Annotated in this window: 57 protein-coding genes and 1 pseudogene (1 of these 58 running past the window's edge); 27 read left to right on the top strand and 31 right to left on the bottom strand. The window is 69.6% G+C overall.

The features are described from left to right. From ABGB19_RS05060 to ABGB19_RS05070, 3 genes are all read right to left on the bottom strand, one after another. Positions 1-1,520: transposase (locus ABGB19_RS05060; RefSeq protein ID WP_347684765.1), on the bottom strand; the 1,520-nt coding region annotated here is incomplete at its 3' end. A 115-nt stretch (positions 1,521-1,635) separates the two neighbouring features. Further along, positions 1,636-3,447 carry a long-chain-acyl-CoA synthetase FadD6 gene (gene fadD6, locus ABGB19_RS05065; RefSeq protein WP_347684767.1) on the bottom strand — a complete coding sequence of 604 codons (1,812 nt, stop codon included), beginning with the start codon at positions 3,445-3,447 and terminating at the stop codon, positions 1,636-1,638. Positions 3,448-3,493: 46 nt separating this feature from the next. Beyond that, a complete protein-coding gene (locus ABGB19_RS05070) occupies positions 3,494-4,054 on the bottom strand; it encodes a TIGR00730 family Rossman fold protein (RefSeq protein WP_347684769.1) in 561 nt (186 codons plus the stop codon). 28 nt (positions 4,055-4,082) lie between these two features. Between ABGB19_RS05070 and ABGB19_RS05075 the strand changes: the two genes are divergently transcribed. Continuing rightward, positions 4,083-6,167, top strand: coding sequence for an ATP-binding protein (locus ABGB19_RS05075; RefSeq protein ID WP_347684771.1), 2,085 nt, complete (start codon positions 4,083-4,085; stop codon positions 6,165-6,167). Positions 6,168-6,235: 68 nt separating this feature from the next. Beyond that, positions 6,236-7,036 (top strand): ESX-1 secretion-associated protein, encoded by an 801-nt coding sequence (locus ABGB19_RS05080; RefSeq protein WP_347684773.1) that lies wholly within the window; start codon positions 6,236-6,238, stop codon positions 7,034-7,036. A 25-nt stretch (positions 7,037-7,061) separates the two neighbouring features. Here ABGB19_RS05080 and ABGB19_RS05085 read toward each other — a convergent pair whose 3' ends face one another. From ABGB19_RS05085 to dapE, 4 genes are all read right to left on the bottom strand, one after another. Further along, positions 7,062-7,751, bottom strand: a complete 690-nt coding sequence (locus ABGB19_RS05085; protein ID WP_347684775.1) for a hypothetical protein — start codon at positions 7,749-7,751, stop codon at positions 7,062-7,064. Positions 7,752-7,769: 18 nt separating this feature from the next. After that, entirely contained in the window at positions 7,770-8,891 is a 1,122-nt protein-coding gene (locus tag ABGB19_RS05090) for a hypothetical protein (protein ID WP_347684777.1), read from the bottom strand. Between the two features lie 42 nt (positions 8,892-8,933). Then, a complete protein-coding gene (locus ABGB19_RS05095) occupies positions 8,934-10,568 on the bottom strand; it encodes an ABC-F family ATP-binding cassette domain-containing protein (RefSeq protein ID WP_347684779.1) in 1,635 nt (544 codons plus the stop codon). A gap of 93 nt (positions 10,569-10,661) precedes the next feature. Continuing rightward, entirely contained in the window at positions 10,662-11,726 is a 1,065-nt protein-coding gene (gene dapE, locus ABGB19_RS05100) for a succinyl-diaminopimelate desuccinylase (protein WP_347684781.1), read from the bottom strand. On the opposite strand from dapE, the gene dapD reads away from it, so the two are divergent. Beyond that, positions 11,715-12,695 (top strand): 2,3,4,5-tetrahydropyridine-2,6-dicarboxylate N-succinyltransferase, encoded by a 981-nt coding sequence (gene dapD, locus ABGB19_RS05105; RefSeq protein WP_347685626.1) that lies wholly within the window; start codon positions 11,715-11,717, stop codon positions 12,693-12,695. The genes dapE and dapD overlap by 12 nt on opposite strands. Before the next feature lie 89 nt (positions 12,696-12,784). Here the strand turns inward: dapD and ABGB19_RS05110 are convergent, their stop codons facing one another. The 3 genes from ABGB19_RS05110 to ABGB19_RS05120 are packed head-to-tail and all read right to left on the bottom strand — an operon-like array spanning position 12,785 to position 15,149. Then, positions 12,785-13,342: a M15 family metallopeptidase gene (locus ABGB19_RS05110; protein ID WP_347684783.1), complete on the bottom strand. Its 558-nt coding sequence runs from the start codon at positions 13,340-13,342 to the stop codon at positions 12,785-12,787. Positions 13,343-13,401: 59 nt separating this feature from the next. Further along, the gene (locus ABGB19_RS05115) at positions 13,402-13,752 is read right to left on the bottom strand and encodes a VOC family protein (RefSeq protein ID WP_347684785.1); all 351 of its coding nucleotides are present in this window, start codon (positions 13,750-13,752) and stop codon (positions 13,402-13,404) included. Next, the gene (locus tag ABGB19_RS05120) at positions 13,749-15,149 is read right to left on the bottom strand and encodes an acyl-CoA synthetase (RefSeq protein ID WP_347684787.1); all 1,401 of its coding nucleotides are present in this window, start codon (positions 15,147-15,149) and stop codon (positions 13,749-13,751) included. Before ABGB19_RS05120 ends, ABGB19_RS05115 begins: the two co-directional genes overlap by 4 nt. A 43-nt stretch (positions 15,150-15,192) precedes the next feature. On the opposite strand from ABGB19_RS05120, the gene ABGB19_RS05125 reads away from it, so the two are divergent. From ABGB19_RS05125 to ABGB19_RS05135, 3 genes are all read left to right on the top strand, one after another. Next, positions 15,193-15,747 (top strand): NUDIX hydrolase, encoded by a 555-nt coding sequence (locus ABGB19_RS05125; RefSeq protein WP_347684789.1) that lies wholly within the window; start codon positions 15,193-15,195, stop codon positions 15,745-15,747. A gap of 168 nt (positions 15,748-15,915) precedes the next feature. Next, entirely contained in the window at positions 15,916-16,314 is a 399-nt protein-coding gene (locus ABGB19_RS05130; protein WP_347684791.1) for an SgcJ/EcaC family oxidoreductase, read from the top strand. A 69-nt stretch (positions 16,315-16,383) separates the two neighbouring features. After that, positions 16,384-16,887 carry a hypothetical protein gene (locus tag ABGB19_RS05135; RefSeq protein WP_347684793.1) on the top strand — a complete coding sequence of 168 codons (504 nt, stop codon included), beginning with the start codon at positions 16,384-16,386 and terminating at the stop codon, positions 16,885-16,887. Here ABGB19_RS05135 and ABGB19_RS05140 read toward each other — a convergent pair. Together ABGB19_RS05140 and pruA are read right to left on the bottom strand one after the other, a co-directional pair. After that, positions 16,884-17,846 carry a proline dehydrogenase family protein gene (locus ABGB19_RS05140; protein ID WP_347684795.1) on the bottom strand — a complete coding sequence of 321 codons (963 nt, stop codon included), beginning with the start codon at positions 17,844-17,846 and terminating at the stop codon, positions 16,884-16,886. The genes ABGB19_RS05135 and ABGB19_RS05140 overlap by 4 nt on opposite strands. Position 17,847: 1 nt before the next feature. Beyond that, a complete protein-coding gene (pruA, locus tag ABGB19_RS05145; RefSeq protein WP_347684797.1) occupies positions 17,848-19,470 on the bottom strand; it encodes an L-glutamate gamma-semialdehyde dehydrogenase in 1,623 nt (540 codons plus the stop codon). A gap of 93 nt (positions 19,471-19,563) precedes the next feature. On the opposite strand from pruA, the gene ABGB19_RS05150 reads away from it, so the two are divergent. Further along, entirely contained in the window at positions 19,564-21,159 is a 1,596-nt protein-coding gene (locus ABGB19_RS05150) for a helix-turn-helix domain-containing protein (protein ID WP_347684799.1), read from the top strand. Here ABGB19_RS05150 and dapC read toward each other — a convergent pair. Together dapC and fdxA are read right to left on the bottom strand one after the other, a co-directional pair. Further along, complete coding sequence (gene dapC / locus ABGB19_RS05155; protein WP_347685627.1) at positions 21,149-22,267, bottom strand: succinyldiaminopimelate transaminase; 1,119 nt, start codon at positions 22,265-22,267, stop codon at positions 21,149-21,151. The two genes, ABGB19_RS05150 and dapC, sit on opposite strands and share 11 nt — an antisense overlap. Beyond that, positions 22,264-22,590, bottom strand: coding sequence for a ferredoxin (gene fdxA / locus ABGB19_RS05160; RefSeq protein ID WP_347684801.1), 327 nt, complete (start codon positions 22,588-22,590; stop codon positions 22,264-22,266). Before fdxA ends, dapC begins: the two co-directional genes overlap by 4 nt. Before the next feature lie 345 nt (positions 22,591-22,935). Between fdxA and ABGB19_RS05165 the strand changes: the two genes are divergently transcribed. Further along, a complete protein-coding gene (locus ABGB19_RS05165) occupies positions 22,936-23,544 on the top strand; it encodes a DUF1353 domain-containing protein (RefSeq protein WP_347684803.1) in 609 nt (202 codons plus the stop codon). A 102-nt stretch (positions 23,545-23,646) separates the two neighbouring features. Here the strand turns inward: ABGB19_RS05165 and ABGB19_RS05170 are convergent, their stop codons facing one another. Next, a complete protein-coding gene (locus tag ABGB19_RS05170) occupies positions 23,647-26,226 on the bottom strand; it encodes a bifunctional FO biosynthesis protein CofGH (RefSeq protein WP_347684805.1) in 2,580 nt (859 codons plus the stop codon). Between the two features lie 239 nt (positions 26,227-26,465). Here ABGB19_RS05170 and ABGB19_RS05175 point away from each other — a divergent pair, with 239 nt between their 5' ends. After that, complete coding sequence (locus ABGB19_RS05175; RefSeq protein ID WP_347684807.1) at positions 26,466-27,488, top strand: hypothetical protein; 1,023 nt, start codon at positions 26,466-26,468, stop codon at positions 27,486-27,488. A gap of 2 nt (positions 27,489-27,490) precedes the next feature. On the opposite strand, the gene ABGB19_RS05180 is transcribed toward ABGB19_RS05175, so the two are convergent. Both ABGB19_RS05180 and mshB read right to left on the bottom strand, forming a co-directional pair. Continuing rightward, entirely contained in the window at positions 27,491-27,913 is a 423-nt protein-coding gene (locus ABGB19_RS05180) for a hypothetical protein (protein WP_347684809.1), read from the bottom strand. Between the two features lie 114 nt (positions 27,914-28,027). Then, entirely contained in the window at positions 28,028-28,909 is an 882-nt protein-coding gene (mshB, locus tag ABGB19_RS05185; RefSeq protein ID WP_347684811.1) for an N-acetyl-1-D-myo-inositol-2-amino-2-deoxy-alpha-D-glucopyranoside deacetylase, read from the bottom strand. Between the two features lie 39 nt (positions 28,910-28,948). Here mshB and ABGB19_RS05190 point away from each other — a divergent pair, with 39 nt between their 5' ends. Further along, on the top strand, positions 28,949-30,193 hold the full coding sequence (locus ABGB19_RS05190; RefSeq protein ID WP_347684813.1) for a chloride channel protein: 1,245 nt from the start codon (positions 28,949-28,951) through the stop codon (positions 30,191-30,193). Here the strand turns inward: ABGB19_RS05190 and ABGB19_RS05195 are convergent. Both ABGB19_RS05195 and typA read right to left on the bottom strand, forming a co-directional pair. Beyond that, complete coding sequence (locus ABGB19_RS05195; protein ID WP_347685628.1) at positions 30,177-31,988, bottom strand: ABC transporter family substrate-binding protein; 1,812 nt, start codon at positions 31,986-31,988, stop codon at positions 30,177-30,179. The two genes, ABGB19_RS05190 and ABGB19_RS05195, sit on opposite strands and share 17 nt — an antisense overlap. 91 nt (positions 31,989-32,079) lie before the next feature. Then, positions 32,080-33,972, bottom strand: a complete 1,893-nt coding sequence (gene typA, locus ABGB19_RS05200) for a translational GTPase TypA (RefSeq protein WP_347684815.1) — start codon at positions 33,970-33,972, stop codon at positions 32,080-32,082. Positions 33,973-34,028: 56 nt separating this feature from the next. Here typA and ABGB19_RS05205 point away from each other — a divergent pair, with 56 nt between their 5' ends. After that, positions 34,029-34,202, top strand: coding sequence for a hypothetical protein (locus ABGB19_RS05205; protein ID WP_347684817.1), 174 nt, complete (start codon positions 34,029-34,031; stop codon positions 34,200-34,202). Continuing rightward, a complete protein-coding gene (locus ABGB19_RS05210; protein WP_347684819.1) occupies positions 34,199-35,161 on the top strand; it encodes an L-lactate dehydrogenase in 963 nt (320 codons plus the stop codon). Before ABGB19_RS05205 ends, ABGB19_RS05210 begins: the two co-directional genes overlap by 4 nt. A 6-nt stretch (positions 35,162-35,167) precedes the next feature. Here the strand turns inward: ABGB19_RS05210 and ABGB19_RS05215 are convergent, their stop codons facing one another. Genes ABGB19_RS05215 through ABGB19_RS05225 form a run of 3 tightly spaced genes read right to left on the bottom strand, consistent with a single transcriptional unit; the run spans position 35,168 to position 36,609 of the window. After that, on the bottom strand, positions 35,168-35,509 hold the full coding sequence (locus ABGB19_RS05215; protein WP_347684821.1) for a cupin domain-containing protein: 342 nt from the start codon (positions 35,507-35,509) through the stop codon (positions 35,168-35,170). Positions 35,510-35,527: 18 nt separating this feature from the next. Continuing rightward, the gene (locus ABGB19_RS05220) at positions 35,528-35,953 is read right to left on the bottom strand and encodes a hypothetical protein (RefSeq protein ID WP_347684823.1); all 426 of its coding nucleotides are present in this window, start codon (positions 35,951-35,953) and stop codon (positions 35,528-35,530) included. Next, on the bottom strand, positions 35,950-36,609 hold the full coding sequence (locus ABGB19_RS05225) for a helix-turn-helix domain-containing protein (RefSeq protein ID WP_347684825.1): 660 nt from the start codon (positions 36,607-36,609) through the stop codon (positions 35,950-35,952). The genes ABGB19_RS05220 and ABGB19_RS05225 overlap by 4 nt, the downstream gene beginning before the upstream one ends. Positions 36,610-36,660: 51 nt before the next feature. On the opposite strand from ABGB19_RS05225, the gene ABGB19_RS05230 reads away from it, so the two are divergent. Then, positions 36,661-37,125, top strand: coding sequence for a group III truncated hemoglobin (locus tag ABGB19_RS05230; protein ID WP_347684827.1), 465 nt, complete (start codon positions 36,661-36,663; stop codon positions 37,123-37,125). Here ABGB19_RS05230 and narI read toward each other — a convergent pair. Continuing rightward, a pseudogene (gene narI / locus ABGB19_RS05235) lies at positions 37,062-37,559 on the bottom strand (respiratory nitrate reductase subunit gamma); the annotation flags it as partial. The gene ABGB19_RS05230 and the pseudogene narI overlap by 64 nt on opposite strands. Before the next feature lie 189 nt (positions 37,560-37,748). Between narI and ABGB19_RS05240 the strand changes: the two are divergent. Continuing rightward, positions 37,749-39,158, top strand: a complete 1,410-nt coding sequence (locus ABGB19_RS05240) for a wax ester/triacylglycerol synthase family O-acyltransferase (RefSeq protein ID WP_347684829.1) — start codon at positions 37,749-37,751, stop codon at positions 39,156-39,158. A gap of 13 nt (positions 39,159-39,171) precedes the next feature. Here the strand turns inward: ABGB19_RS05240 and ABGB19_RS05245 are convergent, their stop codons facing one another. Genes ABGB19_RS05245 through ABGB19_RS05255 form a run of 3 tightly spaced genes read right to left on the bottom strand, consistent with a single transcriptional unit; the run spans position 39,172 to position 40,363 of the window. Then, a complete protein-coding gene (locus ABGB19_RS05245) occupies positions 39,172-39,750 on the bottom strand; it encodes a hypothetical protein (RefSeq protein WP_347684831.1) in 579 nt (192 codons plus the stop codon). Beyond that, entirely contained in the window at positions 39,731-39,919 is a 189-nt protein-coding gene (locus ABGB19_RS05250; protein ID WP_347684834.1) for a hypothetical protein, read from the bottom strand. The genes ABGB19_RS05245 and ABGB19_RS05250 overlap by 20 nt, the downstream gene beginning before the upstream one ends. A 54-nt stretch (positions 39,920-39,973) precedes the next feature. Next, positions 39,974-40,363, bottom strand: coding sequence for a (deoxy)nucleoside triphosphate pyrophosphohydrolase (locus ABGB19_RS05255; protein ID WP_347684840.1), 390 nt, complete (start codon positions 40,361-40,363; stop codon positions 39,974-39,976). 140 nt (positions 40,364-40,503) lie between these two features. Here ABGB19_RS05255 and ABGB19_RS05260 point away from each other — a divergent pair, with 140 nt between their 5' ends. After that, positions 40,504-40,788, top strand: coding sequence for a 4a-hydroxytetrahydrobiopterin dehydratase (locus tag ABGB19_RS05260; protein ID WP_347684842.1), 285 nt, complete (start codon positions 40,504-40,506; stop codon positions 40,786-40,788). On the opposite strand, the gene ABGB19_RS05265 is transcribed toward ABGB19_RS05260, so the two are convergent. After that, positions 40,766-41,992, bottom strand: a complete 1,227-nt coding sequence (locus ABGB19_RS05265; protein WP_347684843.1) for a mannosyltransferase — start codon at positions 41,990-41,992, stop codon at positions 40,766-40,768. The two genes, ABGB19_RS05260 and ABGB19_RS05265, sit on opposite strands and share 23 nt — an antisense overlap. Positions 41,993-42,112: 120 nt before the next feature. Between ABGB19_RS05265 and ABGB19_RS05270 the strand changes: the two genes are divergently transcribed. Together ABGB19_RS05270 and ABGB19_RS05275 are read left to right on the top strand one after the other, a co-directional pair. Then, positions 42,113-42,661 carry a hypothetical protein gene (locus tag ABGB19_RS05270; RefSeq protein ID WP_347684844.1) on the top strand — a complete coding sequence of 183 codons (549 nt, stop codon included), beginning with the start codon at positions 42,113-42,115 and terminating at the stop codon, positions 42,659-42,661. Positions 42,662-42,712: 51 nt separating this feature from the next. Next, complete coding sequence (locus ABGB19_RS05275; RefSeq protein ID WP_347684845.1) at positions 42,713-43,678, top strand: hypothetical protein; 966 nt, start codon at positions 42,713-42,715, stop codon at positions 43,676-43,678. Positions 43,679-43,682: 4 nt separating this feature from the next. Here the strand turns inward: ABGB19_RS05275 and ABGB19_RS05280 are convergent, their stop codons facing one another. Beyond that, positions 43,683-44,165 (bottom strand): hypothetical protein, encoded by a 483-nt coding sequence (locus tag ABGB19_RS05280; protein WP_347684846.1) that lies wholly within the window; start codon positions 44,163-44,165, stop codon positions 43,683-43,685. 60 nt (positions 44,166-44,225) lie between these two features. Continuing rightward, positions 44,226-44,372: a DUF1059 domain-containing protein gene (locus tag ABGB19_RS05285; protein WP_347684847.1), complete on the bottom strand. Its 147-nt coding sequence runs from the start codon at positions 44,370-44,372 to the stop codon at positions 44,226-44,228. A gap of 47 nt (positions 44,373-44,419) precedes the next feature. On the opposite strand from ABGB19_RS05285, the gene ABGB19_RS05290 reads away from it, so the two are divergent. Together ABGB19_RS05290 and ABGB19_RS05295 are read left to right on the top strand one after the other, a co-directional pair. Continuing rightward, a complete protein-coding gene (locus tag ABGB19_RS05290; RefSeq protein WP_347684848.1) occupies positions 44,420-45,094 on the top strand; it encodes a nitroreductase family protein in 675 nt (224 codons plus the stop codon). A gap of 74 nt (positions 45,095-45,168) precedes the next feature. Then, the gene (locus ABGB19_RS05295; protein WP_347684849.1) at positions 45,169-45,552 is read left to right on the top strand and encodes a recombinase family protein; all 384 of its coding nucleotides are present in this window, start codon (positions 45,169-45,171) and stop codon (positions 45,550-45,552) included. A gap of 32 nt (positions 45,553-45,584) precedes the next feature. On the opposite strand, the gene ABGB19_RS05300 is transcribed toward ABGB19_RS05295, so the two are convergent. Then, positions 45,585-46,154 (bottom strand): HhH-GPD-type base excision DNA repair protein, encoded by a 570-nt coding sequence (locus ABGB19_RS05300; protein ID WP_347684850.1) that lies wholly within the window; start codon positions 46,152-46,154, stop codon positions 45,585-45,587. 26 nt (positions 46,155-46,180) lie between these two features. On the opposite strand from ABGB19_RS05300, the gene ABGB19_RS05305 reads away from it, so the two are divergent. The 8 genes from ABGB19_RS05305 to ABGB19_RS05340 all read left to right on the top strand — a co-directional run bounded on the left by ABGB19_RS05305 (position 46,181) and on the right by ABGB19_RS05340 (position 54,779). Next, positions 46,181-47,386 carry a histidine kinase gene (locus ABGB19_RS05305; protein WP_347684851.1) on the top strand — a complete coding sequence of 402 codons (1,206 nt, stop codon included), beginning with the start codon at positions 46,181-46,183 and terminating at the stop codon, positions 47,384-47,386. A 7-nt stretch (positions 47,387-47,393) separates the two neighbouring features. Then, a complete protein-coding gene (locus ABGB19_RS05310) occupies positions 47,394-48,188 on the top strand; it encodes a LytTR family DNA-binding domain-containing protein (protein WP_347684852.1) in 795 nt (264 codons plus the stop codon). Continuing rightward, entirely contained in the window at positions 48,181-48,555 is a 375-nt protein-coding gene (locus ABGB19_RS05315; RefSeq protein WP_347684853.1) for a hypothetical protein, read from the top strand. The genes ABGB19_RS05310 and ABGB19_RS05315 overlap by 8 nt, the downstream gene beginning before the upstream one ends. Further along, on the top strand, positions 48,552-50,291 hold the full coding sequence (locus tag ABGB19_RS05320; protein WP_347684854.1) for a cation acetate symporter: 1,740 nt from the start codon (positions 48,552-48,554) through the stop codon (positions 50,289-50,291). Before ABGB19_RS05315 ends, ABGB19_RS05320 begins: the two co-directional genes overlap by 4 nt. A 153-nt stretch (positions 50,292-50,444) precedes the next feature. Beyond that, on the top strand, positions 50,445-50,786 hold the full coding sequence (locus ABGB19_RS05325; protein ID WP_347684855.1) for a DUF485 domain-containing protein: 342 nt from the start codon (positions 50,445-50,447) through the stop codon (positions 50,784-50,786). Continuing rightward, positions 50,783-52,411, top strand: coding sequence for a cation acetate symporter (locus ABGB19_RS05330; protein ID WP_347684856.1), 1,629 nt, complete (start codon positions 50,783-50,785; stop codon positions 52,409-52,411). Before ABGB19_RS05325 ends, ABGB19_RS05330 begins: the two co-directional genes overlap by 4 nt. Positions 52,412-52,495: 84 nt before the next feature. Next, a complete protein-coding gene (locus ABGB19_RS05335; protein ID WP_347684857.1) occupies positions 52,496-53,689 on the top strand; it encodes an MFS transporter in 1,194 nt (397 codons plus the stop codon). A gap of 13 nt (positions 53,690-53,702) precedes the next feature. Continuing rightward, positions 53,703-54,779: a cytochrome D1 domain-containing protein gene (locus ABGB19_RS05340; RefSeq protein WP_347684858.1), complete on the top strand. Its 1,077-nt coding sequence runs from the start codon at positions 53,703-53,705 to the stop codon at positions 54,777-54,779. Between the two features lie 21 nt (positions 54,780-54,800). On the opposite strand, the gene ABGB19_RS05345 is transcribed toward ABGB19_RS05340, so the two are convergent. Next, on the bottom strand, positions 54,801-55,091 hold the 3' portion of the coding sequence (locus ABGB19_RS05345; protein ID WP_347684859.1) for a hemophore-related protein. It continues 177 nt past the right edge of the window; 291 of the gene's 468 nt are visible here — the last part of the coding sequence; its start codon lies beyond the right edge, outside the window; the stop codon is at positions 54,801-54,803.

Raw genomic sequence — 55,091 nt, forward strand, 5'->3', positions numbered from 1 at the left:
GAGATATCTGAGGCCTCCATCGTGGTCTCCAACAACCGCAACGCACGCTGCCGAAACTCCGGCGAATACTGACGGGGCATTCTTCCAATCCTCCTATAGGGATCGGAACAAAACCTGGGGTACTTCAGCTGTGTTTGGTCGGGATCGCGCATTGTGTGGCGCATCGCTTCAGTGGCTGACAGATTGGGCGGTGGCGGGCCTTCAGTGGGCCGGTGTTTGGCGTCGTGGTGAACGTCTCGGCCGCTGCCGGGAGCGATGAGTCGTTGGGGTCCGGGGCTGGTGAGGTTGTCCTCGGTGAAGTAGCCGTTGTCGGCCAACACCAATTCGATCGTCTTTTCCAGAGCGTCCATCTGGGAGGTCGCCGCTGCCAAAGCTGGTGTCCAGCAATGCACATCGTTGGCGTCTTGGGATACGTGCACCCCGATCACGAGGTGGTCATCGGAGCACACGATCTGGCTGTTGTAGCCCTGGACCGACCCGCCGCCAGAGCCTTCGACCATCAACCGCGCCTCGGGGTCGGTCAGGTTGACCACCGGCCCGTTCGCCGGACCGCGCCGAGCCTGGTCACGGGCGCGACTGCGCGCTGCTGAACCCCGCCGGTCGACGACCCCCGCTGTCTGCTCCTGCTGGGCACGCTGCAGCCCGGCTTCTGCCTTTCTGATGGCCCTGCGAATAGCCGCGCGCTGCTGGGCTTGCGCGGTCCCACGCACGTGGAGCAGCGGGGCCAGACGCTGCTGTTCGCGGGCGATCCGGGCCTGACACAGGCGGACCTGATCGACCCCCGCCGGCGGTCGGTTCGGCACGTTCTCGCCGGCCTCGATGCGCTGCAGGTACTGCTCTTGACGGGCTGCGTCGCCAGCATCGGCCTCGGCATGCGCGGCGTCTTGACGCGCGATCTCCTCCATCGCCTTCTTGATTGCTGCCGCCCGCCCCGCCCGAGTGCCCAGCCCGGCCGGCGAGCGTTTGGCAGGCCCGGCGGCGGCTTCGGCGGCGTCCTCTTCGGCATCGACTTGCGCGGCGTCCTGGACTGCCTGCTCGGCGATACGGCGGGCTTGCTCAGCCACCCACTGCTGGGAACGGTTGGCTGATTTCGAGGCGTTGGCCGCGATCTTGGTGCCATCGATGGAGATGCTCCCGACCTGCACCAACCCGGCTTGCGCGCACAAGCGCAGCACCTGGGCGAACACATCGGTGAACACCTCGTCATGAGCTGCACGGAAGCGCGCGATCGTGGTGTGATCCGGTGGGTCCTGAGCACACAACACCCGATAGGCGACATGATCGGCGCACGATTGTTCGATGCGCCGCGACGACCGCTGTCCTGTCGCATAGGCGTAAATCATCAACGCCAACAACATGTCCGGGTCATAGCCGGCCCGCCCCACACCACCGGTGCGGCGGGCCGCGTGCAACGCCGAGGTATCCAGTTGCTCGACCACATCGAGGACAAACCACACCAGATGATCACCGGCCAGCCAGTCCGCCATGTTCGACGGCAACAGAAACTCCTGATCACGCACCAGCGGACGATACGAACGAGCCATACCCCATCGTTTCGCGATCACCCGCTAAGACAAAGGACCTCCACCGGCATTTCGCAACAGCCACTCAGCGCACGTTTTCACGCCCAAGCCGCTAGTTCTTGGGCTTCTTGCCCTCGGCGACCTCTTTGGGGTACTCGTCGTAGTACTCGACATAGCCCTCGTCGCGGCCGGACAGCACGTAGATCGGGTCCTCGATCGCCCCGGCGTCCTCGTCGCCCTCGCCGCTGCTGCCGCCGTAGCCCTCCTTGCGCAGGTCGACCTTCTGGCTCTTGAACGTCGAGGTGTGCGCCAACTCCTTGACCACGCGCACGAACAGCGGCACCGCGTACCCGGGCAGCTTGTCGTAGGCGGCCTTGGCCAGCGCCTTGCCGTCGAACTCCTGGCCCTCCTTGAGTTCGATCGCGGCCATGCCCGCCCGTCCGCCGGCGCCCTCGACCTCGACGCCGAACACCGTCGCCTCCTCGACCTGCGGGTCGGTGGAGATCGCCGCCTCGACCTCGGTGGTCGCGACGTTCTCGCCCTTCCACCGGAAGGTGTCGCCGAGGCGGTCGGCGAACGCGGCGTGGCCGAAGCCCTGCGAGCGCATCAAGTCGCCGGTGTTGAACCAGACATCGCCCTCCTTGAAGGCGTCGCGCACCAGCTTCTTCTCCGACTCCTTCTGGTCGGTGTAACCGTCGAAGGGCTGGAAGTTGCTGACCTTCGACAGCAGCAGACCCGGTTCCCCGTTGGGGACCTTCCTGACGCGGCCGTTCTCGTCGCGCACCGGGTCGCCGCTGTCGGGGTCGTACTGGACGAATGCCACCGGCGTCGGGCAGATACCTGTGGTCTTGTCGAGGTTGAAGAAGTTGACGAACGCGGTGTTGCCCTCGCTGGCCGCATAGAACTCGCAGACCCGGTCGATGCCGAAGCGTTCGGTGAAGTCGTCCCAGATCGCCGGGCGCAGGCCGTTACCGCCGATCACCCTCACCCGGTGCTTGCGGTCGGTGTCCTTGGCGGGCTGGTTGAGCAGGTAGGCGCAGATCTCGCCGATGTAGACGAACGCGGTCGCCTCGTGGCGGATCACGTCGTCCCAGAACTTCGACGCCGAGAACGACTTGCCCAGCGCCAGCGTCGCTCCCGAGTTCAGCACCGACGACAGTGCCACCGTCAGCGCGTTGTTGTGGTACAGGGGCAGGCAGCAGTACAGTGTGTCGCTGCTGGACAGGCGCATGCCCATCCCGCCGAAGCCGGCCAGCGCCCGCAGCCACCGGTAGTGCGTCATCACGCTGGCCTTCGGCATGCCGGTGGTGCCCGAGGTGAAGATGTAGAACGCCTTGTCCTTCGCGAGCACGGCGCTGGCGCTCGGCGGGTTCTCGGTCGGCGCGGTCTCGGCCAGCCGGTGGAACTCGTCGAGGGTCACCAATCCGTCGGTGTCCGCACCGCACTCCTTGATCGGGTCGACGAAGTCGGGATCGGCGATGACGACCTTGGCCGACAGCAGCCCGAGGCTGTGGGAAAGCACGTCGCCGCGCTGATGGTGGTTGAGCATTCCCGAGATGGCGCCGCACTTGACCGTGGCCAGCATGAGCAGCACCGACTCGGGCGAGTTGGGCAGCATGATGCCGACGACGTCACCGTGGCCGACGCCGCGGGCGGCGAGCACCGCGGCATAGCGGTTGACCGTCTCATTGGCCTCGCGGTAGGTGAGCTGCCGGTCTTCGAACTTGATGAACACCTTGTCGGCGTGACGTTCGGCGCGCTCCTGGAACACCTTGCCGATCGACGTCTTTCCCGACGGACGTGCCCCGAAGCCGGTGATCACCCCGCGCAATATGGTCGGCACATCCATGATCAGGCCCGGTACCTGAGCCGCGATGTCCAGCAGCCCGACGCTGCTGCGGGTACCCGGTTTGTCTTCGGTCATCTGTCCCCTCCGCTGTTCGTTTGTCGCAACACCATAGTGACCGCAGTCACCGGTCCGGCGCGCACGCCGCCATTGCCGCCTCGACGTCACCCACGACGACCAGCCGGTCCAGCGCACGCTGGGCGACGTAACCGCTGCCGACCAGCCCGTGCAACCAGGCCAGCAAGCCGTCGTAGTGCCCGATCGGGTCGAGCATCACCACCGGCTTGTCATGCATACCCAAATACCCCGCTGTCCAGGCTTCGAAGAACTCCTCGAGGGTTCCGATGCCGCCGGGAAGCGCGATGAACGCGTCGGCGCGGTCCTCCATGACCTGCTTGCGCTCCCGCATCGTGTCGGTGACGACGAGTTCGTCGGCGTCGACGTCGGCGACCTCCCGGTGCACCAGGGCCTTGGGGATGACGCCGATGGTGTGGCCGCCGCGGTCTCTGGCCGCGGTCGCCAGCGCGCCCATCGCCGAGACGTTGCCGCCGCCGGACACCAGGCTCCAGCCGCGCTCGGCGATCGCGACGCCCACCCGTTCGGCGAGCGCGAGGAGGTCGGGATGCGTCGGCCCCGACGCGCAGTAGACACACACCGCCCACTGGCGGTCGGTTTCGCCGGACACGACCACAACCTAGCCATAGACTCCGGCGGTGCCGATTGAGTGGGTCGTCTCGCCGCTTGAGCCGGCACTCTCGTCGATCGAAACGAGCCTGCGGGATCGCGCCGGGGCGGTGGTGCTCGGTGCGGCCGGGGTGGGTAAGACGACGCTGGCGCGCACGGCCGTCGAGCGGTTCGGCGCGGGGTTCGGCCGCGTCGACGTCATCACCGCCACCGCGTCGACGGCCGCGGTCCCGTTCGCCGCGGTGAGCCACCTGATCGACGTGCCCGACACCGGAAAGACCGCGGAGGTGTTGCGTTCGGCGCGGGAGTCGCTGGGCGACGGGCGGCTGCTGGTCGTGGACGACGCACACCTGCTCGACAGACTGTCCGCTGTGCTGGTCTACCAATTGGCGGTCAGCGGCACGGTGTCGCTGATCGTGACACTGACCGCGAACGGCGCTGTCGCACAGGAGGTTTCGGCGCTGTGGGACGACGGCCTGCTGGAGCGCATCGATCTGGAGCCGGCCGGTCACGACGACAGCAGGCTGGCCACGGTCATCGACGACTTCGTTGCGGCACTGCCCGCCAGGGCACACCGGGTGCTCGAGTGCCTGGCGGCCGACGATCCGCTGGCGCTCGACGAGATGGAGGCCCTCGCCGGCCGGGAGGCCGTCGACGAGGCGCAGGCGTCGGGCGCGGTGGTGCTGGACGGCGCGTGGGTGCGTCCGGCCCACCCGCTGTTCGTCGACGCGGTCCGCGACGCGCTCGGCGGACCCGACCTGCGCCGGCTACGCGGCGAACTCGTCGACCTGCTCACCGCCCGGCCGGCACGCGGGGTGGTTTCGCGGCTGCGGCTGGCGGTGCTCGCCCTCGACAGCGACAGCCCGCAGCCCCCCGCCGATCAGGTGTCCGCCGCCGAGGAGGCACTGCGGCTGGGCGACTTGGCGCTCAGCGAGCGGCTGGGCAGGGCGGCAGTGCAGCGCGCGCCCGCACTGCAGGCGCGGTTGGCGTTGGCGTACGCGCTGGCCTGGCAGGGCCGTGGCCGCGAGGCCGACGCGGTGCTCGACGCGGTGGACCCCGCCGCGCTGACCGAGACCGAGTTGATGGCGTGGGCGCTGCCCCGGGCGGCCAACCAGTTCTGGATGCTGTCCGAGCCGGAGCGGGCGACCGCGTTCCTGCGCGCGACCCGCAACCGGGTGTCCTCACCGACCGCGCAGACGACGCTCGACGCACTGTCGGCGACGTTCGCGATGAACGCGGGCAATCCGCGGCGCGCGAGGCAGATCGCCGATGAGGTGCTGGCGTCGCCGTCCGCCGACGACACCGCGATCGGCTGGGCCGCCGCGGCCGCGGCGCTGAGCTCGGCGCGGATGGGACGCTTCGCCGACGTCGACGCGCTGGCCGAGCGGGCGATCGTCGCCCCCGGATTGTTGCGTTTCACAAGCGGATTCGGCCAGACGACGGCGTTGGTAGCGGCCGGTGAACTGGACCGGGCCCAGGCGCTGGCCCAGCGACTCACCGATTTCGCGCAGCTACAGCAACCCGGCCGTGCGATCGGTGAGGTGTTGGTGGCCGATGTGCTGATCGCCAAGGGGCGGCTCGACGCGGCGGTGCGGCTGCTGCGCCACGCGGCCGCGGCGCTGGCGCCGACGGGATATTCGTGGGGCCCGCTGGCCTGGATGCTGCTGGCCCAGGCGCTCGGGCAGCAGGGCGCGACGGTGGACGCCGGAAAAGCGTTGGCGCGAGCGGAGTCCCGGCACGGGTTGAAGTCGATGCTCTTTGCTCCGGAGCTGGCGCTGGCTCGGGCGTGGACGTCATGGGCGCGTCGCGACGTGCACGGCGCGATCGACGCGGCCCGCGAGGCGGTGCGCAGCGCCGAGCGGGGCGGCCAGACCGCGGTCGCCCTGCGGGCGCTGCTCGAGGGTGTCCGGCTCGGCGATACGCGAGCGGTCGACGCCGTCGCCCGGTTGGGCGCCGAATGTGAGTGCGTAATGGGCCGATTGGCCTTGGAGCACGGTCGCGCGTTGGCCGGCCGCGACGCGCCCGCGCTGGCGGCGGTCGCCGAACGTTACGCCGCCGTCGGCTGGCACGGTGCGGCCGCCGACGCCGCGGCCCAGGGCGGGGACGGCCGCTGAAACTGGTGCGCGGCCGGGTGCGCCGGCGGACCTAGAATTTCTAGGCGTAGCAGCCGGAGGAGGTGCACATGAGCCAGCTGTTCGTGCAGACCGACGGGGTGCGGTCCTCCGCCACAGTGCACGACCGGGTCGCGACGCGCCTGTCGCAGGTGATCGGCGCCGCAGCACCCGCGTCGGCAGGCGTGCAGTCCAGTCACGGTCCGATCGCGGCGGCGGTGAGCACCGCGCTGACAACCGCGCTCGGCACCCGCCAGGGCGCCATGGAGACCACCGCGACCTCGGGCACCACCATCTCCGAGTTGCTGCAGAAGGCGGCTCGGATGTACGAGCAGGGCGACACGCAGAGCGCCGAGAAGCTGCGCGCGGCGGCCGAGGTCCTGCAACAGGGCGATGCGCCGGGATCCGGCGGCGCGGTTGGGTCCGCCGGCGGCGTGAGCGCCCCGGCCATGAGTCCGTCGACCGCGGCCGGGCCCGGGGCGGGGGCGGCCGGCGCCGGGATGGTCGGGCAGATGCTCGGCCAGGTCGGACAACAGGTCGGCCAGCTGGCCGGCATGGTGGCGCAGCCGCTCGCGGGCATCGCGCAAGGGCTGCAACAGGTTCCGCAGCAGATCATGCAGGCCGTCCAGGGCGGCGCGGACACCGACAAGGCGGCGTCGACCGGAAAGGGCGCATCGGACCGCACCAGGGAACGGGCAGACGACGACGCGGCGTCGACCGAGCCGAACAGCCGCATCGCCGAACCGGCGCCGGAGGAGCGGCCCGACGCCGGCGGGGCAGCCGCCGGCGGGGCAGCCGGCGGCCGGACGCCCGATCAACCCGCCGCGCCCGCGCGACCGCAGCCGGCGCAGACGCGTCCCCAGGTCGGCTGATCGCGGCGGATGCGATAACGCGCGGTTACAGGTTGCGGGCGACGTCCTCGTCGCCGTGGCGCGGCTGAGCCGGCGGTGTCACCGGTGCGCCGGAGCCCGCAGCGCCGGACGCGGTTCGTTCGTCGGCCCGTTGCAGGGGCCGGCGCTCCTCGCTGTCGTCCCGCTCCGACTCGCCTTGTTCGGGCTGGCGGACCTGATCGGGCGGCTCGGCCCGTAGTTGAGCGTCGTCGCGCGGTTGTTGACCCGGCGCACCCGCCGTCGCAGGCGCGGCCCCGCCGGCCGGCGGGGTCCCCTGCCCGCCCGGGGACTGCCCGCCCGCGCCCGCAGCGCCCTGCATCGCCTGCTGCATCATCGAGCCGAACATCCCGGTCTGCCCGCCGAGCGCCTGCATCGGCGCGCCGGCCTGCTGACCCATCTGTCCCGCCTGCTGGCCGAGCTGGCCGAGCATCCCGACGACCTGTCCCACCGACTGCGAGCCGGCGTCGTCGGAATTCTGGTACGCCGCCTGCGCGGCGCCCAGCTTGCCGGAGAAGGTGTTCTCCTTGGCCGACAGCGCCGCGACGTTGGTGGTCAGCTGGGCGGCCAGCGTGGGCAGCACCGCCGCGATGGTGGAGCTCATCGCGTCCGGCCCCGCGGGAAGCATTGGCACCTCGGGCAATTCGACCGATGCCGCGTTCCAGCTGATGCCTTCGGGCTTGCGCAACTCACCGGACATCGACCATCTCCCCTACCGTCACCAGTCGTCGTCCACGTCGTCTTCGGCCAGGTCGTATTCCAGCGGCGCTGGCACGGCAAGGCCCGGTGCGGTGCCGCCGCTGGCCCCGCGCTGCCCCATCATCGGCGCCATCCCGCCCATACCCGCGCCTGCGGCGACCGGAGCCACCCCACCGGCCGACCCGGCCGTCGCGCCCTCGGCAGGCGCGGTGCTGACCGCCTTGCTGCCGACCAGGTTGGCCATCTGCGGCGTCTGCAGCGGGGCCCCGCCGGACCCGGGCAGCGACGCGGCCCGCACCATCCCCGAGCCACCGCCCGCGCCCGAGCCGCCCGCCGCCGGATGGTTGGAGAACGAGGAGAACGGCAGACCGGCGGCGCCCAGCGAGTCCGCCTTGCCACCCTGGCCGAACATCGACGTCAGCTGCTGCAACGGCTGGGACAGCTGCTGCAGCTGCTGGCCCATCTGCTGAGGCAACTGCATCAGCGACTGGCCGATCTGCATCGGCAGCTGCGCGGCCATGGAGCCCATCTGGCTCATCATCTGCATTGCCTGGTCGGGACCCTGCGAGGTTTGTTTGGCGGCCTCTTCCCCGCTGTCCTGCGCTTCCTTCGCACCCGGGACCGGCGGGGCACCCATGAAGGGGACGCTGGGCGGCACGCCGAGCGTATTGGCCAGCTCGGTGGTATTCGCGGTCACGTTCGCGATGTTCTGCGAGAGCCCCATCTTGATTCGGCTCTGCACCAGCTCCTGGACGTTGCTGAACGGCATCGCCGCGAGCGCCTCGCACTCGTGCTGGACTTCCTGGGCGATGGTGTTGGCCAACATCTTGGTCTTGGCGACGGTGACCTCCATGGCGCGCAGCTTGGCCGCGATGGCGGCGGCCTGGGCGGCGTTGGCCTCGTGGCCGCCGATGATCGTGCTGGCCTCACCACCTGCAGCCAGCGCACCTGCGCCGTGCCAGACGTCGGACAGCTTCATCAGCTGACCCTGCTGCTGCGGCACCACCGTGCCGCTGATCTTGGCGGCGAGTTGTTCGTAGGACGCCGCCGCGGCGGCAAGGGCCTCTTCGTCGACGTTCGGCCAGCCCGGGCCGGTCACGGTCTGCCCACCGTACGGGCTGGAGTCCGGCTCGATTGCCATGACCCGACCCCCTTCCTGGGTGACACGGTCCAGCTACCGAATTTACCGGGTCCCCGGTGGCTGCTGATGCGCTGATTCCTGCAGGTATCCGCCGGACAGCCGGAGCCACCGATCGATCCCGAGCTCGTCGAGGAACCGTTCGTCGTGGCTGACCACGATGAGGGCGCCGCGGTAGGCGGTCAAAGCCGACTGCAGTTGGCCGACGCTGACCAGATCGAGATTGTTGGTCGGTTCGTCGAGCAGCAGGAGGTGGGGTGCCGGTTCGGCGTAGAGCACACAGGCCAGCGTCGCGCGCAACCGCTCGCCGCCGGAGAGGGCACTGACGGGTAGGTGAATTCGGCTGCCGCGAAACAGGAACCGGGCCAGCAGGTGCATGCGTCGCGTTGCGGTCAGGCTGGGGGCAAAGGCCGCCAGACATTCGGCCACGGTGCGCTGCGGATCCAGGAGGTCCAGGCGCTGCGACAGGTAGGCCACCCGCCCGTCGGCCCGCGCAACGGTACCGGCGTCGGGTCGCAGCCCACCGCCGATGATGCGCAGCAGGGTCGACTTGCCCGCGCCGTTGGGGCCGGTCAGCGCGATGCGCTCGGGGCCGCGCACGGAGAGGGCGACGTCGCCGAGCAGGACTCGTCGGCCGCGGCTGACACGGATGTTGCTCAGCGTCAAGATGTTTCGCCCGGCGGGCACGTCGGTATGGGGTAGGTCGAGCGCGAGGGTGTCGTCGTCGCGCAGCATTCGCTCCGCCTCGTCGAGACGCGCCCTGGCATCGTCGACACGGGCGGCGCTGACGTCGTCGAGGCGCCCGGCGGACTGCTGCGCGCGGCGCTTCATCGCGCCCGCGACGATCCTCGGCAGCCCGGCGTCCTTGACGGTGCGGGCCGCCGTGGCCGATCGCCGCGCGGCGCGTTCGCGGGCCAGTTGTCTGTCGCGCTTCTCGCGTTTGAGCCGCTGTTCGGCATTGCGGACGGCGTTTTCGGCGGCCTGTCGCGCCTCGTCGACCGCAGTGGTAAAGGAGGTGTAATTGCCTCCGTAGTAATGGATTTCGCCGTTGCGCAGCTCGGCGATCCGGTCCATCCGGTCCAGCAGCACCCGGTCGTGGCTGACCAGCAGCAGGCAGCCGGTGAACTCGTCTAAGGCGGCGTCGAGCCGGTGGCGCGCGTCGGCGCCGAGGTTGTTGGTCGGCTCGTCGAGCAGCAGGACGCCGGGCCGGCGCAACAGTTGGCCGGCCAACCCGATGGTGACGACCTCGCCGCCGGACAACGAGCCGAGCCGCCGGGTCAGCGCGACATGGTCGAGCCCGAGCCGGTCGAGTTGCGCGCGCGCACGTTCTTCGACGTCCCAGTCGTCGCCGATCGCGGTGAACACGGCGTCATCGGAGTGGCCGTCGGCCAGCGCGTCGAGCGCCTCGACGACGGGTGCGATGCCGAGGAGCTCCGACACGGTCTTCTCGGCGACGAACGGCAGCGACTGCGGCAGGTATCCGAGCGTGCCGTCGACGGTGATCGAACCGGCCGTCGGGGCGAGCTCACCGGCGATCAGCTTGAGCAGCGCGCTCTTTCCGGCTCCGTTGGAAGCGACGAGGCCGGTGCGACCGTCGCCGACGGACAAGGACAGGCCGGCGAACAGCGGGGTGCCGTCGGGCCAGGCGAACGACACGTGCGAACAGACAACAGAAGACATGTGAGGGATCTCTTCGTGGATACGCGGATGGGCTCGATCCGGTGAAACACCGGCGGCGTCATCGACTCACATGCCTTCAGCGTAGGGACCGCGTCAAGCGGTTAAGTACCGCCGCAGCGTCTCCGTCGCCGCGGTGATGGCCATCACCTCGACGCGTTCGTCCGCGCGATGGGCGAGGTTCGGGTCGCCGGGGCCGTAGTTGACCGCCGGAATCCCGAGCGCGGCGAATCGGGAGACGTCGGTCCAGCCGTACTTGGCCCGCACCTGCCCATCGGCGGCCTTCACCAGCGCGGCGGCGGCGGGCCTGGTCAATCCCGGCATGGCGCCGGCCGCCGCGTCGGTCAGTTCGATGTCCACGTCGAGGCCGTCGAGCACCTCGCGTACGTGCTGCAGTGCGTCATCGACGCTGCGGTCCGGGGCGAACCGGAAGTTGATTGTCGCCGACGCTGCGTCGGGGATGACGTTGCCGGCGATGCCGCCGTCGATGCGCACGGCCGAGAGCCCCTCGCGGTAGGTGCAGCCGTCGATGTCCACGCTGCGGGCCTGATACGACGACAGCCGGTCCAGTACCGCACCGAGCTTGTGAATCGCGTTGTCGCCCAACCAGGACCGCGCCGAGTGGGCGCGGGTGCCCGATGCGCTGACCACGACGCGAAGGGTGCCCTGGCAGCCGGCCTCGATGTAGCCGCCGGACGGCTCGCCGAGGATCGCGACGTCGGCCTGCAACCAGTCGGGCAGTTCCCGCTCGATGCGGCCGAGGCCGTTGGCGGACGCCTCGATCTCCTCGCAGTCGTACATCACCAGCGTGATGTCGTGCCTGGGCTCGGCGACGGTGGCGGCCAGATGCAGGAACACCGCGTCGCCGGATTTCATGTCCGACGTGCCGCAGCCGTGCAGTTCGCCATCGACGAGCCGGCTCGGCAGGTTGTCGGCGGCGGGCACCGTGTCGAGGTGGCCGGCGAGCAGCACTCGCGACGGCAGACCGAGGTTGGTCCTGGCCAGCACGGCGTCGGCGTTGCGGATCACCTCGAGAGCGGTCTGCCCGCGCAGCGCGGCTTCGACCTCATCGGCGATGCGCTTCTCCTGGCGCGACTCGCTGGGGATGTCCACCAGCGCAGCGGTCAGTGCGATCGGATCACCGTGCAAATCGAGGCCCACCCGGCCGACGTTAGTCTTAGCCGCGTGACTTCTGCTGTAGGTATAGGGCTGGCGACGATCGCCGCCGACGGATCGGTCCTCGACACCTGGTTCCCGGCGCCTGAACTCGGCGCGGACGGCCCGACGGGCACGGTCCGGCTGTCGGTGGCCGAGGTACCCGAGGAGCTGGGCGTGCTGACCGGGCGCGACGAGGACCGCGGCGTCGATGTGGTGGCGGTCCGGACGGTGATCTCCTCGCTCGATGACAAGGCCACCGACGCGTATGACGCCTATCTGCGGCTGCACCTGCTGTCGCATCGGCTGGTGGCGCCGCACGGCCTCAACGCCGACGGCTTCTTCGGCGTGCTGACCAACGTCGTCTGGACCAACCGCGGGCCGTGCTCGGTGGACGGCTTCGAGACGGTGCGGGCGCGGCTGCGCAAGCGCGGCCCGGTGACGGTCTACGGCGTCGACAAGTTCCCGCGCATGGTCGACTACGTGCTGCCCTCCGGCGTACGGGTGGCCGACGCGGACCGGGTGCGACTCGGAGCGCACCTCGCGTCGGGTACCACCGTCATGCACGAGGGCTTCGTCAACTTCAACGCGGGCACCCTGGGCAGCTCGATGGTGGAGGGCCGCATCTCGGCGGGCGTCGTCGTCGGCGACGGGTCCGATCTCGGCGGCGGCGCGTCGATCATGGGCACGCTGTCGGGCGGCGGCACGGAAGTGATCTCGGTGGGCAAGCGCTGCCTGCTGGGCGCCAATGCGGGACTGGGCATCTCGCTGGGCGACGACTGCGTGGTCGAGGCCGGTCTGTACGTCACCGCGGGCACCAAGGTGCAGACCGCGGACGGCCAGACGGTCAAGGCGCGCGAGCTGTCGGGGGCGAACAACCTGCTGTTCCGGCGCAATTCGCTGTCCGGAGCCGTCGAGGTGGTCAAGCGCGACGGCACGGGCATCACGCTGAACGAGGCGCTGCACCAGAACTGAGTTGGCGTTGTCGCGAGCGTGCGTGGTTTGCAGACGACACGCCGCGGCGGTTTCCTCACTTTGCGCACGCTCGCGAAGCGCCGGCGTGCTCAACCAGCCGCGGCGTTCGGCTTCAACGGCGGACACCGCCCGTCCGCGGCAGCCAGTTCGAAGTGCCAGATCTCGTTGGCGTAGATCTGGCACAGGCCGAACTTCGCGCCGTTGGCGATCAGCCACTTGTCGGCTTCGACCGGCGCGATGTCCACAGCTTGTCCGGTGACGTGTTTCGACCTCTCCGGTGTGGCGACGAATTCCCTTGCCGCTTGCACGCTTCCGTAGGTCTTCACGCCGTCGGCGAACAGCCGCTCCTGGAAACCCGTCGACCGCCATCCGGACGTGATGCGCATCTCGATGCCCTCGGCCTCGGCGCGACGGGCAGCATCCTGCACGGCCGTGAGCAGCGCAGGGTCGAGCCACTCCACGATGGGATGGTCCACGTCGAACGGGCTGAGCGTGCGCCCCTCGGGCAGCCAGCCGCCGACGGTGTCCTGCGCAGCCGGCCCGATGCGCAGCGGCTCCTGGCCGACGGCGGGGCTCGGCGGCGGTGGGGATCCGCTCGCACCACACGCGACAAATGCGCACGCCGACAGCGCGGCGAGCGTGCACAAGATGCTGAATTTCCGCGGCGTGTCGTGTGCGAACACGCACGCTCGCGACAGATGGCGGGTCAATCTTCGGCGGCCAGGATGCAGAATTCGTTGCCCTCCGGATCGGCGAGCACCACCCAGCTTTCGTCGCCCTGGCCGATGTCGACGCGCCGCGCGCCCAGACCGATCACGCGCTCGACCTCGGCGGCCTGATCGTCGGGCCGGAAGTCGAAGTGGATGCGGTTCTTGACGATCTTGTCGTCGGGCACCGCGAGGAACAGCCAATTCGGCCCCGCCCCGGGCGGTGCTTCGAGCACCACGTCGCCGTCGTCGTCGACGCTGTGTGGCCAGCCGAGCACGCTGGACCACCAACTTCCCAGCCTGGTGGCGTCGTGCGCATCGACGCAGATCTCGTCGAACTTGAGGCTCATCGCGCCAACTCCTTCTTCAGCACCTTGCCCATGGCGTTACGCGGCAGCCCATCCACCAGCCTCACCTCGCGCGGCCGTTTGTGCACCGAGAGTTCCTGTGCCACATACTCGATCAGCGCATCCGGATCGGCATCGCCGACCACGAACGCGACGATGCGCTGCCCCAGATCGTCGTCGGCGACGCCGACCACGGCAACTTCGCGCACCCCGGGATGGCCCAGCAGCGCCGTCTCGATCTCGCCCGCGCCGACCCGGAACCCGCCGGTCTTGATCAGGTCGACGGACTCCCTGCCGACGATCCGGTGCATACCGTCGCCGTCGATCACCGCGACGTCACCGGTGCGGTACCAGCCGTCGGCGTCGAACGCCTCGGCGGTCGCGTCCGGCCGGTTGAGGTACCCGTCGAACAGCGTGGCCCCCTGGATCTGCACGCGTCCGATGGTCTCGCCGTCGTGCGGCACGTCGCCGCCGTCCTCGCCGACCAGCCGGGTCTCGATGCCGCGCAGGGGCAGCCCCACCCAACCGGGTCGGCGCTCACCGTCGGCGCGCGTGCTGATCGTGATCAGCGACTCCGTCGAGCCGTATCGCTCGATCGGCGGGTGCCCGGTCAGTTCGGCCAGCCTGTCGAACACCGGCACCGGCAGCGCCGCGCTGCCCGACACCAGCAGCCGGGCCTGCGCCAGCGCCGACGCGGCCGTCCGGTCGTCGACCACCCTCGACCACACCGTCGGCACCCCGAAGTACAGCGACCCGCCGGCCGCCGCGTAGGCCTCCGGCGTCGGTTTTCCGGTGTGCACGAAGCGGTTTCCCACCCGCAGCGATCCCAGCAGCCCGAGCACCAGGCCGTGCACGTGATACAGCGGCAGGCCGTGCACCAGGGTGTCGTCGGGTGTCCACTGCCAAGCCTCGGCGAGGGCGTCGATGTCGGCGGCGATCGCGCGCCGGCTCACCACAACGCCCTTCGGCGGCCCGGTGGTGCCGGAGGTGTAGATGATCAGGGCGGTCGACTCGGCGGGTGGCTCGGCGTAGCGGTGCCACGAGCGGGCGTGCAGTCGTACCGGCACGTGCTGCAGGCCGCCGGTGTCGTCGGGCTTGTCCCCGAGCCAGGCCTGCGCCCGGGAGTCGGTCAGGATGTGCCTGCGCTCTGCGGCGCCGACATCCGCGGGCACCGGCACCACCGGCACCCCGGCGATCAGGCAGCCCGTCACCGCGAGCACGGTCGTCGCGGTCGGGGTGGCCAGCACCGCGACCCGGTGTGCCCCGGCCACGCGTTCGGCGACCGACGTCGCGGCGCCGACGAGATCGCTGCGGCTCAACGTCGCGCCGTCGATGCGGACCGCGTCGGCGATGTCGGCGCCGCCGGCGACCGCGGCGGGGTTCAGCGAAGCCAGCAGCATAACCAGCGAGATTACCCACATCCGGCTCGGCGATACTGGGCGCGTGAATCACATCCAGCGGCTGGCGTCGCGTGAGGTCTACCGGAACAACTGGATGACGCTGCGTGAGGACGACATCCGCCGCCCCGACGGCAGTGACGGCGTCTACGCGGTGGTCGACAAGCCCGACTATGCGCTGGTGATCGCGCGTGACGGCGACCGGATCCGGCTGGTCGAGCAGTTCCGCTACCCGCTGGGCCTGCGGCGCTGGGAGTTCCCCCAGGGCACCGCGCCCCAGCGGGAACACCTCGAACCGGTCGACCTCGCCGCGCGTGAACTGCGTGAGGAGACCGGGCTGCGCGCGGCCGACTACGTCGCGCTCGGCCAACTCGACGTCGCGCCCGGGATGAGCAGCCAGCGCGGCTGGGTGTTTCTGGCGACCGGCCTCACCGAAGGCGACCACGACCGTGAGCACGAAGAGCAGGACATGCACAGCGAGTGGTTCACCCGCGAACAGGTCGAGGAGATGATGCGCGCCGGGGAGATCACCGACGCGCAGTCGATCGCCGCGTGGGCGCTGCTGTTGCTCTACGAACGCCGACCCCGCGATGAGGTTTGAACCCCGTAACGGTCTACACCGTTGTAACCACTACAGAAGCGGATGCGCTAGAGAGGGGTGACACGATGACCGCGGTGTACGGGATGATGGCGATGATGCCCGTCCTGTTCGCCAGCGCCGGCTACGTCCTCGTGTCCTCCGACGGAGAGCACCGGGGACGAGGTTCACATGACTGACGAGGCTGCCATCCGCGAGCTGATCGTCAATTGGGCTGACGCGGTGCACGCCGGCGATATGACTTCGGTTCTGGCCGAACATGATCGAGACATCGTGATGTTCGACGTGCCGCCGCCGCACCGCGGCAACCGGGGCACCGATGAGTACCGCGAGTCGTGGCCGCCGTTCTTCGAATGGCAGCGCCAGGGCGCGGTGTTCGAGATCGTCGAGCTTGAGGTGACGGCGGGCTCCGACGTCGCGTTCGCGTGGGCGTTGCTGCGCTGCGGCAAGCCTGACGATCTGGCGGCCGACCCGGAGAACCGGCTGCGCCTGACGATCGGACTGCGCAAGCGCAACGGTCGCTGGGTCGTGACCCACGAACACCATTCGTTCGCCGATACCAACCCGTGACCGTCTTGTAGCCGCGGGCAGGCCGTGTCGCGGCGCTTACTGACGACGCAGGCAATTAATGTGCGATCCATGTCTGCCCGTCGGCTCCGGCACGCCCTGCTCGGCGTGTGTTGCGCTGCCGCCGCGGCCCTTTCGGCCTCACCGTCGGCGGGTGCGGCGGACCCGGGATGGAACGGGCGCTACCAGATCATCACCTACGCGTCGAACAAGATGGGCACCAGTGTGGCCGCCGCCCAGCCCGAACCCGACTTCGGCGCGCAGTACACCCTGGCCACCGACTGCACGAGCGGACTGTGCGTCGCCACCGTCGTCGACGGGCCCGCGCCCAGCAATCCCACCATCCCGCAACCGATCCGCTACACCTGGGACGGGTCGCGGTGGCAGTACTCCTACAACTGGCAGTGGGAGTGCTTCCGCGGCGACGGACTGCCCCGCGAGTACGCACCGGCGCGGTCGCGCGTGTTCTACGCACCCGACATCGACGGCACGCTGTTCGGCACGTGGCACACCGACATTCTGTCCGGACCGTGCCGCGGAACGGTGACAATGCCCGTCGGGGCGCGTCCCGTCTAGGGCCTGCGTTCGGCGAGCGCCCGCAGGAAGAAGGTCAGGTTGGCGGGCCGCTCCGCGAGCCTGCGCACGAAGTAGCCGTACCACTGCGTGCCGAACGGCACGTACACCCGCACGTGGTTGCCCGACTCGGCCAGCCTGCGCTGCTCGGCGTCCCGGATGCCGTAGAGCATCTGATACTCGAAATCGTCGCGTCCGCGGTCGTGCCGGCGGGCGATCGCGGGGACGGCCGCGAGGATGTCCGGATCGTGCGAGGCCACCATCGGGTAGCCGTCAGCGGCCATCAGCACTCGAAGGCAGCGCAGGTACGAGTCGGTCACGTCGTCGCGGTCGCGGTACGCCACCGACGGCGGTTCGTCGTAAGCGCCCTTGCACAACCGGATTCGCGCACCAGATGCCGCGAAGTCCCTGCAGTCGGCTTCCGTTCGCCGCAGATAGGCCTGCAGGACCGTGCCCAGCCAGGCGAACTCGGTGCGCAGATCCCGCACGATCGACAGCGTCGAATCCGTGGTGGTGTGGTCCTCGGCGTCCACCGTCACCCACACGCCGGCCCGCTGCGCGCGGCCGCAGATGGCGTGTGCGTTCTCCAGGGCGATCTTCTGCCCGTCGCGCGGCAGCGCCTGGCCCAGCGCCGAGAGCTTCAGCGACACCTCCAGCGGGCGCACAGCGGCCGCGGGTTCATCGCGGCGAGCCAGCGCGTCGAGGAGGTCGACATACGCGTCGACGGTCTGAGTGGCCGTCTCGGTGTCGGTGACGTCCTCGCCGAGGTAATCGATCGACACCAGGCGATCGGAATGACGCAGTGCAGCAACGGATTCGAGGGCGTCACCTACGGTTTCACCGGGCACGAACCGGTGCACGACCTCCCGGGTCACGGGCAGCCGTTCGAGCGCCCGGCGCAGGCCGTCGCGTCTGCTTGCGGCCAGGATGGCCGGGCGCGCCACCCGGTCGAAGGCCCCCACGTCACGCCTCCATGTGCGGGTAGGTGTGGTCGGTCGACGGGACGAACGTCTCCTTGATCGACCGGGCCGACGTCCACCGCAACAAGTTCAGCGCCGAGCCGGCCTTGTCGTTGGTGCCCGACGCCCGCGAGCCGCCGAAAGGCTGCTGTCCGACGACGGCGCCGGTGGGTTTGTCGTTGACGTAGAAGTTGCCCGCGGTGTGGCGCAGCCGCCGCTGTGCCCGCAGCACCGCCGCACGGTCGTCGGCGATCACCGCGCCGGTCAGCGCGTACGCGGCGCCGCCGTCGACGACGTCGAGGATGCGGTCGTAGTCGTCATCGGGATAGACGTGCACCGCGAGGATCGGCCCGAAGTATTCGGTGCGGAACGCCTCGTCCGTCGGATCGTCGGACAGCAGCACGGTCGGCCGAACGAAATAGCCCTCGCTGTCGTCGTATTCACCGCCCACCGCGATCGTCACGTGCGAGGCGCTCTTCGCCCGCTCGATGGCCGTGACGTTCTTCGCGAACGCCCGCTCGTCGATCAGGGCGCCGCCGAAGTTGGTGAGGTCGGCGACGTCGCCGTACTTGAGTTCCTCGGTGGCCGAGAGGAACTCGTCGCCCATGCGGTGCCACACCGAACGCGGGATGAAGGCCCGAGATGCCGCCGAGCACTTCTGGCCCTGGTAGTCGAACGCCCCGCGGATCAGCGCCGTGCGCAACACATCCGGACGCGCGCTGGTGTGCGCCACCACGAAATCCTTGCCGCCGGTCTCGCCGACGAGTCGCGGATAGGTGCGGTACCGGTCGATGTGGGTGCCGACCTCGCGCCACAGGTACTGAAATGTCGTCGTCGACCCCGTGAAGTGAATTCCGCCCAGGCGCGGATCGGCAAGTGCGACATCCGATACCGCCAACCCGTCGCCGGTCAGCATGTTGATCACGCCCGGCGGCAGACCCGCCGCTTCCAGCAGCTGCATGGTCAGATGCGCGGCGAACGTCTGCGTCGGCGACGGCTTCCAGAGCACTGTGTTGCCCATCAGCGCCGGCGCGGTGGGCAGGTTGGCCGCGATCGCGGTGAAGTTGAACGGGGTGATGGCGTAGACGAACCCCTCGAGCGGCCGGTAGTCGGCCCGGTTCCAGACGCCGGGAACGCTGATCGGCTGCTGCGCCAGGATCTGACGGGCGAAACCGACGTTGAACCGCCAGAAGTCGATGAGCTCACACGCCGCGTCGATCTCTGCCTGGTACGCCGACTTGGACTGGCCGAGCATGGTGGCCGCGCACAGCTTCTCCCGCCACGGCCCGGCGAGCAGGTCGGCGGCGCGCAGGAAGACCGCGGCGCGCTCGTCGAACGGGGTGTTCTCCCAGTCGGCTTTGGCGGCCGTCGCGGCCTCGATGGCGGCCGAGGCGTCTTCGTGCGTGGCGGTGGTGAAGGTGCCCAGCCGCACGGAGTGACGGTGCGGCTGGACCACCCCGACGGGATCCCCGTCGCCCATCCGGTGCCGGCCTCCGATGACGTGCGGCAGGTCGGTTGCCTCGACGGATCGCAGTGCTTCGGTGAGCCGGGCGCGTTCACCCGACCCACGCGCGTAATCGTGGACCGGCTCATTGGCCGGGAGCGGTACCGCGGTGATGGCGTCCATGCAGCAAGGATGCCGTTTCGCGACCCACCGACCGATGGCCGATCCGACAAGCTCACGGGCAACCTATAGTCGAATCAGACAAAAGGTGGTGGCATGGACACTCGCACCCCGTTGAGCCTCGGCCAACTGCTGCTGGCCCTGGACCGCACCATGGTCACGCTCGTCGAGGCGCCACGCGGGCTCGACATGCCGGTCGGCTCGGTCGCTCTCGTCGACGCCGACGACGTACGGCTGGGTCTGGCGGTCGGGCCGAGTTCGGCGGACCTGTTCTTCCTGCTCGGGGTGTCCGACGCCGACGCGGTCCGCTGGCTCGAGCACCAGTTCGCCGGCACCGGGCGGGTGCCTGCGGCGGTCTTCGTCAAGGAGCCCTCGCCGGTGGCGGTGCACAGGGCGGTCGCGCTGGGTGCCGCCGTGGTGACCGTCGAACCGCGGGCGCGCTGGGAACTGCTGTACAAGCTCGTCAACCACGCGTTCGAGCACCACGGCGACCGCGACGACCCGCTGCGCGACTCCGGCACCGACCTGTTCGGGCTCGCGCAGTCGATCGCCGATCGCACCCGCGGGATGGTCAGCATCGAGGACGACCAGTCGCACGTGCTGGCATACTCGGCGTCCAGTGACGAGGCCGACGAGCTGCGCCGCCTCACCATTCTCGGCCGCGCCGGGCCGCCCGAACATCTGGAATGGATCGGGCAGTGGGGCATCTTCGACGCGCTGCGCTCCAGCGGTGAGGTGGTCCGCGTCGCCGAGCGACCGGAGCTGGGACTGCGGCCCCGGCTGGCGGTGGGCATCCATCTGCCCGAGTCGGATACGCGCCGGCGGCCCGGGTTCGCCGGAACCATCTGGCTGCAACAAGGTTCGGCACCGCTGGCCGACGACGTCGAGGATGTGCTGCGCGGCGGCGCGGTGCTGGCAGCCAGGATCATGTCGCGGCTGTCCGCCGCGCCGTCCAGCCACACCGTGCGGGTGCAAGAACTGCTCGGCTTCGCGGGCGACGACGTCGACGTCGCCGCCATCGGGCGCGAGTTGGCGATCGCGCTCGACGCCCGGTCCGCGCTCGTCGGCTTCGTATGCGACCGAGCGACGGTGCCCGCTGACGTGATCGCGCTGAGCGCCAGTGCTTTTCGCGCCGATGCCCAGGTCGCCACGACCGGTGAGCGGGTCTACGTGCTGCTGCCGAAGATCGGGGCGGCGGCGGCGGTGATGTCGTGGACGCGCGGCGTGGTGGCGGCGCTGGACCGGGAACTGGGGCTGACGTTGCGGGCTGTCATCGCCGCGCCGTTGACGGGCCTGGCCGCCGCGGCAGGCGCCCGCGCCGATGTGGACCGGGTCTTCGACAGCGCCCAGCGCCACCCCCGGGCGATCGGGCAGGTCACCTCACTGGACGAGGCGAGAACGACGGTGTTGCTCGACGAGATCGTGTCGCGGGTGGCGGCCCAGCCGCGGCTCATCGACCCGCGGGTGCGCCAACTGCGGGCACAGGACCCGATGCTGGCCGAGACGCTGCAGGCGTATCTCGACGGGTTCGGCGACATCGCCACCGTCGCCGAACACCTCCATGTGCATCCGAACACCGTGCGTTACCGCGTGCGCCGGATCGAGAAGTTGTTGTCGACGTCGTTGAGCGATCCCGACGACCGACTGGTACTCGCCCTCGGGTTGCGCGCGACCGAGTCGGTCAGGCCGTAAGCCGTTGCACCGCAGCGGCGATCCGCTCGTCGGTCGCGGTCAACGCCACCCGCACGTGGGTAATCCCCCGCGGGCCGTAGAACTCGCCGGGCGCGACCAGGATCCCGCGTTCGGCGAGCCACGCGACTGTTTCGCGACACGGCTCGCCGCGCGTCGCCCACAGGTACAGGCCGGCCTCGGAGTAGTCGACGGTCAGCCCGACCGAACGTAGGGCGGGCAGCAGTGCATCGCGGCGGCACGCGTAGCGGGCGCGCTGCTCTCGCTCGTGCTCGTCGTCGTCGAGCGCGGCCACCATCGCGGCCTGCACGGGCGTCGGCACCATCATCCCGGCGTGTTTGCGCACGGCCAGCAACTCGGCGATCACCACCGGATCCCCCGCGACGAAACCGGCCCGGTACCCGGCGAGCGAGGAGGTCTTCGACAGCGAGTGCACCGCCAGCAGGCCGTTGTGGTCGCCCTCGCAGACCGAGGGGTGCAACACCGACAGGGGCTGCGCGTCCCATCCCAGGCCGAGATAGCACTCGTCGGAAGCCACCACGACGCCGCGCTCGCGGGCCCAGCCGACGACCTTGCGCAGGTGGTCGACACCCAGCACCCTGCCGGTCGGATTGCTTGGCGAATTGAGGTAGACCAGCGCGGGCGTCTGCGGACCGAGTTGGGTCAGCGAGTCGGCGCGTACCACCTGCGCACCGGCCAGCCGAGCGCCGACTTCGTAGGTGGGGTAGGCCAGTTCCGGCACCACGACGACGTCGTCGGGCCCGAGACCCAGCAGGGTGGGCAGCCACGCGATGAGTTCCTTGGTGCCGATGACGGGCAGCACCGCCTGGGTCGGGACCCCGGTCACGCCGTAGCGGCGCGCCAGGGCGTTGACGGCCGAGTCCCGCAGCGCGGGGGTGCCCGCCGTCGTCGGATACCCCGGCGACGAGCCGGCCGCCGCGAGCGCCTCGCGGATCACCGGCGCCACCGGATCGACGGGGGTGCCCACGGACAGGTCGACGATGCCGTCGGGGTGCGCGCGGGCGAGCGCGGTCACGTCGGCCAGGGTGTCCCAGGGGAACACCGGCAGCGTCGCGCTACGGGGCTGTCGAAGCTCGGGACGAGCCGTTATGAGTCCTCACCTTGCGGCGGCAGGCTCTTGACCGGCTCCGGATCGTTGTCGGTCTGGCCCACCTTGGACGCACCGCCTGGCGAACCCAACTCGGTGAAGAAGTCGGCGTTGATCTGGGTGTACTGGCTCCACTGGTCCGGAACGTCGTCCTCGTAATAGATGGCCTCGACGGGACACACCGGTTCGCAGGCTCCGCAGTCCACGCACTCGTCCGGGTGGATGTACAGCATGCGGGCACCCTCGTAGATGCAGTCGACAGGGCACTCCTCGATACACGCCTTGTCTTTGATGTCGACGCAGGGTTCAGCAATCGTGTACGTCACGAGGTCTCCTCGATCTCCTGTCCGGTGGGCTGCCGTTGGCTAGGGCGTTGAGCCTGGCGGCAAGTATCCGTGGTCGATACCTGGACGGTCGTCTCAGTGTGCCCTAACTTCGCGCGCCCCCGAGTTACGGGTGGCGCGTGGTTACTGATACTAAACGTTGCACATACAGGTGCCTAGCCGCCACCCCGGGTTCGAGCGAACTTGCTGGTCGACTGCTCAGCACCGGCGCCCCATTTCTCGCCGCTCGTAGCCGGCAGTTCGCGCACGCCCGGCCCCGCCACGACCGTGCGTCAAGTGATGCCAATGCTTGGCCGTAGCGATGCGCGGCCTTGCTATACCTCCGACATGGAGCGATGTGCACCCGCCGATCCGTCTGCCGTCCTGTTCGTCCGCCAACTCACCGCCACCGAACTCGAGGCGGTGCGCGCGACGAAGCGGTTGTTCAAAGAGACCGCCTGGGACGAATGGCGCACCACCCAACCGCTTCGGTTCGAAGGGCCCAACTGCGAATTCGAGGTGACTGCGGACTTCGCGACCGATCTCGTCTCGGCGCCTGGCGTAGTCGCGTGGTTCATTCCCCGCGCCGGACGCTATGCGCGGGCAGCGGTGCTGCACGACTACCTCTGGCGCTATCCCGACCGCACCGGCTGCGACCGCCGACAGGCCGACTACCGGTTCCGGCTGCAGATGCAACGCGACGGCGTGAGCCTGCTGCGCCGCTGGGTCATGTGGGCGACGGTGCGGGCCTCGGCGATCCTGCAGGGCAAGGGCGGTGCCGGGTGGTGGAAGGACATCCCCGGCGCGGCGGCGCTGTTGCTGCTCGTCGCCGCGCCGGTCGTCGCCCTACCCGCCCTGGCCATCCTGGTCTCCACCGTGGTGTTCTGGCTTCTCGAGACCGCCGTCGCAGTCGTGGTACCCGACGAGACCCCGGCGCCGATCCAGTGGAAGACCTGATCCGCGCCACACCGACGTTCCGGCGCGAGCGTGCGCAAAGGGCTGCAAACGCGCGGCGTGTCGTGTGAAGACACGCACGTCCGCGCGAAAGAGTCGAAAGGGTTACGCAGCCAGGGGCGCGTAGGTGGTGGAGCGTTGACGCGCCGGGCGTCCGATTCCTTCGGCGATCGCCACGAGCTCTTCGACGGTCTTCGCCGAGCCGTTCTCCGAGCCGGCCATCCGCGAGATCGTCTCCTCCATCAGCGTGCCGCCGAGGTCGTTGGCGCCGCCGCCCAGCATCACCTGCGTACGCTCGACGCCGAGCTTGACCCAACTGGTCTGGATGTTGGAGATCCTGCCGTGCAACATGATCCGTGCGAGAGCATGCACGGCGCGGTTGTCGCGATGCGTCGGGCCGGGGCGCGCACCGCCGGCCAGATACAGCGGTGAGCTCTGGTGCACAAACGGCAGCGGTACGAACTCGGTGAATCCGCCTGTGCGGTCCTGTATCTCGCGCAACACCCGCAGATGGCCGACCCAGTGGTGCGGCTGGTCGACGTGGCCGTACATCATCGTCGAACTCGACCGCAGCCCCACCTCGTGTGCCGTCGTCACGACCTCGATCCACAGCGACGTCGGCAGCTTGCCCTTGGTCAGCACCCAGCGCACCTCGTCGTCGAGGATCTCGGCGGCGGTCCCCGGGATCGTGTCCAGCCCGGCTTCGCGCAGGCTCGTCAACCAGTCACGGATCGACAGGCCGCTGCGCGTGACGCCGTTGGCGATCTCCATCGGCGAGAAGGCGTGTACGTGCATCGACGGAACGCGTGCCTTGACCGCCCGCACCAGATCGGCATACCCGGTGACCGGCAGTTCCGGATCGATGCCGCCCTGCATGCAGACCTCGGTCGCGCCCGCGACGTGGGCCTCCCACGCGCGGTCGGCCACCTCGTCGACCGACAGCGAGTAGGCGTCCGCATCGCCCTTGCGCTGCGCGAACGCACAGAACCGGCAACCCGTGTAACAGATGTTGGTGAAGTTGATGTTGCGGTTGACGACGAAGGTCACGTCGTCGCCGACGGTATCGCGACGAAGCGAGTCCGCAAGCGCGGCAACGGCATCCAGGGCCGGACCGTCGGCCGTGGCCAGCGCCAGATAGCCGTCGTCCGTCAGCCCGGCCGGGTCTCGTTCGGCCGAGCGCAAGGCCGCCAGCACGTCAGTGTCGATGCGCTCGGGTGCCCGCGCCGCCAGTTCGCCGACCTTCTCGCGGATCGACTCCCAGTCGCCGAACGCGCTGCCGAGGTCGCTGCGGGTGTCGGTCAGACGACCGGTGGTGTCGATCGCCGCATGTAAATCGGTGCGTCCCAACGATTCCCAGGCCTCATCGGGCTCCTGCCACGGCCGGCCCGCCGGGTTGACGTCCAGCGCGTACCCGGTGTCGGGGTCGGCCAGCGCGTCGACGTGGCCGCGCACCCGCGGATCGATCCACGCCGCACCCGCCTGCACGTACTGCGGTTGCGCCGTCAGTCGCTGCACGAGGTCGTAGCCGGCCTCGGCGGTGACGGCCGACAACTCGTCGAGCGCGGGCCACGGCCGTTCCGGGTTGACGTGGTCGGGCGTCAGCGGGGAGACGCCGCCCCAGTCGTCGACGCCCGCGCCGACCAGTGCCAGGCATTCCGCGCGCGACACGAGGTTCGGCGGCGCCTGGATACGCATCTTGGGCCCCATCACCAACCGGGTGACCGCCACCGTCGCGACGAAGTCCTCGAAGCCCGCATCCGGCACCGCGCGCATGGCGGTGCCGTCCTTGGCGCGGAAATTCTGCACGATGACTTCCTGAACGTGCCCGAACTCCTTGTGCGAGCGCCGGATCGCGTGAACGGTCTCCGCGCGTTCGGTCAGCGTCTCCCCGATCCCGACAAGCAGTCCGGTGGTGAACGGGATCGACAAGCGGCCCGCGTCGGCCAACGTCCGCAGCCGGACCTCAGGGTCCTTGTCGGGACTGCCGTGGTGTGCCAGCCCTCTGGTCTCGAACAGTCGCCGCGACGTGGTCTCGAGCATCATGCCCATCGAAGGTGCGACCGGCTTGAGTCGCGACAGCTCCGACCAACTCATCACACCCGGGTTCAGGTGCGGCAGCAGGCCCGTCTCCTCCAGCACGCGGATGGCCATCGCCCGCACGTAGTCCAGCGTCGAGTCGTAACCACGCTCGTCGAGCCATTGCCGCGCCTCCTCCCAGCGGGTCTCCGGCCGGTCGCCGAGGGTGAACAACGCTTCCTTGCAACCTAATTCGGCACCGCGGCGCGCCACATCGAATATCTCGTCGGGCTCCATGTACAGCCCGCGGCCCTCCGCGCGCAGCCGTCCAGGAACGGTGACGAACGTGCAGTAGTGGCACTTGTCGCGACACAGGTGCGTGACCGGGATGAAGACCTTGCGCGAGTAGCTGACCGGCAGCCGTCCGTTCGGTCCGCGGCGTCCGGCAGCTTCCAGTCCCGCATCGCGCACGCGCGCCGCGCTGGCGCACAGGTCGGCGAGGTCCTCGCCGCGGGCCGTCATCGCGATGGCGGCTTCGTCGACGTTGAGCGCAACCCCGTCACGGGCCCGCCGCAGTACGCGCCGCAGTGCCGCTGGACTGGGAGTCGAGGAGATCGGTGGGACCACCGGGCTGGGCAGATCGGCGCCGCGCTGGGGGTTCAGAGCCACTCCCGTGTAACCCCGGGGTAGACGGAAATCATCCGCGCGTCTCACATCCTGAAACACCATGCGCCTGCCATACGCCTGACATAGGGGTCACCCTAGTCCCCGCAGGCCACGCTGTGGCGCCGCGGGCGCGGACGCGAGGGACCAAGTGCCCTGCAGCGACGGGAGATGGACCCTAACCTCCGCAAACTCGGCGAGATTAACGTCCAGATGATGTCTCATCGAGTGTTGCGAGGTCGCAGATGACTCTTCCCGGTCCCCTTCTGACCGCGGGTGTCGCCGCGATGACCGCGATCGCCGTCGCCGTCGTTCCGTCGGCGCCAGAAAAGTCAGAGCCGACGTCGACCACACCGGCTGTCCAGGCGGTGTCGCCGCCGGTGCAACTGGCCGCCGCAGTCCAACCGCTGGCGGTGACCGAATTACCCGACCTCCTCGCGGGCTGGGTCCAACGCGTCGTCCAACGCGTCATTGTGCCGCCCAGCGCGAGCGAGCCCTTCCCGGAGCCGCAGTTCGAGCCCGTCGTCGGGGGCACGTCGATCGGCAGCGCGATCATCAACACCTACAACGCCATCGAGCCGTGGGTGCAGTACGGCTTCGAGCTCGCGACCTATGCGGTCGGCTGGGTCCCCTACGTCGGCTGGTTGTCCGGCCAGATCATGATCTTCTACAACTTCGGCGAACGTATCGCCCGCAGCATCACCTACAACATCGCGTACTTCCTCGACGGAAACATCTCATTCATCCAGGGACTGGCCAATGTCGGGGTCGACACGGTCAACTCGTTCATTCAGCTCGGCATCGACCAGTGGAACTTCTGGTTGCCGCCGCTGCCACCGCTACCGCCGTTCCCCTTCACCGCGACCGAGACCGAGACCGAGACCGAGACCGAGACCGAAGAGATGACGGTGCAGGCATCGCTCGAGCAGTTCGCGCCGGCGCAGGGCGAACCCGTGGACGAGGGCGTCGACGGCGAGACCACGGGGACCGAAGACGAGGTCACCGAGGAAACGGGCGATGAGGCCACGACTGGAACCGACCCGACGACGGACACCTCCGGCACGGTGTCTGCGCAGGGCGAGGTGCGCGGACTCGACGCGATCACCGGAAATACTCCCGCCGCCGAAGAGGGCACCGACACCGCGGCCGACAACGACGTGAACGAAACCGAGGCCCAGACGGACGTCGATCCGACACCTCCCTCGACTGATGACGGCCCCGGGACCCCGGCGGCTGGCGGCGGGGACGAAGCGTCGGCGACCGAGTGAGGTCAGGTGTTCACGTGCCGCCACAGCAGGGCGGCAGGTGGCAGGACGCCGAGCGCGATGAGCAGTAGCGCGGCGTAGCCCATGATCCCGCTGCCGCCGAGGATCACGTCCTCGCCCGGCCCGCCCAGCGACATCAGCGCGACGGTCAGCAGCCACGTCCACAGCGGCAGCGACGCCACGCGCGGCGCCGACGTCCAGTGCAGGGCGGCCCATACCAGCGCGGCGTTGACCAGGCCCGCGATCAGTGCGCTGACGGGAAAGGGAATCGTTCCGATGCGCAGGGGCAACCAGAAAGCCGCCGCGACCGCGCAGAGCACCCCGTCGAGGGCGAGCAGCGTCAGGACCGCCACGCGCTGACGGTCCGTGGCAGGCGACCTCAGGTCGGAATGCTGTCGAGCAATCCGGCGATCGAGCCGATCACCCACTGCAGGCTGTCGAACCGGTCCTGCCAGTGCTGCAGGTTGGGATCGAGATCCGGATCCATGTGCCGTCCCTTCCGCGCCGCCGAATGTCTGGGAGCTTACCCCGGGACGCCTGCGCTATTCGAGGTTCAAGCCCGCCAGGAGGTCGGTTTCCCAACCGCGGGCGTCGCGCTCACCCGCCGTGCCCGACACCAGGACGTAGTGCTCGACCGCGCCGATCGGAAGCGCGATGTTGTTCGACAGCGCGCAGGACCGGCCGTCCGGCGCGACGCTGACCTGCGTGGCGTGCGCCCGCAGCGCGGCGACCTTGGCGGGCAACTGGTCCGGCACGTCCACCACCGCGTCGATCGCCTCGTCGGGGTGCCCGAAGGGCATGTCGTCGACGGTCACCCGCGTCCAGTCCGCAGGCACATCGTCAAGCGCGTCGAAGCCGCCGGCCATCGCCGTCTTCGACATCACGGTCCAGTAGAGCTTCGGCACCGTCCACAGGTCGCCGGGATGAGCGGACGACGCGGCGGCGGCCTCGACGGCGGCCATCGTCACCCGGTGGGCGTGGATGTGGTCGGGGTGGCCGTACCCGCCGTTCGGGTCGTAGGTGACCACGACGTGCGGGCGCAGCCCGCGAATGATCGCCACCAGCGCGCCAACCGCCTCGCCGAAGTCGGCGTCGAGGAACCGCGGGTGGTGACGCGGCGGCGTGCCCGCCATGCCCGAGTCGCGCCAGCGGCCCGCGCCGCCGAGGAACATCGGCTCGTCGACGCCGAGGGCGGCCAGCGCCGCGGTCAGCTCGCCGATGCGGTACCCGCCCAGCTGGTCAGCCGCATCGACCGCCAGGTGAGCCCACTGCTCGCCGATGACCTCGCCCTCCTCGCCGAGGGTGCACGTGACGACGCGCACCTGCGCTCCGCGCGAGGCGTAGTGCGCGATGGTCGCGCCGGTGGTCAGCGTCTCGTCGTCGGGGTGTGCGTGCACGAACAGCAGCCGCGGGGTGGTGTCCATTCGCACCAGCTTGCCGGTTGCCTGGCATAGATTCACCTGGTGTCCCGGCGCACGGTCGAGTTCGGCTGCGCGATCGTCGTCATCGGACTGCTCGCAGGTGTCGCGGGCGCCGCCACCACGTTGCTGCTGCACGGCGTCGAACACCTCACCTATCACTACTCTTTCGGCACTCTGCTGACGGGCGTCGGCGGCAGCAGTCCTGTTCGCCGCGCACTCGGACCGATGATCGGCGGGGCCGTCGCGGGCCTCGGGTGGTGGCTTCTGCGCCGGCGCAGCGAGGTGCCGCCGCTGTCCGCGGCGATCACCAGTCCCCGACCGCTGCCGCGGGCGCCACTGTCGATCGACGCCGCGCTGCAGGTGCTGCTCGTCGGGTCCGGCGCGTCACTGGGCCGCGAGGGCGCGCCTCGTCAACTCGCCGCGGCCATGGGCGACGCGGGGACGACGCGGCTGTCGCTGACCGCACGCGACCGCCAGATCCTGCTGGCCTGCGCGGCGGGCGCCGGCCTGGGCGCGGTCTACAGCGTGCCGCTCGGCGGCGCGTTGTTCACCGTTCAGATCCTGCTCAACACATGGCATCCGCGCGCGGTCGGCACGGCGCTGATCACCTCGAGCCTCGCCGTGGCGGTCGCGTCCCCTGTCACGCACCTCGACCATGCACTGACCTGGCCGCAGGCCCGACTGTCGTATCTGTTCGTGTTCCTCGCGCTCGCCCTCGCGCCACTGGCCGCGGCGGTCGGCTTGGCATTCGATCGCGTCATGGCGGCGGCCAGGCCGCACCTCCAGATCCGGTCGTGGCCGCTGATTCCCGCGATCGCGGCGGCCGGCCTGGCGACCGGCGTCTGCTCGATCTGGTGGCCCGAACTGCCCGGCAACGGGCGCAGCATTCTGACCGTCAGCGTCGACAGCGGGCTGACGCTCGGCGCCGCGGCGATGATCCTGCTTCTCAAGCCGCTGCTGACGGCGCTGTTCCTGCGCGCGGGGGCGGTCGGCGGATTGCTCACACCGGCGTTGGCGACCGGGGCGGCGACGGGTTCGGTGGTGGCATTGGCGCTCAATCACTGGGCAGGCACGGACCTCGACGTGCCGGCGGTGTCGCTGACGTGCGCGGCCGGCGTGCTCGCCATCACGCAACGGGCGCCGGCATTCGCGGCGCTGTTCGTCTGGGAACTGGCGCACCCACCGTTCTGGCTGCTGATCGTGTTCGCGGTCGCCGCGTACGCGGCGCACGGCCTGCGGGTCGTGCGGGAGAGGAAGCGTCCTCGGCCCGTTACTGCCGCGTCTTGACCCACCGCCCGGCGTCGCCGACGATGCCGACCGGGACCGCGCCGGACAGGCTCACGTTCTGCACGCTCGGCCCTGCGGCCACGATTGTCGTGTCCTGCAGGATCGGCAATACGGTCGCCATGTTCCACAGCCGCGGTTCGACGGCGGTGATGACGTCGGCTACCTCTTCCGAACCATCAAGTGCCGCATCGATTTTCGGCTGGATGCTGCGGTCGCAGATACCGGTGATGTTGCTCGGCGCCTGCACGAGTTCATCGCCCTCGGGGGGCGGGCTCGGCGTGGTGGCGGTGGGCGTGGGCCGCGGGGCCGGCGGCGCGCCGGTGCCAGGCGTCGCGGGCGCCGGGGTTGCGGGGGCCGCCGTCGGTACCGGCGTCGCCTCCAGTGCCCGGCACCCGTAGCGCGACGCCAGCGAGGTCGCGAGGTCTCCCCCGGCGTGATGCCAGCCCACCACCGCGTCGACCTGGTTGTTGGCCAGCGCCTCGCCGTAGAGGACCGCGGGGTCGAGCGCAGACACCGACGCGGTGATGCCGACGTTGCGGAGTTGGTCGGCGGCGGTGTTGGCCACGGCCCCCGACGTCGGGTCGTTGGCCGCCACCCCGATCACCAACGACAGCGGCACCCCGTCCTTGGTGATGCGGCCGCGGTCGCCGTCCGGCGGCGGTGCCCCCGGCGTCGGTGGCGCCGACGTCCGGACCGGCTCCAGCTCGTAGCCCGCATCCGCGAGCAGCCCGAGCGCATCCTCCTTGGCCATCGCCGGCGGCGCCGTCGGCACGTAACCGGGATCCGACGGCGAGCGCACCTGCGCCTGCGCCAACGTGACCGTGTTCTCGTCACCGGCCCCCACCGCGGCCAGCAGGTCCACGTCGAGCAGACCCTGAATCGCCCTGCGCACCTGCGTATCCGCCAGCGCGGGCTGCTGCGCCCGCAGCGTCAGCTGCATGACGCGCGGCGTGACGATCCGCGCGGTTCGCACGTCGGGAATCGCGGACAGCTGAGCGAACGCGGACGCACCGCCGTGCACCTGGGCCACCTGCGTGTCACCGTTGCGGATGGAGTCGGCCAGCGCCGCCGAGTCGCCGCCACGGCGGAACAGCACCTGGTCCGGTTTCGCCGGCGCACTCCAGTACCGGTCGTTGCGGGCCAGCAGGATCTCGTCGCGTTGCGGGTCGATGTTCTCCACCCGGAACTGGCCGCCGGTGACGGGTAGCGCCCGGGCCAGCCCGGCGGCGAATCCGCCGGGCACGTCCTTGACGATGTGGGCGGGCAGGATGTCGTTGAACAGCTCTCTCCACGCCGGGTACGGCTGCGAGAAGGTCACCACCGCGGTCTTGCCGCCCTCCACCGACTGCACGCCGGTGATCAGGTCGTAACCCGCGGGATCGACGACCCCCGGCTGGCTGACCATCTGCCGCCACAGGTACCAGAAGTCGTCGGCGGCGATGGGGGCGTTGTCGGTCCACGACGCCTCGGGCCGGATCTTGTAGGTGACGGTGAACGGGTTCTGGCTCGTCACCTCCGCCGACTCCAGCAGCGTGGTGTCGATCTCCCACCGCGACCCCGTCGCGGTGTTCGGATCCGGGATCGGCCGAAACGAACTCGGCAGCACCAGCGAGCTGATCGCCGCGTTGACCGGCGACTGATCCGACAGCAGGTGCGGATTGAAGCCGGGGCCGATCCAGTCGATGGCCACGATGATCTGAGTGGCCTTCATCGGAGGGGGCGGCGGCGACTCCGAGGTGTCCGTGCTCTGCGGGGCCGGCGGCGGGCTGACGGTGCAACCTGCCACCAGCGTCATCAGCGCGAACAGCGCAACGACGACGCGATGGGGGCCCGACACGCCCTACAGGCTAGCGGCCGCCGGAGCCGCCCCGGCGGTGACATTGGGCCTACGCATTCTGGGCTTTGGCGCGAGCCTTGGCGCGGGCCCGCAGGCTTGCCGTCAGTTCGACCTTGCGCACCCGCACCACCTGCGGGGTGACCTCCACGCACTCGTCGGCCGCGCAGAACTCCATCGCCTGCTCGAGGTCGAGCTGGATCGGCTTGGCCAGCGTCTCGATCACATCGGCGGTGGACGACCGCATGTTGGTCAGCTTCTTCTCGCGGGTGACGTTGATGTCGAGGTCCTCGGCGCGGGGGTTGATGCCGACGACCTGGCCCTCGTAGGTGTCGTCGCCCGGTTCGACGAAAAACTGCCCGCGGTCGGAGAGCTGGATCAACGCGAACGGCGTGATGGTGCCTGCGCGGTCGGACACCAGCGAGCCGGTGTGCCGGGCCCGGATCTCGCCGGCCCACGGCCGGTAGCCGTCGAACACCGCATTGGCGATACCGGTGCCTCGCGTCAGGGTGAGGAAGTCGGTGCGAAAGCCGATCAGCCCGCGGCTGGGAACGACGAAGTCCATCCGGACCCAGCCGGCGGCATGGTTGGCCATCTCCTCCATCCGGCCCTTGCGCGCGGCCATCAACTGGGTGATCGCGCCGACGAACTCCTCGGGGCAGTCGATGGTGAGCGCCTCGAACGGCTCGTGCAGCTTGCCGTCGACGGTCTTGGTGACCACCTGCGGCTTGCCGACCGTCAGCTCGAAACCCTCCCGGCGCATCGTCTCGACGAGGATGGCCAGCGCCAGCTCGCCGCGGCCCTGCACCTCCCAGGCGTCGGGCCTGCCGATGTCGACGACACGGATCGAGACGTTGCCGACCAGCTCCTGGTCGAGCCGGTTGCGCACCATCCGCGCGGTGAGCTTGTGGCCCGACACCTTGCCCGCCAGCGGCGAGGTGTTGGTGCCGATGGTCACCGAGATCGCCGGCTCGTCGACGGTGATCCGCGGCAGCGCGTGCGCGTGTTCGGGGTCGGCGAGCGTATCGCCGATCATGATCTCGGGCAGTCCGGCCACAGCGACGATGTCGCCCGCGACGGCCTCGTCGGTCGGGCTGCGCTCGACGCCGACGGTGGCCAGCAGTTCGGTGATCTTGGCGTTCGTGATCACCGGCGATCCGTCGACCTGACGCATCCACGCCACCTGCTGACCCTTGCGCAGCCGGCCGTTGTAGATGCGGATCAGCGCCAGGCGGCCGAGGAACGCCGAGGCGTCGAGGTTGGTGACCAGGGCCTGCAGCGGAGCCTCGGGATCGCCACTCGGCGCGGGGATGTGTTCGAGCAGCACGTCGAACAGCGGGTCGAGGTTGTCGCCGTCGGGGACGTCGCCGTCGGCGGGTTGGGTGGTGCTCGCGACGCCGGCGCGGCCGGACGCGAACAGCGTCGGCAGGCCCAGCGCGTGCTCGGCGGCCTTCTGCGCCTCGTCGTCGAGGTCGGACGCGACGTCGAGCAGCAGATCGTGGCTGGCGTCGACGACCTCGCCGATGCGGGCGTCGGGCCGGTCGGTCTTGTTCACCACCAGGATGACCGGCAGGTGCGCCGCGAGCGCCTTGCGCAGCACGAAGCGAGTCTGGGGCAGCGGCCCCTCCGAGGCGTCCACCAGCAGCAGGACGCCGTCGACCATGGACAGCCCGCGCTCGACCTCGCCGCCGAAGTCTGCGTGGCCGGGCGTGTCGATGACGTTGATGACCGTGACGGTTCCGTCAGCGTGGTGGCGGTGCACCGCGGTGTTCTTCGCGAGGATCGTGATGCCCTTCTCGCGCTCGAGGTCACCGGAGTCCATGATGCGCTCTGTGGTGTCGTCACCGCGGTGCGTGAGGGCGCCTGACTGGCGCAGCATCGCGTCGACCAGGGTCGTCTTCCCATGGTCGACGTGTGCCACGATGGCGACATTCCGAAATTCCACGCCCGTGATTGTCGCAGTGCGATCGGCGGATCACGAAAACGAGAGACGCCCGTCACGTGAAGCCCAGCAAGCTGGCCGAGCTGAAGGCGAAGAAGAAGTGCTGCCGCAGCAAGCCCCGGTGCAAGCGTTGCCCCGTCGTGCTGCATCAGGTGCGCAAGGCCGAGCGCAACGGGATCCGCGGCAAGGAGCTGGCCAAGGTGTTCAAGCGGGCGCGGCGGGTCCAGCGGTGACGACGGCGGCTGAGCCACGGCGTGTCTCGGTGATCGGCGCAGGCAGCGTGGGTGTCGCGATCGCATACGCGTGCCTGATCCGCGGATCGGCCAGTGCGCTGGCGCTCTACGACGTCAACGCCGACAAGGTCCGCTCGGAGGTGCTCGACCTCAACCACGGTCGCCAGTTCGTTCCGCACTGCACCGTGGAGGGGTCCGACGACATCGCGGTCATCGCCGGTTCGCGGATCGTCGTCGTCACCGCCGGGGCCAAACAGCACCCCGGCCAGAGCCGGCTGGACCTGGCAGGCAACAACGTCGCGATGGCCCGGGCGTTGACACCTCAGATTCTCGAGCACGCGCCCGACGCCGTCGTCCTGGTGGTGACCAACCCGGTCGACATCGTCACCCATGCGGTCGCGCAAGTCGCCGGCGGCGCACCGCATCGGGTGTTCGGGTCCGGAACGGTGCTGGATTCGGGCCGTTTCCGCTTCCTGATCGCCGAGTTCGCGAACGTCAACGTGGGCAACGTGCACGCCCTGATCGTCGGCGAGCACGGCGACTCGGAGATCCCGCTGTGGTCCAGCGTGTCGATCGGTGGGGTTCCGGCCGAGCAGTTCCGCTCGGCCGAGGGCACCGTGGTGTTCGACGCGACGACGCGCCGGGACATCTCGTCCGGCGTCATCAATGCCGCATACGAGATCATCGCGGGCAAGGGCGCCACCAACCTCGCGATCGGACTGTCCGCGGCGCGCATCGTCGAGGCCGTCCTCGGCGATCAACGCCGGATCATGCCGGTGTCGACGGTGCAGCGAGGCGCATACGGAATCAGCGGAGTGGCGCTTTCTCTGCCGACGATCGTCGCCGCCGAGGGCGCAGCCACTGTCCTCGAAGTGCCGTTGGCCGCGGCTGAACTCGACGGCCTGCGGGCGTCGGCCACCGCGCTGCACGCCGTCCAACGCTCGCTGGGCTTGTCCTGACTCCGGTCAGGCGCGCGCGGACGGCTTGACGGTGGTCAGCAGAACGACCGCATCCTCGATCGCGGTCAACGCGTGCCGTTCGGGCGGGATCACCACGAAGTCGCCGGTTCTGCCTTCCCAGGAATCGGCTTTCGTGCTGAGTCGGACATGACCGTGCAGAACCTGCAGGGTGGCCTCGCCGGGGCTCTCGTGTTCGGCCAACTCACGACCGGCGGCCAACGCCAGCACCGTATGCCGCAGTTCGTGGCCGTGACCGCCGTGGATGGCGTGCGCGGCCCGACCACTGTGCGCCTCACGGGCCTGCACCAGCGTCTCCTCGACGAACCCCGTCAACGAAATGCATTCCACGCGTCGCCCCTTTCGTGTTCAGTTGGCCAGCAACAGGATTCCGAGCGCCGCCAGCGCGATCACCTTGACGATCTCGAACCCGACGTAAACGTAGTGCGCGCGCGAGCGCGGCCCCTGCTGACCGGCGAGCACCGCATCGGAGCGCCGCGTCAGTCGTGGCCGCACGCCCACCAATTGGGCGATCAGCGCGACGGCGACGACGGCGAACGCCACGACCGCACCGACGGGAGGGCCACTGAGCACCACCGCGACCAGGACGACGGCCGCGAGGGCGACTTCGGCGCCGTTCAAGGCGCGAAACACCAGCCGGCCGATCCCGAGCCCGATCGGCAGCGTCACGCCGGGCGCCCGGAACTTCAGCGGGGCCTCGAGGAACGAGATCGCCAACACCATGCCGAGCCAGACGAATGTCGCCGCGACGGCGACCGCAGGACCGAGGCTCATGAGACCTCCTTCGGTGGTGTCAGGTGGGCCAGGCACAGGTCCGGCTCGACGAACGGCTCGAGCCGGTCGACCGTCACCGGCGCGTCCCACGCCTCCAGTGCGCCCTGCATGAGCCCGAGGTGGATCGGGCACACGACCGACGATCGTCCTTCGGCGAGTTCGAGGAAGGGGCAATGCCGCAGCGCCACCTGCACTTCACCCTCGTGCATGCGGCGGTCCGGCGCGAAGCCCAGCTCGGCGAGTAGGTCGACCAGTTGATCGACGGACTCCCGTTCCCCAGGCGGCTCGGGCGTGGCAGGCATGACCCGTCTCGCCCATGCACGACCGGCGTTGAGCGCCCTGGTGCCCGCCCCGCTCTCACCGGCGAGACCGAGGGTCAGAATCTCGGCGAGCAACCGGTACTGCCGTTGTCCGCCGGGGTCCATTCGCCGTGCGGCGCGGAACAACTGCGGCGGACGACCGGCACGGCGGTGCGTCGCCTCGGCCCGTTCCACCCGCCCGTCGGCGATCAGGGTGTCCAGGTGGAAGCGGACGGTGTTGGGATGCACTCCGAGTCGGTCGGCGACCGCCGCGATGGTGAGCGCGCTCGTCGAACCCCTCAACACGGCGAGCACGTCCTCGCGACGACCGCCGGCCTCATCGGACTTCCCGGCCATGGGCTAGAGTTTATACAAGTTGCTTTGTGAAAACTAGGGAAGGTGTTTCCCATGCCGGTCGCCACCATGACGGACCTGGCCGACCGCGCCGATGTGGAGGCGCTGTTGCGCCGCTTCTACGGCCGGGCGTTCGCCGACGCCATCCTCGCCGAACCCTTCAGCGAGTTACGGGACGCCGGCCTGGCGTCGCACCTGCCGGTGATGTGCGACTTCTGGGAGACCGTGCTGTTCCGCGCCGGGCTGTACCGCCGCAACGCGTTTCACGTCCACCGGCAGCTGAACGAACGACATCCCCTGTCGGCCAGGCATTTCGCCCGCTGGCTGACCGTGTGGATCGACACCGTCGACGAGATGTACCGCGGCCCGGTCGCCGAGCGCGCCAAGCTCCAGGCTGAGCGGATCGCCGGATCGATGAGCCGGCGGCTGACGCCCCGCGACGCAGACGCGTCATCTCACCAGCCCGGGCGGTGCGGACGTGATCCGACCAGTTCCCTGGAATCCTCGCGGCTGCGGTAGACGATGTACGGCCGGAACAGGTACCCGATCGGCGCACTGAAGACGTGCACCAACCGGGTGAACGGCCACAGACACAACAACACCAGCGCGATCATCACGTGGATCTGAAACCACAACGGCGCCTGAACCATCAGGTCACCGCGGGGCCGCAGTATCCAGATGGACCGGAACCACGGCGACACGGTTTCGCGATAGTCGTGCTCCTCGCCGACCGGCGTGGCGCTGGCCAGCGTGCAGGCCAGCCCGGCCAGGATGGCCAGCACCAGCACCAGGTACATCAACTTGTCGTTGGCGGTGGTGGCCAGGAACACCGGACCCGTTGTGCGACGGCGGTATATGAGCAGGGCGACACCGCCCAGCGTGGTGATGCCCGCGATCGCGCCCAGGATCAGCGCCTGCAGGTGGTAGACGTCGCTGCTCATCACGGCTTCGCTCCCTTCCGTGGCGCCGCTTTCGGGGAACGTGTTGCGACACAGCGGGAGAACGGTGGCGGGCCCGGGGAGGGCGCCCCGTCGGCGTGATGTGCCGTCCCGCGGTAGTCAATGGACTTTCGGCCCTACTGACGGATCCGTACCCGGCCGGATAGTGGTACTGACAGTTGCACTTATCTTCCGGAGGTTGCAATGGAGCGCTTAACGACTCTGGATGCCGGCTTCTTGCACGCCGAAGATGCCGACCGTCATGTCAGCCTGGCCATCGGCGGGCTGGCCGTCCTGGCGGGTCCGGCGCCCGATCACGAATCGCTGATGTCGACGTTCGCGGTGCGGGTGAACCGTTGCCCCCGACTGGGGCAGCGGCTGCGGATACACCCGTTCGACCTGAGCGCCCCGCAGTGGATCCCCCATGGCGACTTCGATCTCGCCCATCATGTCCGCCGCATCGCGCTACCGCAGCCCGGCGACGACGGCGCGCTGCACCGGACGGTCGCCGACCTGATGGCCATGCGGCTGGATCGGGACCGTCCGCTGTGGGAGGTCTGGGTCATCGAGGGACTCACCGACGACCGGTGGGCGATGCTGACGAAGGTCCACCACTGCATGGCCGACGGCATCGCGGCGACGCACATGCTCACGGGTCTGTGCGACGACGCCGCAGACGACAGTTCCGCCGACCGGGTCCGCGCAGCGAACCCGACGGATCCGCCCAAGCCCGAAGGCCCCGACTGGACGCTGAATCCCCTGAAATTGGCAAATGCGTTGTGGCACACGTCGACCTCCGTCGCGACGGCCGCTGTCCGCGTCGCGCAGGGCGCAGCGGAGATCGCCGTCGACCTGGCCCGCCCTGCGGCGGCGTCGACCCTCAACGGGCCGGTGAGCAACCTGCGCCGGTACAGCGCGGCACGCGTGCCGATGCGGGATGTCGTTTCGGTATGCGAACGGTTCGACGTCACCGTCAACGACGTCGCGCTGGCCGCCATCACCGAGGGCTACCGCGCCATGCTGATTCGCCGCGGCGAACAACCGCTGCCGGACTCGCTGCGCACGCTGGTCCCCGTCTCGATGCGGTCCGCCGATGCGGTCCACGCGACGGACAACCGGGTGTCGATGCTGCTGCCGCAGTTGCCGGTCGGCGAGGAGCACCCGCTTCGCCGCCTGGAAGCCGTCCACTCCCGCGTGGGCCGAACGAGATCCCACGGCCAACATCGGGCCGGCAACGCATTCGTGACGGCCGCCAACCGCATCCCGTTCCCGGTGACGGCGTGGGCGGTGCGGTTGCTCGCGCGGGTGCCGCAGCGCGGCGTGATGACCCTTGCGACGAACGTTCCCGGCCCGCGCCGGCGGCTGACCGTCATGGGCCGCGAGATGCTGAGCCTGTTCCCGATTCCGCCGATTGCGATGAACATGCGCACCGGCGTGGCGATGCTCAGCTATGCCGATGGCCTCTTCTTCGGCATTCTCGCCGACTACGACACGGTGCCCGACGTCGACGCCCTGGCGCGCGGCATCGAGCTAGCCGTCGCGCGCCTGGCGGCCTGCAGTAGACATCGTCGCGGCTGCGCTCACCGCGGGCTGATCCTGGTGGAAACCGCCTAGACCGCGAGATCCGCTACGGATACGACAACAGCACCATCACCCGGCCGGCGGCTGGGCGACCCGGGAAGTCGGCTTCGTCGAAGCCGTAATACTCCCACTGGGTGTCGGTGATGTGGTCGATCACCTTTCCGTGCGTATGGATTTCACCGTTGCGCACGTCCTTCATCACGCCGACGAAGTCCGGCACCGACAGCGACTCCGCCAGCAGCAGCGCTTCCCCGCCGGACGAAAGGTCGACCAGCACACCGGCTCCCGAGAAATTGTTGCCACCGCGACCGGTTCCGTCCGCGACGGTCACCGCGGGCAGGTTGTCGATGGTGCGCAACTCGTCCCACCACATGTAGGTCAGCGGGATCGCGACGATGGCATAGACCATCACCATCAGCATCAGCAGCGGCTTCCACGCCATCTCCCAGCCGAGCTTGCGGGTCGAGAGGCCGGTCGCGGCGGCGTGCGCGTCGATCTCACGACGACCGGAACGGAAGACGTACCAACTCAACAGGCGCGCGACGGCCATCAACGCCAGGACGATCAACCCGACGGTGCCGGCGACGCGCCAGTAGAAGGTGCTGTCACCGTGATTGACCGTCATCAGGACCATGACAGCCGGCGCCGCGGATGTCGGTGATCTTGGCGATGAAGAACGTCAGCGGCAGCGCGAAGAACAGCCCGACGAGCCACATCTGCACCAGTTGCGGGATTCGGCTCCCGATCCGGTCGAACGCGAGCACACCTTGCCAGAGGAACCGCAGCACACGCATGTCGGAACATTAATGTCCGCTTGACCCGCTCGCGGGAACATCAAGATCAGCGATTCAGGCCCCGAGCGCTTGGCGCAAGGCGCCGAGCCAGGTGCGATCGGCCGGCACCCAGGGCAGGTCGTCGAGTTCGTCGACGGTGACCCACCGCAGCGCGCGGTGGTCGTTCGGATGCAGCGTGCCGCCGGTCTGCGTGACGAGGTAGGCGCGCAACGACGTCGTGGGGTTCAGCCCGACGTCGGCACCGAGACGATCACCGACCTCCACCCGCACACCGAGTTCCTCGTGCAGTTCACGCGCCAACGCCGACGCGTCGCTCTCCCCCGCAGCGACCTTGCCGCCCGGCAACTCCCACAGTCCGGCCAACTCCGGTGGCCGGTCGCGTTGGGCCACCAACAGGGCACCACGAAAGATCAGCGCTCCGGCGACGACGATCTGATTCGGCATCGCGGCTGACGGTATACCTCCGCCGATGAGCGTGTGTCGTCATCGCTTGCGCCGACGCAAGTCGAGCCAGCCGATGGCGGCGGTGCGCGACATCGGCCGCACTCGACCGGAAGGGCGGGCGGTACGGGTACCGTCGGGCCATGGCTGTGTTAACGGACGAACAGGTGGACGCCGCACTGCCCGACCTACCCGGCTGGGAGCGCGCCGCCGGGGCGCTGCGGCGCTCCGTCAAGTTTGGGGCCTTCCTCGACGGCATCGAAGCGGTGCGCCGCGTCGGCGAGCACGCGGAGGCCAAGGATCATCATCCCGACATCGATATCCGCTGGCGGACAGTTACTTTCGCATTGGTTACACATTCCGAAGGCGGCATCACCGACAAGGACGTCGAGATGGCCCGCGACATCAACGCGATCGTCGGGCAGTAAGGCCCGTCGCCGCGATCCACGCCAGGGTGGCCAGTGTCGCGACGATGTAGATAAGCCCCGCCCAGGCCAGGTACCACGGCCGTGAGATCGTCCAGATCGTCGGCTGCGCGAAACTCAGCAGCCACGGCACGCCCACTGCGGTCAGCGCAAGCCATCCCCAGCCGAGAATCCTGGCACCGAGCCGGTCGCGAAGCGGGCCGTGCAGCAGCCAGATCATCAACGGGATCAACCAGACCCAGTGATGGGTCCACGAGATCGGCGACAACAGCAGTCCGAACAACTGCACCACCACGATGGCGCCGAGCCGGTCCGACGCGCCGCCGATCGCGCGCCACGCCAGCAGCGCCAGCACCGCCGTCACCACGATTCCGGCGACCACGGCCGGACCGTAGCCCGCGTCGTGCCCCACGATGCGCGAGATCCCGCCGCGCCAGGACTGGTTGAACGACGTGCCGATCGGCCCCACGCGGGAGGCGTCGCCGAGCAGTTCGAAGAAATAGCGGCGGGTCTGGTCGCCCACCACCAGCGCCGAAACACCAACCGTGGCAAGGAAGACGACCGCCGAGAACGCCACGGCCACCCAGCGCCGCGCGCCGACGAAGTACAGCCCGGATACCGCGGGCGTCAGCTTCACCCCGGCCGCGAGGCCGACCAGCAGTCCCGACACCCACCACCGGGTGCTGTGCACCGCGCACAGCACGGCGAGCACCAGCAGGACGTTGATCTGGCCGTAGTCGAACGTGCTGCGCAGCGGCTCGATCCAGATGCCCACCGCCGTCCACAGCATGGCGGTCCGTCGATCGCCGCCCCCGAGGAGCCGCTGACTGACCCGCACCACGCCGTAGAGCGCGGCGATGATGCCGAGTTGCCACAGCAGCGCGACCAATGCGAACGGCAGCAGGGTCAGCGGGTAGAACACCACCGCCGCGAACGGCGGGTAGGTGAACGGCAGCGGGAAGTCCGGCGTCTGGTCGGCGTAGACGTAGTCGTAGAGCGCGCCCGGCTGAGTCAACGCGTCCGCGCCGCCGACGTAGACGTGCAGGTCGACGAAGTTCGCGCCGGTCGGCAGCAGATACGTCCATGCCAGCCGCGCGGCGATGCTCACCGCCAGCAGCACCGGCGCCGCGGCGGCCAGTCGAGACGGCGTGCGCGGGGCGGTCGAGCCGGCGGCGATCGAGGTGTCTATCCGACCGACTCTATCCATCGGACACGGAAACCCTTCGCTCCCGTAACGGTTGAATAACCGCCACACGTGTCCCTTGAGTAACACCAGTAACTCCGTAGCTTCGCGTGAAGGCGTGCCTACACAACCGATCGGAGAATCATGCTTCGCACCAGAAAACTGTTCGCGACCACAATCTTTGCCGTCGCTGGAGGGGCCTCGGCCGCGCTGGCCCTCAGCGCGACCGCCTCGGCCCAGCCGGCCGCGCCTGCGCCCGCTCCGAGCGTGCCGGGACTGCCGTTCATCCAGCAACTCGCGGCCAATCCGGCCGCCGCGTCGCAGCTGATGCAGGGCTTCACCTCGCTGCTGGGCAGTGCTCAGGCACCGGCCGCGCCCGCCGCGACACCGCCGGCGGCGACCGCGACGGTCACCCTCCCGCAGCCGTCCGCGCTGCCCGGCATGCCCGGCGCCCCCGCGCCGCTGAACACGCCGTCCACCCTGCCCGGCATGCCCGGCGCCGCCGCACCGGCATCGGCTCCGGCGAACCCGCTGTCGTCGATCACGTCGCTGATCCCCGCCGGAATGCCGTTGGCGGGTCTCCTGCCTTCGGGGACCAGTGCTGCGGCACCCGCCGCACCCGCACCGGCCGCGCCGGCGGCACCCGCGCCCGGCATGGCACCGCTGCTGATGCCGCTCTCGGCACTGCCCTGACAACCGCGGCGACGGCAGAACAACCAACCACGACGACACCCACGGGGAGCCATGTCAGCTCGAAGAATGTTCACCACCGTCGCCACTGCGATCGGCACATCGGCCACGCTGCTGTTCGGCGTGGCCGGTGTCGCCACCGCCGAGCCGGCCGTCCCACCCGTTCCGCCACTGCCGATCAACGGGCTGCAGGCACCAGGGTTGTCGGCGGTGCAGGGCATCAGCCCGGCCATCCAGCAGGCCGCCGCCGATCCGACGAACGCTGCGTCCACGTTGATGGCCGCCGCCGCCGTGTTCGCCGGTGATGCGGTGGCACCGGCCGATTCGCGCAATGTCGCATCGGCGGTCAACCAGTTCGTCGCCGAACCCGCCGCCGCGCACGTGCCGGCGCCGGGCGCCGTACCCGGCACCCAGGCGCACCTGCCCGCGGGCGTCAACCCCGCGCACGCCGTAGGCCCGGTTCCCGAAACACTGCCGGGTCCCGCACCCGAGGTGGCCGTCACACCCGCGCCGGCTCCCGCCCCCGCGGCTGTTCCGGCACCGCCTGCCGCTCCCGCGGCGGCACCGGCGCCTGCTCCGGCTGCCGCGCCGGGTGCGGAGTTCGGCCCCGACGCCCCGCCGACGCAGGACTTCATGTATCCGTCGATCAGCAACGGTTGTCTGACGGACGGCGGCAACGTGCTCGCCACGGCGATCTCGGTGGCCGGCCCCGCGAAGATCCCGACGCCGGGACCCGGTCCCGGGCAGACCGCCTATGTGTTCACCGCGGTCGGCACGCCCGGACCGGCGGCCGAGCAGAAGCTGCCGCTCAACGTCACCTGGGTGAACCTGACCACGGGCAAGTCGGGCAGCGCCACGCTCACGCCCCGATCGGACATCAACCCGGAGGGCCCGACGACGCTCACCGCGATCGTCGACACCGGCTCGGGCAGCATCATCTCGACGATCTTCGGTCAGGTCACCACCACCGAGAAGCAGTGTCAGTTCATGCCGACGATCGGCTCGACGGTGGTGCCGTAGTTCTTCATCCCGCCAGCTGCCGCAGGATCGTCCACCGGGCGACGAAAAACGCCAGCACACCGGCGAACGCCGCCTTGACCGCCAGCAGCCAGGCCAGCGACAGCGTCGACACGCCGACGGTGTGAAACGCGAATGCGGCGGCGACGGCAAGCAGCGCCGCCGCCGCGCCGAGTGCCAACCCGAGCAGCCATCCGCGTCCGGGCAGTCGGATCAGCCACCGGGGCACCGACACGCTGCGGTCGGGCACGGCGATACGTCGGGGGCGGTGCCGGTGACGAATGCCGAGGGTGGCGAACACGGCGACGAGTACCGATAGGATCAGCGAGGTGGCGGCGAAGTTGACCACGAGGCCGTCGGCTGCCCAGAGCGGGAGGGCGCCCTTGTCCCGGTTACTCAGCCAATCGATGGCGGGGTTGACCAGAACATTGACCACCGCGGCCACCGTCGCCTGGCCGCGCACATAGGTTGCAGTTGAAACGGCGGCCACGGTCAGTCATGCCGGGTAGTAGACACGCAACGGACGAGCGCCCCGGCGTCACCCGAGGCGTCAGTACGCCATGAACAGGATGGCGTCGCGGTCGTAGTCGCGGCCCGGGTGCTGCTCCGAGAGGTGCTTCTGCGCCTTCTCGACCAGTTCGTCCTCGTCCTTGGCGGTGATCGCCTCGCCGCAGGGGCAGTTCAGGTGCGTCTTCATATCATCACCATTGCATAGGTCGCGTCGATCGTCGCAAAGATATGGCCATGGATCTCTACGACGTCATGCGTACGACGGCCGCTGTTCGCGACTACACGGGCGAGGCGTTGCCCGACGATGTCCTCGAGCGCATCCTCGACAACGCCCGCTTCGCGCCCAGCGGCGGCAACCGCCAGGGCAACCGCGTCATCGCCGTGCGCGATCCGCAGACCCGCGAGGCGCTCATCGCCTGCACCATCCCCGGCGTGAAGCGCTACATCGCGCAACTGCGCAACGGCGAGAGCCCGTGGAACCCGTTGCATCCGTGCGGCGTTGACGCGCAGACCATCGACGCCGTCGACGTCCCGTCGGGGTCGCCGCTGCGGACCGCGGAGGTGGTGCTGGTGGTCTGCGTCGACCTCGGCGTGGTGGCGGCGTTCGATCAGCACCTCGACCGGATCGGTCTGATCTCGGGCGCCTCGGTGTACCCGTTCGTGTGGAACATCCTGCTGGCCGCCCGCAACGAGGGGTACGGCGGCGTGCTGACCACCGCCGCGATCGCCGAGGAACCGCGTGTGCGCGAACTGCTCGGCATCCCCGACGACTACGCGGTCGCCGCGCTGCTGCCGCTCGGCAAACCGAAGCGCCAGCTGACCAGGCTCACCCGCCGACCCGTCGCCGAGCTCGCGACGAGGGAGCGCTTCGACGGCGAACCGCTCGGCGGGCATGTTGAAGTCGGATAACGGTTGGGCGGTAAACCGAAATCGATGAGCCGAGTTTCTGTTCTCAACCGTTCACACCGTGAGACCGTGAATGCGTGACCTGCACGCTGGGCTACGCCACAGCAAGTGCCGTCGAGCACAACCTCGAGGGTCAGCTCGCGGCGCTCAACGCGGCGGGAGTCGATCCTCGGCGGGTGTTCACCGACCGGCTCACCGAATCCGCCGACCGCTTGCGCGCCGGCCTGCACGCGATGTTGAGCTACGCCCGCTCGGGCGACACCATCGTCGTCGTCGCACTCGACCGGCTCGGTCGCACCGGCGCGGAGGTGACCCGCACGATCGCCGAACTCTCCGACCGCGGCCTGCGGCTGCGCACGTTGCGCGAAGGATTGGACACCGGCACCTCGACGGGCCGCGTGGTCGCCAGCGTCATCTCGACGCTGGCCCACCTCGACGGCGAGACTGCGCAGCAGTGCTAACCCTTGGCGGCCTTCGCTCCGGCTGAATTCGCTCAGGCCTTGGCGGCGGCCTTGGCCTGCTTCTTGTATGACCGGACCTTCTCCAACGAGCCCGCGTCGACGACGTCGGCCACCGACAGGAACGAGCCGGCCTTGCCGTAGTCGCCCGCGGCCCGGCGCCAGCCCTGCGGCGTGACCCCGTACTGCTTGCCGAGCAGCGCCAGGAAGATCTTGGCCTTCTGCTCGCCGAACCCCGGCAGGCCCTTGAGCCGACGCAGCACCTCCGCGCCGTCCGGGTCGTCCTGGGTCCACAACGCGGCCGCGTCACCGTCGTAGCGGTCGACGATCAGCTGCGCCAGCGCCTGGATCCGCTTGGCCATCGAGCCCGGAAAGCGGTGGACGGCAGGCGTTTTCGAACAGAGCGCCGCGAACTCGTCGGGGTCGTACTCGGCGATCTCGCGAGCGTCGACGCCGCCGATGCGGTCGGCGATCTTCTTCGGCCCGGCGAACGCCGCCTCCATCGGGTACTGCTGGTCCAGCAGCATCCCGACCAACAACGCGAACGGGTTGGACTCCAGCAGCGCGTCCGCCGCGGGATCCTGAACAAGCTGCAGTTTCGCCACGCCGCCAGTCTAAATTGGCGTCAACCATGTCTGGCGAGCTGGCTTTGGCCCTGGCGGCGGTGCTGATCGCCGCCGCGGTGGCGGCTGCCGTCATCGCGGTGCGCACCCGCCGCGTGGTGGCCACACCGACCGAACGCGCCGTGCACGCCGCACTGCACACCGCCTCGCTGGCGGCCAGGGCGCTGCGCCAGGGCCTCGACACCGAATCGGCGAAGACCGCCGCGCCGTTCCTGCGGGGGCTGACCGGCACCGAGGGCGTGGCGATCTTCGACGCGGACGGCCGCATGCTCGCCCTCGATCCGCCCGACGGTTGGTCCGACGACGTCCTGACAGCCTGCGGCGGGGCCGCCGAACAGTCGATCTCCGGCGAGCGTCGCGTGCTCACCCACGCCCGCACCTCGGCGGTGGTCGCTCAGCCGCTGCTCGCCGAGGGCAGCGATGTGCTCGGGGTGCTCGTCGTGGTGACGGCCCGCTCCCCCGCGCCCGGACTGCTCGGCGCCGTCGGTGAGGTGGCCCGCTACGCGGCCAGCCAGATCGAACTCGCCGAACTCGACGCCTCACGCGCCCGACTCGACCGCGCCGAGGTGCTGGCCCTGCGGGCCCAGATCAGCCCGCACTTCATCTACAACGCGCTCAGCACCATCGCCTCGTTCGTGCGCACCGACCCCGACCGAGCGCGCGAGCTGATCCTCGAGTTCGCCGACTTCACCCGCTACTCGTTTCGCACCGCGGGCCAGTACACGACGCTGGCCGACGAACTGCGCAACATCGACCGCTATCTCACGCTCGAACGCGCCCGCTTCGGCGACGCCCTGAAGGTCACCCTTCAGGTAGCGCCGGAGGTGCTCAACGTCGTCGTGCCGTTCCTGGCCCTGCAGCCGCTCGTCGAGAACGCGGTCCGCCACGGGCTCGCCGGCCGGGGCGGCGGCGAGATCGAGATCATCGCCCGCGACGAAGGCTCCGACTGCGTGATCACGGTCGAGGACGACGGTGTCGGAATGGATCCCGAGATGCTGCGCGCCGGGCCAGGTGACGCGCTGGCCGCCGGCTCACCCGCCGGCGACGGCCATTCGGCGCATGTGGGGCTGACCAATGTGGACCATCGGCTGCGCGCGGCGTTCGGCAACGACTACGGTCTGGTCGTTGAGACCGCGATCGGCGCGGGTACGCGAGTTCTCATGCGCGTCCCCAAGTTCCGGTCGGGCGTGCGGGCCAGCGGAGGGATCGGGTGAGAGTCCAATGAAGACGGGCCTGACCGTGCTCGCCGTCGACGACGAGGCGCCCGCTCTCGACGAACTGGCCTATCTCCTCGAGCGGCACGCGGACATCGGCGAGGTTTACCGTTGCAGCGACGCCACTTCGGCGTTGCGCGAACTGAACCGCAAGCCGTTCGACGCGATCTTCCTGGACATCAACATGCCGGGCCTGTCCGGAATCGAACTGGCCGGTGTGCTCGCCAACTTCTCGCACCGGCCCGCCGTGGTGTTCGTGACCGCACACGACGACAAGGCCGTCGCCGCCTTCGACGTCGGCGCGCTCGACTACCTGCTCAAGCCCATCCGCCAGGACCGGCTGGACGAGGCGGTGCGCCGCGTGCTGGCCGCCCGCGGCGGCGAACCCGCACCGGAGGAACCCGGTGCCGCTGTCGCTCCTCGCGAGCGCGGTGACGACGTGATCCCCGCCGAGCTCGGCGGCGTCACCCATCTGGTGCCCCGCGACAGCATCGGCTGGGTGGAGGCCGAAGGCGACTATGCGCGCCTGCATTCCGCGTCCGGCTCGCACCTGGTGCGCATCCCGCTGAGCACGCTCGAAAGCCGATGGCGCGACAAGGGTTTCCAGCGCGTACACCGCAGCTACCTGGTCGCGCTGCGGATGGTCACCGGATTGCGCAGCAGCGACGGCGCGGTGCTGGTACGCCTACGCGCCAACGGCAACTCGCCCGCCGTCGAACTGCCGGTGAGCCGGCGCCAGGCCCGGGAGTTGCGGGACCGCGTCGTACGCGACCCGATGCGCCAGCTGAGGCCGGATGACTAGCGACGAACGGCCGCAACGCCAGCGCGTCGTCCTCGGCCAGCGGCGCGGCGCCCGGATGGTGCGTACCCGCGTCGAGGTGCAGGAGCAGACCCTGGTCGGCGACGCCCTGGTGCGCGGCCTGGTGCGGGCGCAACTGGGGCTGGCGCTGCGGCTCGCCGCCGTGGTGGTCTGCGCGGTGGCGGCAATTCCGTTGCTGAATGCGGCTTTTCCCGACCTGGCCGCCCTCACCGTCGCGGGGATGCGGCTGAACTGGCTGGTCCTCGGCGCCCTGGTCTACCCGCTGCTCTACGGGGTCGGGCGGCTGTACGTCCGCCTCGCCGAACAGGGTGAGCGTGACTTCGTCGGCGTCGTAGACAGCGAGCCATGACCGGCTCCGCGCTGACGGCCGCCGCCTTGATCGCGGCGGCGGTGGCCACCGTCGCCATCGGCGCATACGGGGTCCGGTTGTCGCGCACCACATCCGACTTCCTCGTCGCGTCCCGCAGCGTCGGGCCGCAGTGGAACGCCGCCGCCATCTCCGGTGAATACCTCTCGGCGGCATCGTTTCTGGGTGTCGCCGGGCTGATCGCCAAGTACGGCGCCGACGCGCTGTGGTATCCGGTCGGGTTCACCGCGGGTTACCTCGGCCTGCTGCTGTTCGTCGCGGCGCCGCTGCGGCGCTCCGGCGCCTACACGGTTCCCGACTTCGCGGAGTTCCGCCTCGGTTCGGCGCGACTGCGCAAGGTCGCGATGCTCGTCGTCGTCGTCATCTGCGTCTTCTATCTGGTACCGCAGTACCAAGGCGCCGGGCTGGCGCTGAAAACCCTTCTCGGCGTTCCGGTGTGGATCGGCCCGCTGGTGGTGGGCGCGATCGTCGTCACCAATGTCGTCGCGGGCGGGATGCGCTCGATCACCTTCGTCCAGGCGTTCCAGTACTGGCTGAAGCTGACCGCGATCGCGATACCGGCACTTGCCCTGCTCGCATTGTTCTTCGCCGACCGCGGCGAACTCGGCGGGCCGCTGCCGCCGACGGTCGGCCAGCCCACCACCGTGGCGATCGAGACCGACGTCGTCGTGCAGGTGGACCGGCCGGCGGGCCTCACCGTGACCGGCACGCTCGACGGCGATTCCGTTCAGGCACAGCCGATGCCATCGGCGGGAGAACACACCCTCGGTGCGGGATCGACGCTGTCGCTAGCGGCCGGGGCCGCCACTCCGGTGGTGGCCGGCGCCCCCAGTACGGGCACCGACTGGATCGCCTCCGGCGGAGGGCTGGGCGGCGGGCATCCGCTCTATCAGGTGCTGTCGATCATCGTCGCGACGTTCCTGGGCACCATGGGCCTGCCGCACGTGCTGGTGCGGTTCTACACCAACCCCGACGGCCGCGCCGCCCGCCGCACGGCGCTGGCGGTCATCGCGCTGCTGTCGCTGTTCTACCTGTTCCCGACGCTGCTCGGGGTGTTCTCCCGGCTGTACGTGCCGCGGCTGCTGATCACCGGCAACGCCGACGCCGCCGTGCTGCTGGCCCCGGGGTCGGCGGTCGGCGGGCTGGCCGGCCAGCTGCTCGGCGCGCTGGTGGCCGCGGGCGCGATCGCCGCCTTCCTCGCGACGTCGTCGGGTCTGCTCGTCAGTATCGCGGGCGCACTGTCCACCGACGTGCTGCGCGGCCGCGTGCGCGACTTCCGGATCGCCGCACTCGTGGGCGGGCTGATCCCGATCCCGCTGTCGCTGGCCACCTCGGGCGGGCTGGAGTTGTCGCGCAGCGTCGGGCTGGCGTTCGCCGTCGCCGCATCGACGCTGTGCCCGCTGTTGGTCCTCGGTATCTGGTGGCGCGGGCTGACCGCCCTCGGCGCCGGCTGCGGCCTGGTGGTCGGCGGGTTGCTGTCGGGCAGCGCGGTGACCCTGGCGGTGACGGGAGCCATCGACGAGGACGCGCTCGGCGGCTGGCCCGCGGTCATGATCGGCTATCCCGCCGCCGTCAGCGTGCCGGTCGCGTTCGCGACGATGATCCTGGCCAGCCGGATGACCCGCACGTCCGCGCCCGCCGACGTGGCGCAGATCTTCGCGCGCATGCATGTTCCGGAACGACTCGGCATGGGCGTCGAGCGCGTTCCCAGGGGTTGAGGCCGACACCGCTCATCGCCGTTGATCGACCGCTCACCGCAGAGCCCTCCGGCTTCACCGTGTCACCCGCCGCAGCACTGGGTATGTGAGCCACATCTCATCTAGTTTCTGCAGTTGAGCAGGTTCACAGTCAAGGTCGCTAGGAGTTCCGCAATGCCCCAGACAGACTTGCCGCACCGAGAGATCGGCGGCGATGAATACGTGGCCATGCTGGCCACCCCCGAGTTCGGAGAACTGCGGAGCAGGCTGCGGCGCTTCGTCTTTCCGATGAGCGCGGCATTCCTGATCTGGTATGCCACCTACGTGGTGCTCGCCTCCTTCGCGAGCGGCTTCATGGCGACTCCGGTCTGGGGCAACATCAACGTCGGTCTGCTGATCGGCCTCGGTCAGTTCCTCACCACGTTCCTGATCACCGGGCTCTACATCCGCTTCGCGAACAAGGAGATCGACCCCCGTGCCGAGGCGATCCGCGCCGAGCTGGAGGACAGGGCATGACCATCCTGGCCGCCGAAGCCGTCGGTAACCCCACCGCCAACATTGCGATCTTCGCGGTGTTCGTCCTCGTCACGCTCTACGTCGTGATCAAGGCGAGCAAGAAGAACGCGACCGCCACCGAGTTCTTCACTGCGGGAAGAGCTTTCACCGGAACCCAGAACGGCATCGCGATCTCCGGCGACTACCTGTCGGCCGCCAGCTTCCTGGGCATCGCCGGCGCCATCGCGGTCTACGGCTACGACGGCTTCCTCTACTCGATCGGGTTCCTGGTCGCCTGGTTGGTGGCGCTGCTGCTGGTCGCCGAATTGCTGCGCAACACCGGCAAATTCACGATGGCCGACGTGCTGAGCTTCCGCCTCAAGCAGCGACCGGTCCGGCTGGCCGCGGCCACCAACACCCTCGCGGTGTCGCTGTTCTACCTGTTGGCCCAGATGGCAGGCGCCGGCGTCCTGGTCGCGTTGCTGCTCAACATCGAAAGCGACCTCGGACAGTCGATCGTCATCGCGGTCGTCGGCGTGCTGATGATCGTCTACGTGCTGGTCGGCGGCATGAAGGGCACCACGTGGGTGCAGATCATCAAGGCGGTGCTGCTGATCGGTGGCGCCGGCATCATGACAGTGCTGGTGCTGGCGAAGTTCGGCTTCAACTTCTCGGAGATGCTGGGGGCGGCGCAGTCGATGATCAGCGGCAGCGCCGACCCGAAGGTCGCCGCCCGCGACGTCTTGGCGCCGGGCGCGCAGTACGGCGTCTCGCTGACCACGCAGATCAACTTCATCTCGCTGGCGCTGGCCCTGGTGCTCGGCACCGCGGGCCTGCCGCACGTTCTGATGCGCTTCTACACGGTGCCTACGGCCAAGGAAGCCCGCCGGTCGGTGGTGTGGGCGATCGCGCTGATCGGTGCGTTTTACCTGTTCACCCTCGCGCTCGGCTACGGCGCGGCGGCGCTGGTCGGACCCGACCGCATCCTGGACGCCCCGGGCGGAGTGAACTCGGCAGCACCGCTGCTGGCCTTCGAACTCGGCGGTGTGGTGCTGCTCGGCGTGATCTCGGCGGTGGCGTTCGCGACCATCCTGGCCGTGGTGGCCGGGCTGACCATCACCGCGTCGGCCTCGTTCGCTCACGACATCTACGCCAGCGTGATGAAGGGGCACACCGTCACCGAGGACGAACAGGTACGCGTCTCGCGCATCACGGCCGTGGTGCTGGGCGTGTTCGCGATCGCCCTCGGCATCCTGGCCCGCGAGCAGAACGTGGCGTTCCTGGTCGCGCTGGCGTTCGCGGTGGCCGCCTCGGCGAACCTGCCGACAATCCTGTACTCCCTGTACTGGCGACGGTTCAACACCCGCGGGGCGCTGTGGAGCATGTACGGCGGACTCATCTCCACGATCGTGCTGATCGTGTTCTCGCCTGCGGTGTCGGGCTCCGAGACCGCGATGATCAAGAACGTCGACTTCGCGTGGTTCCCGCTGGCCAATCCGGGAATCGTGTCGATCCCGCTGGCCTTCGCGCTCGGCATCATCGGCACGCTGACCTCGCCGGGCGACCGCGGTGAAGTCGAACGCAATGCCGAGATGGAGGTGCGGTCGCTCACCGGTGTCGGCGCCGAGAAGGCGATCGCCCACTAGTACGTCGGGGGACGTCGGGGATTAGGGGACCCGCCGAGGTGGTTATCAACAAGCGTGCTTGATGCCCCCTCGGCGGGTTCCCGTGTGACCGCCCGACTCGCGTTCGGCCTGCTGGCCTACGCGTTCGCCGCCATCATGCTCGGCACCACGATGCCGACGCCGATGTACGCGATCTACGGCCAGCAGATGCACTTCTCGGTACTGACCACCACAGTCGTCTACGCCGCCTATGCCGGCGGCGTGCTGTTCGCGCTGCTGGCGTTCGGCAGGTGGTCCGATGCCATCGGCCGGCGCCCGCTGCTGCTGGGTGGGGTGGCCGCCGCGCTGCTCAGTGCCAGCGTGTTCCTGGTTGCCGACTCGGTGCCGCTGCTGCTCGTCGGGCGCGTGCTCAGCGGGCTGTCGGCGGGCGTCTTCACCGGCACCGCCACCGCCGCGGTGATCGAGGCGGCACCGCAGCGCTGGCGCGACCGGGCCGCCGCGGTCGCGACCATCGCCAACATCGGCGGCCTTGGCGCCGGTCCGGTGGTGGCCGGCCTGCTCGTGCAGTACGCCCCGCACCCGCTGCAGCTGAGCTTCATCGTGCACATCGTGCTGGCAGCGGTGGCCGGTGTGGCGGTGCTGCTGGCGCCGGAGACGTCGCCGCGTGCCGGGCGGATCAGCGTGCAGCGGCTGTCGGTGCCCGCCGAGGTGCGCTCGGTGTTCATCGTCGCTTCCCTCGCCGGGTTCGCCGGGTTCGCGGTGACGGGGTTGTTCGCCGCGGTGGCGCCGTCGTTCGTGGTCGACGTGGTCGGCATCGGCAACAACGCGCTCGCCGGGGCGATCGCCGGCTCGATCTTCCTCGCATCGGCCCTCACGCAGGTCGCCACCAACCGGATGGCACCGCAGCGGGCCGTCGCGATCGGCTGCGCAATCCTGGTGGCCGGCATGGTGATCCTCGCTGTGGCCCTGCAACTTTCGTCGTTGACGGGACTGATCGCATCCGCCGTCGTCTCCGGCATCGGCCAAGGTATGAGTTTCAGCCGGGGGCTGGCGGCCATCTCCGAGCGCACCCCGGCCGACCGCCGCGCCGAGGTCACGTCGACGTACTTCGTCATCGGCTATGTGGCGATCTCGCTACCCGTGATCGGGGAAGGGCTCGTCGCCCGGGAATGGGGATTGCGCACAGCAGGGGTGAGTTTCGCGGTGGCCGTCGCGATCCTCGCGCTGGCGTGCCTGATCGCAATCGTGGCGCGGGAACGCCGGTCGCCAGCTACAGTCGGTAGGACGAGTTCTGCGTAAGGTGGTGCAGCGCATGAGTTTCGGTAAACCGCGTGCAGCGTTGGCCGCTGCCCTGTTCGCTACTGTTGCAGCCTGTTCGGCGGACCCGCAGGCCGAAGTGGCCGGATCGGTATGGGTCGCCGACGAAGGCGGTGACTCCCTTACAGTCGTCGATGCGGGCACCAACACCGTGACGGCGACCCTGACCGGTCTGCCCGGTCCGCACAACGTACAGGTCAGCGGCGACGGCGCCACGGTGTATGCATCCAGCAGCAGCACCGACACCGTGGTCGCCATCGATGCCGCGACCTACCGCGTCGCGGCGAGGGCCTCGACGGGGCCGGAGCCGGCGCATGTGATCGAGGCCCCCAACGGCAAGGTCTATGTGGCCAACTCCGGGGACGGCACCGTGTCGGTCTATCAGGGCCCGCAGCTGCAACCAGTGGGCCGAATCGACGTGGGCGGGATGCCGCACGGACTGCGCGCTGCCGCAGACGGTTCGGTGATCGTGGTGGCCGACCACATGGCCGGAGCGATGGATCTGATCGATCCTCACACCGACCGGATGGTGGGCGCCGTGCCGGTGGGCGAAGGGCCGGCGCAGGTCGCGGTGACCGCCGACGGCCGCTACGCCTATACCGGCACGACCCGACCGCCCGCGGTGGTGAAGGTCGACCTCGATGCGCGCACGGTGGTCGGCAGCGTCTCCGTGTCGGCGTCGCCCGTGCAGCTTTACCTGACTCCCGATGGGGCGACGGTGGTTTCGGCCGATCAAGGCACCCGCGAAACCCCGGGGCGTGCGGCGTCGCTGATAGACGCCGCCACGATGACCGTACGCGCCACCGTACCGACGGGCGCCGGGCCGCACGGCGTGGTGATCGACGACGCCGGCACGCGGGCCTGGGTCACCGACAGCTACGACGACTCAATATCCGTCATCGACCTGGCCGGCCAAGCCGTCGTGGCCACCGTCGCGGTCGGCGACGACCCCAATGGGATCAGTTATTCGACCCGGCCACCCGCGGCCGGCGACGCAACCATTGCGCTCGACGTCCCGGCGCCCTCGGTCGAGCGGACCGAGCCGGCACCATCGCACCCCGGGCATGGCTGACCCACACGGGGCCGGCCCGGGCTACTGTCCGGGCGCCATGCCTGTCGGCCCCATAGCCCCGGGCCCCATGGAACCGGCACCCATGCCTCCCGGCCCCATGGATCCGGCACCCATGCCTCCGGGCATGCCCGCGTGCATGGGCAGTCCGCACCTGGTGCTCAGATCCTGAACCGGCTGGTGAATGTTCCGGAAGGTGGCCGCCACGTCGGGATGGGTGTCGGTAAAGGCCTTGATCGCGTCGTGCCGCTCCTGCGGCGTGGCCAGCCCCCTGGCATCCACGAACACCTGCTGAACGTCGGGGCGCGTGTCCAG

Origin of the sequence: Mycobacterium sp. B14F4, assembly GCF_039871645.1 — a bacterium.
GTDB lineage: Bacteria > Actinomycetota > Actinomycetes > Mycobacteriales > Mycobacteriaceae > Mycobacterium.

What these genes read in the sequence shown, in the direction of transcription:
- fadD6 (WP_347684767.1), bottom strand. Translation starts at nt 3,447, where the DNA reads ATGACCGAAGACAAACCGGGTACCCGCAGCAGCGTCGGGCTGCTGGAC.
- ABGB19_RS05080 (WP_347684773.1), top strand. Translation starts at nt 6,236, where the DNA reads ATGAGCCAGCTGTTCGTGCAGACCGACGGGGTGCGGTCCTCCGCCACA.
- ABGB19_RS05085 (WP_347684775.1), bottom strand. Translation starts at nt 7,751, where the DNA reads ATGTCCGGTGAGTTGCGCAAGCCCGAAGGCATCAGCTGGAACGCGGCA.
- ABGB19_RS05090 (WP_347684777.1), bottom strand. Translation starts at nt 8,891, where the DNA reads ATGGCAATCGAGCCGGACTCCAGCCCGTACGGTGGGCAGACCGTGACC.
- ABGB19_RS05095 (WP_347684779.1), bottom strand. Translation starts at nt 10,568, where the DNA reads ATGTCTTCTGTTGTCTGTTCGCACGTGTCGTTCGCCTGGCCCGACGGC.
- ABGB19_RS05115 (WP_347684785.1), bottom strand. Translation starts at nt 13,752, where the DNA reads ATGAGCCTCAAGTTCGACGAGATCTGCGTCGATGCGCACGACGCCACC.
- ABGB19_RS05120 (WP_347684787.1), bottom strand. Translation starts at nt 15,149, where the DNA reads ATGCTGCTGGCTTCGCTGAACCCCGCCGCGGTCGCCGGCGGCGCCGAC.
- ABGB19_RS05130 (WP_347684791.1), top strand. Translation starts at nt 15,916, where the DNA reads ATGACTGACGAGGCTGCCATCCGCGAGCTGATCGTCAATTGGGCTGAC.
- ABGB19_RS05135 (WP_347684793.1), top strand. Translation starts at nt 16,384, where the DNA reads ATGTCTGCCCGTCGGCTCCGGCACGCCCTGCTCGGCGTGTGTTGCGCT.
- pruA (WP_347684797.1), bottom strand. Translation starts at nt 19,470, where the DNA reads ATGGACGCCATCACCGCGGTACCGCTCCCGGCCAATGAGCCGGTCCAC.
- ABGB19_RS05150 (WP_347684799.1), top strand. Translation starts at nt 19,564, where the DNA reads ATGGACACTCGCACCCCGTTGAGCCTCGGCCAACTGCTGCTGGCCCTG.
- ABGB19_RS05165 (WP_347684803.1), top strand. Translation starts at nt 22,936, where the DNA reads ATGGAGCGATGTGCACCCGCCGATCCGTCTGCCGTCCTGTTCGTCCGC.
- ABGB19_RS05175 (WP_347684807.1), top strand. Translation starts at nt 26,466, where the DNA reads ATGACTCTTCCCGGTCCCCTTCTGACCGCGGGTGTCGCCGCGATGACC.
- mshB (WP_347684811.1), bottom strand. Translation starts at nt 28,909, where the DNA reads ATGGACACCACCCCGCGGCTGCTGTTCGTGCACGCACACCCCGACGAC.
- ABGB19_RS05195 (WP_347685628.1), bottom strand. Translation starts at nt 31,988, where the DNA reads ATGACGCTGGTGGCAGGTTGCACCGTCAGCCCGCCGCCGGCCCCGCAG.
- ABGB19_RS05220 (WP_347684823.1), bottom strand. Translation starts at nt 35,953, where the DNA reads ATGAGCCTCGGTCCTGCGGTCGCCGTCGCGGCGACATTCGTCTGGCTC.
- ABGB19_RS05225 (WP_347684825.1), bottom strand. Translation starts at nt 36,609, where the DNA reads ATGGCCGGGAAGTCCGATGAGGCCGGCGGTCGTCGCGAGGACGTGCTC.
- ABGB19_RS05230 (WP_347684827.1), top strand. Translation starts at nt 36,661, where the DNA reads ATGCCGGTCGCCACCATGACGGACCTGGCCGACCGCGCCGATGTGGAG.
- ABGB19_RS05240 (WP_347684829.1), top strand. Translation starts at nt 37,749, where the DNA reads ATGGAGCGCTTAACGACTCTGGATGCCGGCTTCTTGCACGCCGAAGAT.
- ABGB19_RS05245 (WP_347684831.1), bottom strand. Translation starts at nt 39,750, where the DNA reads ATGACGGTCAATCACGGTGACAGCACCTTCTACTGGCGCGTCGCCGGC.
- ABGB19_RS05250 (WP_347684834.1), bottom strand. Translation starts at nt 39,919, where the DNA reads ATGCGTGTGCTGCGGTTCCTCTGGCAAGGTGTGCTCGCGTTCGACCGG.
- ABGB19_RS05255 (WP_347684840.1), bottom strand. Translation starts at nt 40,363, where the DNA reads ATGCCGAATCAGATCGTCGTCGCCGGAGCGCTGATCTTTCGTGGTGCC.
- ABGB19_RS05260 (WP_347684842.1), top strand. Translation starts at nt 40,504, where the DNA reads ATGGCTGTGTTAACGGACGAACAGGTGGACGCCGCACTGCCCGACCTA.
- ABGB19_RS05265 (WP_347684843.1), bottom strand. Translation starts at nt 41,992, where the DNA reads ATGGATAGAGTCGGTCGGATAGACACCTCGATCGCCGCCGGCTCGACC.
- ABGB19_RS05270 (WP_347684844.1), top strand. Translation starts at nt 42,113, where the DNA reads ATGCTTCGCACCAGAAAACTGTTCGCGACCACAATCTTTGCCGTCGCT.
- ABGB19_RS05275 (WP_347684845.1), top strand. Translation starts at nt 42,713, where the DNA reads ATGTCAGCTCGAAGAATGTTCACCACCGTCGCCACTGCGATCGGCACA.
- ABGB19_RS05285 (WP_347684847.1), bottom strand. Translation starts at nt 44,372, where the DNA reads ATGAAGACGCACCTGAACTGCCCCTGCGGCGAGGCGATCACCGCCAAG.
- ABGB19_RS05290 (WP_347684848.1), top strand. Translation starts at nt 44,420, where the DNA reads ATGGATCTCTACGACGTCATGCGTACGACGGCCGCTGTTCGCGACTAC.
- ABGB19_RS05305 (WP_347684851.1), top strand. Translation starts at nt 46,181, where the DNA reads ATGTCTGGCGAGCTGGCTTTGGCCCTGGCGGCGGTGCTGATCGCCGCC.
- ABGB19_RS05310 (WP_347684852.1), top strand. Translation starts at nt 47,394, where the DNA reads ATGAAGACGGGCCTGACCGTGCTCGCCGTCGACGACGAGGCGCCCGCT.
- ABGB19_RS05315 (WP_347684853.1), top strand. Translation starts at nt 48,181, where the DNA reads ATGACTAGCGACGAACGGCCGCAACGCCAGCGCGTCGTCCTCGGCCAG.
- ABGB19_RS05320 (WP_347684854.1), top strand. Translation starts at nt 48,552, where the DNA reads ATGACCGGCTCCGCGCTGACGGCCGCCGCCTTGATCGCGGCGGCGGTG.
- ABGB19_RS05325 (WP_347684855.1), top strand. Translation starts at nt 50,445, where the DNA reads ATGCCCCAGACAGACTTGCCGCACCGAGAGATCGGCGGCGATGAATAC.
- ABGB19_RS05330 (WP_347684856.1), top strand. Translation starts at nt 50,783, where the DNA reads ATGACCATCCTGGCCGCCGAAGCCGTCGGTAACCCCACCGCCAACATT.
- ABGB19_RS05340 (WP_347684858.1), top strand. Translation starts at nt 53,703, where the DNA reads ATGAGTTTCGGTAAACCGCGTGCAGCGTTGGCCGCTGCCCTGTTCGCT.